Below are 55,581 nucleotides of genomic sequence, written 5' to 3'. Positions count from 1 at the left end.
AATGTCGAGGTTCTGCAGCGCCTTGTCAGCCTGTATCGCGTTCTGCAGATCCTGGATGGCCGGGTCGTCGGCCACGCGCCGGTAATAGTCCTCGATCATGCGGTCCGCGGCAGCCGTCACGTCCTCAAGCCCACTTATTTCGGCGATGATCTCGCCGAAGCGTGCGCGGCTTTCCTCCGAGAAGCGCTCATAGAGCATCGCCAGTATCGCCGATTTATTGGGAAAATAATGGTAGACGGTGGCGATCGGTCCTCCCGCCAGAGCGCCCACTTCCTTCATCGTCACTGCGTCGATGCCTTTTTCGCCGATCAGCCGCATGGTCGTCGAAAGGATCGCGTCGATGCGTTCGCGGCTCCGCTCCTGCTTGGGCCTGCGCCTCGGCGCCGTCGCCATCCGCCTTGCTTCCGCCATGCGCCCAATCTCTCGCGAGAGCTTCAAAATTCCCGGTTGACAAGAAACATGATCAAGTATCAGTTTCGTAATGCTGACAAGTTGTCAGCTTTTTTATCGCACTGCAAGGACGTTGGGAGGCGCCTCGTGACTGCGACGCAAGCCGTACAAGCGGAAAATGGCGATTGGCTGGTCGGCAACCCGACCGGCGTCGAGCTCGGCTCCGCATTATGGATCGGCTCGGTCGGGCTGCTGATCCTCGGGCTTCAGCCCGTGCTGCTTGGCGCGCTTTACACCGAGGGCCATGTCAGCGGCGATGAACTGGCGCTGGTCGCCACGGCGGAGATGATCGCGATCGCCATCGGTTCAGCCGTGGTGGCGATGCTGCTTTCCGCGCGCAACATGCGCTGGAAAAGCGCCGTCCTTTTGATCCTGCTGGCCCTGGCGAATGTGTGGACCGCCCATGCCGCAAGCGCCAATGCGCTGATCGCCGCCCGCGCCATCGCCGGGCTGGCTGAGGGCGGCCTGGTCGCGATCGCCACCGAACTGATCGCCCGTTCGCGCCGGGCGGAGCGCATCGGCGGCTATTTCGTGACGCTGCAGACCCTGGCGCAATGTGCGCTCGCTCTGCTTTTGGCACTCTATGTCATTCCCGAGGCGGGGTCGTCCGGCGGCTTCATCGTGCTTGCCGTCGTCTGCGTCGTCTCGCTGGCGGCCGCTTTCACCGTACCCGGTGACTACGCCGACCTGCCGAAAGAGGAGAACCTGGCCAATGTGCTGACGGTTCCGTCGATCACCGCGCTATTGTCGGTCTTCTGCTACTTCATGTTCTTCGGCGCGATCTGGGCCTTCCTGGAACCGCTCGGTGCGCAGTATGGGATTGATAGCTGGACCGTCGGCCTGATCGTCTCGGCCAGCCTGGCGACGCAGGTCCTGGGCGCGATGACGGCGACCGTGTTCGAGGCGCGCATCGATTACCGCATTGCCATTACGGCCATCGGTGCCGTCGCGCTGGTCTCCTCCCTTGTTCTTGCCAGCGCACCTGGCCTGACGACATTCTGGATCGCCGCCTTGATCATGGGCTTCATCCTGTTGTTCATCGTACCTTATCAGATCCGGCTGACGATCACGGCGGACGAGACGCGTACCGCCGTGCTGCTGGTGCCGGCTGCACAGCTCTTCGGTCTGGCGATCGGGCCGGTCGCGGCGTCGCTGCTCATCGACGGCAAGGATTTCCGGCCCGTGCCGGAATTCGCCGCGGCAAGCGCGTTTGCCAGCGTGGCCCTGCTTGGCCTGTTCGTGGCCACTATGCGCCGTCGGCGCGCCTGACGGGACGGCTGGATGTCGACGATCACCGCGCGGAACTGGAGCAACTGGTCGGGCTTCGTGCGCGCCGAGCCGAAGCTGGTCGCCACTCCAACCGACGCCGGCGAGCTTGCCGATCTGGTGCGCACGGCACCTGGGCCGCTGCGCGTGGCGGGTGCTGGCCACTCCTTCACGCCGCTGGTGGCATCGCAAGGCTCGATCGTTTCCCTGGAGAAGATCGAGGGGCTGGTCTCGCACGATGTACAAAGCCATCGCGCGCGGGTGCGGGCAGGGACGCGGCTCGGCCCGCTGATGCACATACTGCAAGGCCTGGGCCAGGGCCTGCCCAATATGGGCGACATCGACCGCCAGGCGATCGGCGGCGCGCTGGGCACCGCCACCCATGGTTCCGGGCCGGCGCTGGGTGCTTATCACACCCAGTTGGAGACGGTGCAGATCGTGGACGGACGGGGCGAGTTGCGCGAATTCGATCGGACCCGCGACCAGGACATGATCCAGGCGATGGGCGTTGCGCTCGGCTCCTTCGGCATCTTGACCGAAGTCACGCTGAACAACATCGCGACCTACCGGCTGCGCCGCCGCAAGTGGGTGCTGCCGATCGCCGACATGCTGCGCGATTTCGAGACGATGATGGCCGCGCACCGGTCGGCCGAATTCTACTACATCCCGTTTTCCGGCTACGCGCAGTTCATCGCCAGCGACCTCAGCGACGCGAACCCGACCACCAGGCCTACCGAGCACGACGAGGCCGGCCTGGCGACGCTACGCAAGCTGAGCAGGGCGCTGCGCCGGCTGCCATGGCTGCGCCGCTCCTTGATCCGCGGCGCCGTGAAGAAGGTGCCGGCCGAGGATTATGTGCAGGACTGGCTCAACGTCTATGCCAGCGACCGGCAGACCAAGTTCAACGAGATGGAGTATCATCTGCCCTTCGAGGAGGGGCCGAAGGTGATCACGCAGATCATCGAGCTGACCGAGAAGCACTTTCCGGAAGTTTATTTTCCGATGGAGGTGCGCTCGGTGGCACCCGACATGTTCTGGCTTTCGCCCTTCTACAAGCGTCTGACCTGCTCGATCGCCATTCACCACGATGCCGCCAACGACCCTGAGCCCTTCATGCGGGCGGCCGAGCCGATCTTCCGCAGGCATGGCGGCCGGCCGCATTGGGGCAAGATGCACAGCCTAAAGGCGGCGGATCTCAAAAAGCTCTATCCGCGCTGGGATGATGCCATGGCCGTTCGGGGAGACATCGATCCCGAGAACCGTTTCGTCTCGCCCTACATGGCCGGCCTGTTCGGCATCGGCCAATGAGCGGCTATTTCACCGCGCTGTCGGATGCGTTGAGGGCGGCCGGCGTCTTTCAGCCTTGTCTCGTGCTCGACCGCGACCGGCTGGACCGCAACATCGACCTGGTGAAGCAGAGACTGGCGCCCGGCCTTGCCGTGCGGCTGGTCGACAAGTCGCTTGCTTGCCTGCCGCTGCTTTCGCACATCGCCGGGGCGCTCGGCACCCATCGCTTCATGACGTTTCATCCGTCGATCACAAGGGCCGTGCTCGACGCTTTTCCCGATGCCGACATGCTCTACGGCAAGCCGATGCCGGTCGGCGCGGCAAAGCAGGCGATTTCAAGCAGTACCGCCGACTGGTCGCGTATCTGCTGGCTGATCGACAGCGAGGAGAGACTGGCGGAATACGGCGCTCTGGCCGCCGAACTGGACGTCGGGTTGCGCATCGCTTTCGAGATCGATGTCGGGCTGCATCGGGGCGGGTTCCCGGAACCGCGCGCGCTGTCGAAGGCATTGAACGCGCTGCCCGCCCGGCTGCGCTGCGAAGGCGTCATGGCCTACGAGGCGCACGCGCCGCACATTCCCGGTCTGTTCGGCGGTCCCAAAAAGGCGCTGGCAGAGGCGTCGCAGCGGGCCGCGGCGTTCATCGCGGCTCTCGGCGAGGACCAGCGCCGAATACTGAACATCGGCGGCTCGAAGACGGCACTGCTTCACCATGGCGGCATGGCCAACGAAGTGTCGATCGGGTCGGCCTTCGTGCTGCCCGGGGATTTCGACACGCCCGGCCTCGACGGCTTCCAGCCCGCGGCCTTCATCGCCACGCCGATCCTCAAGGTGGTCGAGCCGATGCTGCCAGGCCCGCCGGCGGTCACCCGCCTGCTGCAGACGGTCGGCCGGTTTCCGCGCAAGGGTTGCTATCTCTATGGCGGCAAATGGATGGCCGAACCGGTGTTTCCCGAAGGCATGAAGGCCAATGGCCTGCTTGGCCTTTCTTCGAACCAGCAATTCATGGGCCTGCCCGGCGATGCCACCACCAGGTCCGGCGACTACGTCTTCCTGCGTCCGACGCAAAGCGAGGCGGTGCTGCAGCAGTTCGGATCGATCGCGGTCTTTTCGGGCGACAGCCTCGTGGACCGCTGGCCCGCGCTGCCGATGGGGTAGGGCATGGTGCCTCGTTACGATGAGGCCAAACCAGACGCTTCGATGTAACAGACCGACCGACAACCCAAAGCCACGATGCGCTGGCGGCCAGCAGCCGCATGCTTGGAACAGTCAGCGAGCCTATCCGCCTCCAGACGGGGTCATCGTTGACCGGCCTTCTCGGCGAGATATCGAGTAGCCAACGCGATTGAATTGGGGATCGGTGTCGATCCTCTATAGTTGGCAATTTGGCGCCTGGAGATTTCCAACTGGAGCGCCATCCCCTCAAGCGAGAATTTCAGCAGATCGTCCATGATATGGCGGAATTCCCGGTTCTCCATACCAATTGAGGGCAGGGTATCGATCCATTCGGCTGACAACTCGATTCCCCCGTCCCACTCGATTGCATTGCCGTCTTCGTTAACCCGCATGGTTCCAAACAGCTCGTCATCGTCGCGAAGCGGAATGAAGTGTCGATGGCTATTCAACACTGGATTCAGGTCAACCGTATTGGAGCGGCCGTCTCGCCAGGTGATGCGCACGCGGCGGCCATCAATCATGGTGACCGAGGCGATCCTGGGGAGCGGATTGCCGACTGTTACGATATCGTCAACCATTGAGGCGGGTCCATTCATTGCGCAACTCCTCTTCATGCGAGTTAGCCCAAGCGATTACGGCATCGAGGTCTTTGCGACGCATTTGGCCACGCAACACGTTCCATGAGCCAATTCTGATCAGGACTTCATACTCACCCTTCAACGCGTGAAAGTGAGGCGGGTTATGGTCATCCGCAAAGACCTGAATCTTGATGCCGTCGAGAACCTTCAAAGTGGGCATGTGGCTGTTCCATCGCGCCAAATTTAATGCAGAGGGTGCACTAAATCAAGCGAAAGTGCACTGGGTGCACCAAAGCGTCGCATTTCATCAGTTTGATCGATATTGCGCGTGACGTAAATCGACGACCCCGGCCCTGCGTTCTCGTCCGCGCGGCCGCCGTTGTAGCTACCGGATTGAGCTCGGACGGTCGCGCCGAACGGCCGGCCTTGGGTAGCGTTTCAGCGGTAGCGCGCCTGGTTCCAGCGGTGGCCAAGCAGCGACAGGATGATGATCAGCCCGTTGAAGAACTGCACATAGAAGCCGCTGAGGCCGGCAGCGACGACGCCGGTCTGGATGAACGCCACCGTCAGCGCGCCGATAGCGCCGCCAAGCACGGTACCGATGCCGCCCCAGGTCGGCGTGCCGCCGACGAACACCGAAGCCAGCACCGGCAACAGATAGCCGTCGCCGGCGGTTGGCCACCAGGTGAAGTTGATCATCGTCGAGAAGGTGCCGCCGATCGCGGCCCCGATACCGACGAAGACGAACACCTTGACCTTCACCCGCTTGACGTCGATGCCCATCTGCTGGGCGCTGTCGGGATTGTCGCCGACCACCTTCACCTGCGCGCCGAAGCGGTGGCGGTTGTAGAGCAGCGCGGCGAACACGACGAAGGCGAGCGCCCACAGGATCTGTACCGGAATCCCGTAAACCTGGCTGGAGAAGATCGTATAGGTCCAGCTTTGCCCGAGCGTCGGCAGCGCGGTCGACTTGCCTTCGTTGATGATCTGGATCAGCCCGCGCAGCAGGAAGTTCATGCCGAGCGTGGCGATCAGCGACGACAGGCTGCCATAGACGACCAGCACGCCGACCAGGAAGCCGAGCAGCATGCCGGTGGCGAGTGCTGCGACGATGCCGAGGAAGGGATCGTAGCCGGCCTGAACGACCAGCGCGAAAACCCAGGAGGCAAAACCCATCGTCGCCGGAAACGACAGGTCGATCTCGCCGGCGGTGACGACAAAGACCAGCGGCACGACCACGAACAGCGCGACCGGCAGCGTGGTCAGCACGGAGCTGTAAAGAAACCAGGTGGTGAACACGGTCGGATTGGCGATGGTGAAGGCGACCATCATCACCGCGAACACGCCGAGCGTGCCCAGCGCCGCGCGATTGTCGAGAACGAAGCCGCGCAGCAAATGATCGGACGGATGCTTCCATGCCGCTTCGCCCATTTCGGCATGGGGCGAGGTGGCTTGGCGATTGGGTTCCGCGATGTTGCTCATGGCCTTGTGTCCTCCGCGCGCTGGGCTTCGCTCAAGCCGGGCAGTCCACCGGGATGCGCGAGGTCTTCCATGAAATTGACGAGCGTGTCGGCCGACTTGATGTCGCGTTTGTCGACCTGTAGCGCCACAGTGCCACGATCGAGCACGACGAAACGGTCGGCTATGTCGAAGACATGGTGGATGTTGTGGCCGATGAACAGGATCGAGCGCCCGCTCGCCCGCACCTGGCGCACGAAGTGGAAGACCTTGGCGGTTTCGGTCAGCGACAGAGCTGTCGTCGGCTCGTCGAGGATGATCAGGTCGGCCTGCTTGTAGATGGCGCGCGCGATCGCCACGCCCTGGCGTTCGCCGCCGGAAAGCTGGCCGACGACGGACTGCGGCGTGAACACTTTCGAAGTGAAGCCGATCTCGCGCATAAGCCGGCTCGCCTCCCTGATTTCGGTGCCGACCTTCAGCCAGCCGAGGAAACCGGTGAGTTCGCGTCCCATGAAGATATTGCGCACGATGGTCTGCTGCACGGCCAGCGCCCGGTCCTGGAACACGGTCTCGATGCCGGCGTCGCGCGAGCGCGCCGCGTTCCAGCCGGTGACCGGCTTGCCGCGAACGAGGATCTCGCCGTTGGTCGGCTTGACCGCGCCGGCGAGGATCTTGATCAGCGTCGACTTGCCGGCGCCATTGTCGCCGATCAGTCCGACCACCTCGCCGCGGTCGACGCTGAGATTGACCCCGCCAAGCGCGTAAACCTGGCCGTAGGATTTCGTGATGTCGCGCAGTTCGATGATGCGTTCGGCCATCGGGTCCTCGCTTGCTTGTCGCATGCCGGGCCTCGCCGGCGGTCCCGCCGGCCGGGCCTGAGCCCCCGGCCGGCGGCTTGGGAGGTCAGCGCAGTGCCTGCTTGGCCAGTTCGGCGACGATCTTGTAATTCTCAGGCGTGACGAAGCCGGCGCCGGTATCGACATTCATCGGTGCCAGCCCCAGCACCACTTGCTGGCAGAGGCTGAGGATCGGCAGATAGCCCTGCATGAACGGCTGCTGGTCGGCGGTCAGTTGCACCCAGCCGCCCTTGAAGGCTTCCACGATCTGCGGGCTGGTGTCGAAGCCGAAATTGAAGATGTCGCCCGGCTTCCGGCCCGCCGCCGTCATATAGGTCTGGACGTTGCCGAGCATCTGTCCGCCGGGGTAGCCGACGGCCTTCACGCCGGGGTTGTTGAGCAAGGCGGCGGTGATCACCGGGATCGCCAGATTCGGATCGGCTGCCCATTCGGTTGCGGAATTGATTTGAACGACATCGATGCCGGCCTCTTTCAAGGCGGAGACGGTTCCTCGCTCGCGGGCGCCGCGGCTCTCGTTCTCGAACGGGCCGATCATGATCGCCTTGTCACCGGCCTTGAGCTTGGCCAGCTTGAAGGCTTCCGCGCCGAGCGCGCGGCCCTGCTGTTCCTGCTGCGCGCCGACATAGCCGCCGCCGAAGGCCGTCACCACCGTCGGCACCGGCACGTTCTGGTACATCATCTTGATGCCGTCCTTATGCGCCTGTTCGGCCAGCGGCATGATGGCGGCGTCGCCGGGGTGGCCCATCATGGCAATACCGTTGGGCTTGACGGCGACCGCCTCGCGCAGCTGCTGGACCATTTTTTCGATGTCCCAGCCTGAGAAGATGTAATCCACTTTCGGTCCGAGATCGGCCGCAGCCTGCCTGGCGCCATTGTAGACAATGGTGCCGAAAGCGTCGCCCTCGGCGCCGCCGACGAAGAAACGGATGTGGACGTCCTTGCACCATTGCGCGTCGAGCGCCTGTGCCGGCAAGGTGGAGATGGCGGCGGCGAGCGCCGTGGCGGTCGCCACCACGGTCGTGCGCAGAAGTGTCGTTCTCTTGGCGATGCTCATGCACGTTCCTCCCTTTTGTCCTCGCGAGCGAGGGTTTCGACATCTGCTTCGGCAATCCCGTCCGGCTCCTCCCGCCGGCCAATCCTCACGTCGGGTTCGGCAGGTAGCTCAGGCCTCCCCTGCATTGCTGGAGGTATTCCAGCGCGCGGACCTGGCCTGTCATTTCAAGATCGTCGCGATAGACCGGGTCGTGCCAACCTTCGATGTCGATGGCGCCCTTGTATCCGGCCAGCCGCAATTCGCTGATCACCCGCGTCCAGTCGCTGTCGCCGAAGCCGGGCGTGCGCATCTGCACGAAGGGCAGGCGGCCGAAGACGCCGTGCTCGCGTATGACATCCCAGCGCACCGTCGCGTCCTTGCCGTGGACATGGAAGATGCGATGCGCCCATTTGCGGATCTGCGGGATCGGGTCGATCAGATAGACCAACTGATGGCAGGGCTCCCATTCCAGACCCAGATTCTCATCCGGCAATTCGTTGAACATCAGTTCCCAGGCGTCCGGATTATGGGCGATGTTCCAGTCGCCGGCGGCCCAGTTGCCATCCATGGCGCAATTCTCGAAGGCGATGCGCACGCCCTTGTCGGCCGCGCGTTTGGCCAATTCGCCCCAGACTTCGCGGTAGCGCGGCAGGCTGTCGGTCAGCGGCTTGCCGCGGATGCGGCCGGTAAAACCGCTGACCAGATTGGTGCCGAACAGATGCGCGCTGTCGATCGCCGTTTCCCAGGCCTTGAGCACGCCGCGGTCGGTGTCGCCGCTCTCGAGTGGATTGCCGAACACGCCGATCGAGCTGACGCTGACATCGGCATCGCCGATCGCGTCGCGGATCTCGCCGGCGAGCCGCCCCAGGTCCTTGCCGCCCAGCGTCTGCCAGAAGAAGGGCTGGACGCTCTCGAAACCGAGCGGCAGGATCTGCCTGACATAGGCGGCCGGGTCTTCGAGATTGGCCCGCACCATGGTGCCGATCCTGATGTCGAGAAGCGGGTCCGCCATGGTCATCCTTCCTGCCTGGGGATTTCGATCCGGCGCCCGGTCTCGGCGCTTTCGATCGCCGCGAAAACCATGGCCAGGCTCTTGATATTGTCGGCGCCGCGCGTCTCCGGCTCGGTGCCGGTTTCCACGGCGCGGACGAAATCTTCCATGACGCCGAGATGCCCGCCGATGCGGTCGGCAGGGTCGAGCGGCGGCACCGCTACCGACACGACCTTGTCGAGCAGGCCTTCGCGTTCCGGCAGCACGGCTTCGGCCTTCAACTCGTCATGACCATCCCAGGTCAGGCTGCCGCGTTCGCCGACGATGCGCCAACTGCCTTCCCAACTGGTGCGGAAACCGTCGGCGCACCAACTGCCGCGATAGGTGAACATCTTGCCCTGGCCGAGCTCGAAGGTGGCGCTTGCCGACGATCCCTGCCGGTACCAGGAATTGGCCGGCTCCCATTCCCGGCAATACACTTCGGTCGGCTCGCCATCGACCATGTAGCGGGCGGCGTCGAATGTATGGATCGCCATGTCGAGCAGCAGCACATGGCGCATGCCTTCGCGGAAACCGCCGAAATGCGGCGCAATGAAAAAATCGGCATGGATGCTGGTCGCAGCGCCGATGGCGCCGGAGCCGAGGAAGCGCCGGATGCGCCGGACGTTGGCGACGTAGCGGCGGTTCTGCACCACGGCATGGATGCGCCGGGCGCGCCGCGCATCGTCGATGATGGCGCGCGCATTGTCCGGGCTGTCGGCCAGCGGCTTTTCCGTCAACAGATGACAGCCATGGGCAAAGGCCGAATTCGCCACGGCGCGACGGGCGGCAGGCACGACCACGTCGAACACCGCATCGGGTCTGGTCTGGGAGAGAACGACGTCGAGATCGGTCCCGATCGCGACCCCGGCGAGGTCGTATTCGCGTGCCCGCTGGCGCGCCCTGTCGGCGTCGAGGTCGACGAGACCGACGATCTTGACGGCAGGGGATTGGCTGATGGCCTCGAGCCAGGTTTTGCTCATGGCTCCGCACCCGACCAGGACGACGTGCATCATCCAGCGCTCCTCCGGCCAACCCCTCCTGGCTGGCACCCACGGCAGTCCGTAAATGACTTCCGTAAACGTTTACGATGACACACCCGATGGCATATATTGTCAATCGGATTTGTACCGTCGGCTCTGAAACGCCTTGGCCGCACGACCGGCTGGTGCTAGCCAGAAGCAGGAGGGGGAGGTCTTGGCGTCCAGCATTCACGATCTTGCGCGGCACCTGAACATTTCGATCGGTACAGTCTCGCGCGCGCTTAACGGGCGCGCCGACGTGAACGCCGAGACACGCCAGCGCGTGCTCGAGGCGGCCCGGAAGCTCAATTATTCACCGAACCACTCGGGCAGGAACCTACGCCGCGGCACCACCCATGCCGTGGCTTTCATGCTGCAGCCGCATCCGGGCGACCAGCAGTATGGCGAGCCGTTCTTCATTCCGTTCCTCACCGGACTGCAAGCGACATTGGCCGAGTGCGGGCTGGACCTGATCATCGTCATGGGCGCGCCGGCGGATTATCAACAGGAGCGGCTGCGCCGCGTCGTCGAGACGCGTCGTGCCGATGCCGTCGTACTGGCCTGGACGCGGCGCGAGGACGATCGCATCGACTATCTGAGCAAGGCCGGCTTTCCCTTCGCGACGCTCGGCCGAAGCCGGTCCGGCGACGACAGCTATCCCTCTCTGGATCTGGATTTCGAGAAGGCGGGCGCCGATGCGGTCGACCGGCTGGTTGCGCGTGGCCACCGCCGCATCGCCGCCATCCGGCCGTCGCTTGACCTGAATTTCGGTTATCTGTTTCTGGAGGGTTATTGCAAGGCGCTGCGGCGGCACGGCATCGAAGTCGATCCCGGCCTGATTGTGGACGGTTTTATCAACGAAGCCGGTGGCTACGCGGTGACACCGCAAGTCATGCGGTCGAAGGATCCGCCGACCGCGATTATCTTCAACAACGACTCGATGGCGCTCGGCGGCTGCAAAGCGCTCGCCGAAATGGGGATCAAGCCCGGGCAGGATGTCGCGGTGATCGTCATCGTCGACACGCCGCTCTGCCGTTATTTCTCGCCGGCGCTGACCGGCTTTCGTCCGAGCCTTGACCCGATGGGGCGGCGGCTCGGCGAAATCCTGCTCGCCTCGCTCCCGGCTTTCGCCGGCGCGAAAGGGCCAGAGATCATTCGCGAGGTCTGGCCGCTGGAACTGGTGGCGCGCGATAGTGATTGACCACACGTTTGTATCGTTATAACAGAACATGCATCGACCTTGCCTCGACGCTGCCTGCATCCTAGGCTGCGACTCGTGATGGTCCCCGCGCCGCAAGGCGAGGGGTGAAAAGGGAACATGGTGAGGCCCGATTTTCGGGTCGAAGCCATGGCTGCCCCCGCAACTGTAAGCGGCGAGCAAAATCCGAGAAGCCACTGGCCGGCAAGGCTGGGAAGGCAGGATGGCGCAACGACCCGCGAGCCAGGAGACCTGCCATCTGCATGGGTTGACCGGACGGGGTGTGCCGGGAGGAGACGCGGGGTTCGGTCTTGTCGACCGGTTCAAGCCAGCTTCCTTCCGTCGCCATTTTTGAAAGTGACGGAAGTTGGACGGCTCCATCGATCGCATTCACTGCATTCCCATGCATCGCATCATCGTGTGCACGCTTTGCCGCGATATCGCCACCGAGGTGAATTCAGGCCAGCGTCCGGCAGGATTGGCAAGCAAGACGCTGGCCCGTATTCCGGCAGGCCCTGCAAGGAATTGCCCATGACCGCGCCGCTTCTCGAGGCCCGCGACCTGGCCGCGGCGGCGGATGGCCTGCATCTGGTGCATCCGGTCAGCCTTTCGGTGGCGGCGGGCGACCGTCTCGCCATCATCGGTCCCAACGGCGCCGGCAAGACGACATTGCTGCGCATGCTGTCGGGCATGCTGCGGCCGAGTTCGGGCGAAGTGAAGCTCACCGGGCGCCTGCTGGACAGGATTTCGACCGCCGAGCGGGCGCTGCACATCGCCGTCGTCGGCCAGACCGATCAACCGGATCCACGGCTGGCGGTGATCGATTATGTCGAGCTCGGCCGGGTTCCGCATACCGGCCGCAGGCACAGGAGCGAGGAACGCGACATTGTCGTCGAGGCGCTGCGCCGGACCGGGCTGTTGCCGCTGCTTGGCCGCACCATCGGCTCGCTGTCGGGCGGCGAGCGCCAGCGCGCCCAGCTTGCCCGCGCCATCGCACAGGAGCCGAAGATCCTGTTCCTCGACGAGCCGACCAACCATCTCGACCCGCGGGCGCGCAGCGAGTTGCTCGAACTGGTTGCAGGCCTCGGCATGACCGTGATCGCGGTGCTGCACGATCTGGCGCTGGTGACGCCTTTCGCCACCAGGGTCGCGGTGATGGGCCATGGCCGGTTGCATGTGCTGGCGCCGCCACGCGAAGCACTCACTCAGCAGCTGATCCGCGAGATCTTCGGTGTCGACGTCTTTAGGTTGCGCCACCCGACGGAGGACCGCGAGCTGACGGTGTTCGAGGTTCCGAACCGTGCCGCGCCATCTTCGTGAGCGCAGATCCAATTCCCGTGCAACGAAGGAGCAACATCCGTGAAACGCCTTGCCGTATCTCTTGCCTTCTCCCTGCTGGCCTCTACGGCCTTCGCCTTTCCGGTGACGGTCGACAGCTGCGGCAAGTCGCTGACCTTCGACGCGCCTCCAAAGCGCGCTGTCATTCACGATCTCAACATGGCCGAGATGGCCTTCGCCCTGAAGCTGCAGCCGTCGATCGTCGGCCTGACCGGCATCACCGGATGGTACAAGGTCGGCCCCGAATTCAAGGCCGAGCAAGGCTCGATCCCGGAACTGGCGCCCAAATATCCGACGCTGGAAAACCTGGTCGCTGTCGAGCCCGACTTCTTCTTCGCCGGCTGGTATTACGGCATGAAGCCGGGCGGCGAGGTGACGCCCGATACGCTGGCGCCACACGGCATCAAGACCCTGGTGCTGACGGAAAGCTGCGTCCATCTCGACAAGAACCGGCCTGCCGCTTCGATGGACCTGCTCTATGGCGATGTCGAGAAGCTGGGCAAGATCTTCGGCAAGGAGGCCGAAGCGGATAAGCTCGTCTCCGGCTGGAAGGCGCAGCTCGCCGAAATCGCCGCAAAGGTCGGCGACCGCAGGGGAACGCGCGTCTTCCTCTATGATTCCGGCGAGGACAAGCCGTTCACATCAGGCAAGTTCGCCATTCCCAACGCCATGATTTCCGCGGCCGGCGGCGACAACATCATGGCCGACATGGACACCAGCTGGGGCAACACGGATTGGGAGACGGTGGCCTCGCGCAATCCGCAATTCCTCATCCTGCTCGACTATCAGGATGGCGGCGGCTACCGGAAGCTGCTCGATTTCCTGAAAGCGCATCCGGCAATGAAGGAGATAGACGCGGTCAAGAACGAACGCTTCGTGGCGCTTCGCTATGCCGAACTGACACCCGGACCGGCCAACATCGAAGCGATCGGCAAGATCGCCAGGGCGATGCATCCGGAAGCATTTTAACCGGGAAGATGACTTTGCGGCACAAGGCATTCGTATTGGCCATGATGGCGGCCGCGTCGGCTATGGCCGCGCTCGCGCTGCTATCGATCGCCTATGGTTCGACGATGATCCCGCTGGGCGACGTCGTTGCAGCACTTGGCCATGCGATCGGATTGAAGGGGCATGACGTGTCCGGCCCGGTCGGCAGGATCGTCGTCGACCTCAGATTGCCGCGCACCATCCTGGCCATCTGTCTCGGCGGCGGCCTGGGCGTGGTCGGCGCGCTGTTGCAGACGGTGACGCGCAACGATCTTGCCGATCCGTTCCTGTTCGGTCTCTCGTCGGGAGCCGCCGCCGGCGCTGTCTCCGTCATCACCGTCTTCGGCGACAGTTTCGGGATCTGGACGCTACCGATCGCCGCGTTCACCGGCGGTATTCTGGCGGCTTGCGTTGTGCTTTTGCTGGTTGCGCGGGTGAGGGGACAAGGCCCCGAACGGCTGATCCTCGCCGGACTTGCGGTCTCCTTCATGTTCACCGCATTGACCAATTACCTGGTCTTTGCCGGTGACCAGCGCGCCGCCCATTCGGTGCTGTTCTGGACGATGGGCGGGCTCGGCCTGGCGCGGTGGGACAATATCTGGCTAGGTGCGCTTGGGGCCGGCACGATTGCGGCGTACGGGCTGTGGAATCATCGCCGGCTGGACGCTTTCCTGGCCGGCGAAAATGCCGCCGAAAGTCTTGGCGTGCCGGTGGCGCGAATGCGACGGACGACGTTTCTGGTCGCCGCGTTTTCGACCGCGATCCTGGTTTCGGTCGCCGGCGTCATCGGCTTCGTCGGCCTCATGATCCCGCATCTGTCGCGGCCGCTGGCTGGTCCGCTGCATCTGCGCCTGATCGTAAGTTGCGCGCTGTTCGGGGCGGTCCTGTTGCTGGCAAGCGACCTTCTGGCACGCACATTGCTGCCGCCGCAGGAACTGCCGATCGGCATCATCACCAGCTCGCTCGGCGCCTTCTTCGTTGTCACCATGCTGATCCGTAACCGCTTGTGATGGGTGTAGCGGCAGCCGAAAATCATCGGACGCAGCCATGATTGTGCTGCACGGCTGCCATGCACGTTTGCTGGCTTCTGGAACAATGCCGGACTTGAATGATAAGCACGCTTATTATATATGCCACTCATGGTTTCCGAAGGCGTAGACAGATTGGGATTTTTGATCCACGACGTGCAGCGGCTGATGCGAAAGCGCTTCGAAGCGCGCGCCAGCGGCCTTGGCCTGTCCTCGGCGCAATGGCGCCTGATGGTTCGCGTCGCCAAGGAAGCGGGCGTTTCGCAGGCGCGGCTTGCTGAACTGCTTGAAATCGAGCCGATCAGCGTCTCGCGGCTGGTTGACCGGATGGAGGAGGGCGGCTGGATCGAGCGCCGCTCCGACGCCGCCGACCGCCGCGTGCGCATGATCTTCCCAACTCCCAAGGCAAGTGCCGCGTATGCGGAGGTCAAGAGCCTCGCCGGCGAAGTCTATGAGGAGTCGCTGACCGGCGTTTCGCCGGACGATCGCCGCGTCCTGATCAGGGCATTGGATGCGATGGCACAGAATCTCGCGGATGGCGATTCACCGTCCTGCGACAAGGTCAAGAATACGGAAGGCGCAGCAGCATGAACGCGGTAGCCAAGGTCGACGAAAACGCCGCCAAAGTGGAAATGGAAGCGCCGCAGCAGCCGGCCGCGGCCCCTGTTACAATGACACCTCCGGCAGAGCCGGCGCCGGTGCCAAAGAAGAAGCGCCGTCTCGGCCGCTTCTTGTTGATGTTCGCACTGCCGGCGGCGTTGGTCATTGGTGGCGGCTATGTCTGGGTCACTGGAGGGCGCTACCAGGAGACGGAGAACGCCAACCTGCAGCAGGCCAAGGTATCGATCGCCTCGGACACGGCGGGCCGCATCGTTCAGGTTGCGATCTCGGACAATCAGAGGGTGAAGCAAGGCGATCTTCTCTTCGCCATTGACCCCGAGCCTTACCGAATCGCACTTGCGCAGGCCGACGCGGCGGTGGCCGCCGCGCGGCTCAACGTCGAACAGCTGCGCGCCGCCTACAGCCAGGCCATGGCGCAGGAGAAATCCGCCAGCAGCGAAGTTGCCTATGCCCAGTCGCAATACGACCGTGCCGCCGATCTCGCCCAGAAAGGCATCAACGCCAAGTCTTCGCTCGATGAGGCCAGGAACGATCTCGATAAGGCAAAGCAGCAGCTTGCCGTCGCCCAACAGGGCATCGTCAGCGCCAAGGCGGCGCTGGGCGGCAATCCCGATATCGAGACCGACAAACATCCGACCGTGATGTCGGCGCTCGCAGCGCGCGACAAGGCTGCCTACGACCTGGCGCAGACCACCGTGAAGGCGCCTGCCGATGGCGTCGTCTACCAGGCCGCGTCCTTCAAGGTCGGCCAGTATGTCGGCTCCGGCACGCCGCTGTTCTCGCTGGTCGAGACCGGCGATACCTGGATCGACGCCAATTTCAAGGAAACACAGCTGACCAATATGAAGCCGGGCCAGAAGGCAGAAATCGTGGTCGACACCTATCCGGGCAGGACCTTCGAAGCGACCGTCAAGGCTATCGGCGCCGGCACCGGAGCGGACTTCTCGCTTCTGCCCGCCCAGAACGCTACCGGCAACTGGGTCAAGGTCACCCAGCGCATTCCGGTCCGCCTGGAGCTGAGCGATCCCGACGCCAAGATGATGCTGCGCACAGGCATGAGCGCGGCCGTTACCGTCGACACGGGCGTGGCGCGCGGCCTGCCTGGCATTTTCGGCCACGCCACGGCTGGCGAGGTCGCGAAGTAAATCAGCGGAAGCCCGCGGGGATCATGCGGGTGGACGCACTGAGCAGGGGGATTGGTCTGATGGGAGGAGTTAAAGGGTCAGCCTTCGGGGCAAACCGCATCGCGGCTTGATCGAAAGCTGAAATCTTCGACACGGACCCGTCGGTCCTCATGTTTCCGGGCGGCAGGCATCCGCTCAATCGAGACTTTCGGTCGATGTAACCCCCACATCGATAATCGCGTCCCACCGCGATGAGGGTCTCTCAACGGAAGGCTTTGCCGCCCGGAAACCCTGTGTACACGTTTTTGTTACCGGCTGGAAGTTCCGCATCATGAGCACGCCAGAACCTTTCAAAGAAGTGCCGCATCGTGGCCTGATCACGGTTGCGCTCATGCTGGCGACGATCATGCAGGCGCTCGACACCACGATCGCCAACGTCGCGCTGCCGACCATGACCGGCGATCTCGGCGCCTCGCCCGACAACATCAACTGGGTGCTGACCTCCTACATCGTGGCGGCGGCGATCATGACGCCGGTCACCGGCTGGCTTGCGGACCGTTTCGGCCGCAAGGAACTGTTCCTGACGGCGGTGGTCGGCTTCACCATCTTCTCGATGCTGTGCGGCCTGGCCTGGAGCCTTGAAACCATTGTGTTGTTCCGGCTCATGCAAGGCGTGTTCGGCGCCGCGATCGTGCCCCTGTCGCAGACCTTCCTGCTCGACATCAACCCGAAGGAACGCCACGGCCAGGCAATGGCCATCTGGGGCGCCGGCATTATGCTGGGGCCGATTCTGGGTCCCACGCTTGGTGGCTGGCTGACCGAGAATTTCAGCTGGCGCTGGGTGTTCTTTATCAACCTGCCGGTCGGCATCGTCGCCTTCCTCGGCATGGCCGCTTATCTGCCGGCCATTGCGCGGCGGGTGCGAAGCTTCGATTTCTTCGGCTTCGCCATGATATCGCTCGGCGTCGGCGCTCTGCAGCTGCTGCTCGATCGTGGTGGCGAGGTCGACTGGTTCTCGTCGGTCGAGATCTGGATCGAGCTTGGCCTTTCGATAACCGGCTTCTGGGTGTTCATCATCCACACGATGACCGCGGAGCATCCCTTCATCGACCCCAAGATCTTCCTCGACCGCAATTTCGTGACCGGGCTGGCGTTCATCTTCGTCATGGGCGTGCTCATCCTGGCGAGCATGTCGCTGCTGCCGCCGATGCTGTCGACCATCTTCGGCTATCCGACCATCACCATCGGCATCGTGATCGGGCCGCGCGGCGTGGGGACGATGATCTCGATGCTCGTCGTCGGCCGGCTCATGAGCAAGGTCGACGCCAGAATCCTCGTCGTCATCGGCTTCCTCCTGACCGCGCAGTCGCTCTACACGATGGCCGGCTTCTCGCCCCAGATGGACAACTGGCTGATCATCACTTCCGGCATCATCCAGGGCCTGGGAATGGGAATGGTATTCGTGCCGCTGTCGACGGTGGCCTTCGCCACGCTTGACGTGCGCTTCCGCACCGATGCCACGGCTTTGTTCAGCCTTGTGCGCAACCTCGGCTCGTCCATCGGCGTATCGGTCGTGACGGTGCTCATGGTGCGCAACACACAGATAAATCACGCCGAGCTTTCCACCTTTATCAATCCGTTCAACCCCAATCTGTGGGCGGTTTCGCCGGCGGCGGCCGGCGGCGACCAGATGGCATTGTCCCAGGTCGACAGGATGGTGAACATCCAGGCGATGATGATCTCCTACGTCAACGACTTCAAAATCCTGATGATAATGACGCTGGCCGCCATTCCGTTCGTGATCCTGCTGCGCAAGCCGAAGACGGCGCCGGCTGGCGGCGCGCCGGCGGCACATATGGATTGATATTCGCCGACGGCTGTCCGCTGCCGGCGATGGCTTTGCTACCTTCCGAGCACCAGGGCCCAGTAGCGGAGGCCGGGGTCGCGGCCGTCGCGGACATAGGCAAGCCCGAAACGACTGAAGTCCGGGTCGAGTATGTTGCGCCGGTGGCCGGTCGAATGCATCCAGATATCGAACAGTTTCTGCTGGTCGAAGCGGCCTTCGGCGATGTTCTCGGCCGCAGCGCCGTGCACGCTATTGTCCTTCATGCGCGAGGCGAAATCCTTGCCCCAGCCGGTGGTGTGACTCATGCGCGTCCGCGACGCCATGTAGCCGGCCTGCTGCAACGCTGCCTGTTCGAGCTGGGTGTCCGCGGTCAGCGGAGTCCGCCCGGCCGCAGCGCGCAAGTTGGCCAGGGTGGCCGTGGCGGAGGAAGAGACACCTGCGCCCTCACCGGTGGGCACGGAAACGGTTGTGCAGGCGGCAAGCCCGGCAATGGCCGCAAGGCCGATCAGCAAGGAGCGCCTTGTCCGGCGCGGTTCTGGAGGGAGGTCGATGACAGTGTTCATTCCTGCCTGCATAGTCGCGATCATGGCTTTTGACGGGCAAGCCGAAAAAACTGTCGAGGAAATTGATGCCTTGGCCTTCGCTGATCGCACCGCGTAGTCTTCAAACGTTGCGTTTGGCCATCCAGCTTCGAATGGCCCATCATCCGAGAAATCCGATGCCCAAGATCGCCTGGCTTCTGCCGGGCAGCGATGACAATCCCGTGATGGCCTGTCCGGAACCATCGAATTGGCGACAGCCCCTGGCAAATCGGGTATGCTGTTACATCTACTAATGGCAGCTACGGGCGGCCATCACGGTGGTGACCGCCCCCGACAACGGGAGGAAGCTTATGGCCAGCTTTCATGTCATGGCGGACGCGCGTGGTATGCATGTGCAGCCCACGGTGCGCCACATCACCACATCGGACCTCTGGGATGCGCTGCGGCTCGGTGCCGAGGATTTCTGGGCAAAACCGTCTCACTACGTTTTCCTGTGCCTGATCTATCCCATCGTCGGCCTGATCCTGACGCAGTGGACGTCTGGCTCCAACGCCATTCAGCTCGTCTATCCCTTGATGTCGGGTTTCGCCCTTGTCGGCCCTTTCGCCGCGCTCGGCCTCTACGAGATCAGCCGCCGGCGCGAGCTCGGCATGAACACCAACTGGCGACATGCCCTCGATGTCCGCCACTCGCCCGCGGTGCCTTCGATCGCGGTCATCGGCATCATGCTGTTCGTGCTGTTCCTGTTGTGGCTGTTCACCGCGCAGTCGATCTACACCAGCCTGTTCGGCGACCAGCCGCCGGCTTCGATCGGCGCCTTTGTCGGCGACGTGCTGACGACCAGCAAGGGCTGGACGTTGATCCTTCTCGGCAACGCCGCCGGCTTCGTTTTCGCCGTGATCGTGTTGGCCACCACTGTCGTCGCCTTCCCGCTGCTGCTCGACCGTGACGTCGGCGCCGTTTCGGCCATAGAAACCTCGGCCCGGGCGGTGATGGCAAATCCGCTGCAGATGGCTCTTTGGGGCCTGACGGTCGCGGTGCTGCTGGTGATCGGTTCGATCCCGCTGTTTGCCGGGCTCGCGGTCGTTATGCCTATCCTTGGCCATGCCACCTGGCACCTCTACCGCAAGGTGGTGGAACCGGAGCGGACCCAGCAGACAAGGCGGCCGATGTAGACCAACGCCGGGACCGCCGCCCTCAGCGCTGTGCGTCGGTCGCCATCTTCAGCGCCAGCGCCGTCAGCACCCCTCCCATCATCCAGCGCTGGATGACCAGCCACAAAGGCCGCCCGGCGAGAAACGCGGCGATCGAGCCGGCCGTCACCGCGATGATGGCATTCACGGTCAGGCTGATCGAAATCTGCGTCGCGCCGAGCACAAGAAGCTGAGACAGGACATGGCCTTTGCCAATGCTGATGAATTGCGGCAGCAGCGACAAATAGAGCACCGCCACCTTCGGATTGAGCAGATTGGTCATCAGGCCCATGGCGAACAGCTTGCGCGGCCCGTCTTTCGGCAGGTCGCGCACCTGGAATGGCGAGCGTCCGCCCGGCTTCACGGCCTGCCAGGCCAGCCACAGGAGATAGAGCACGCCGGCAAAGCGCAGCGCGTCATAGGCGAAGGGCACGGCCAGCAGCAGCGCCGTGATTCCGAATGCCGCCGACAGCACATAGAAGAGAAAACCGACGGCGACCCCGCCAAGCGAGATCAACCCGGCCTTCGGCCCTTGCGACAGGGAGCGCGAGATCAGGTAGATCATGTTTGGACCCGGCGTCAGCACCATGCCCAGGCAGACCAGCGCGAAGGCGAGGTGGTTGGCGGTATCGGGCATTGTTCGTCCCCAGGCGTGCCGCGATGGATGCGATCCAGCGTGCGGCATTATGTGCCTGTTGCGGCAGGCGCCCACAAGGGCTTGGCGGCGTCAGGCGTTGCGCCAGAGTCCGGTTAACCGACCACGCGCAGGTTCGACAATTCGTTGCCGATTTCCTTGAAATCGTTGGACAGGCTGGCGCCCGTCGCATTCCAGAACAGCTTGGCGGGTTTGCTCGGATCCGCCGGGTCCTTGCGGAAGCGCGAGTCCGACGAGCATGATTTCAGCGCATCGATGGCGTTCTTGTCGGTGGTCTTGGTCGTGGACAGGTCGAGAGCCACCGTCATCACCATGATGTTGGCCGCCTTGGCGTTGTTGCAAAGCGTCGTCATCTGCTCGTTGAGCGCGCTGGTGTAATTGCCGTTCGAATAGTCGAACTGGCCGATGGCGCTGGATGTACCCATGAACAGGCGCCCGACCGAGGTGCCGGCATAGCCGGGCTTGAGATAGCCGTAGGACGCGTAGGTCGACTTCGAATCGGCGGGGTCGGAATAACTGAGCGAGGAAGGCGTGTAATAGGTGTTGGCGCCGTCGGTCAGCACGATCACCACCTTGTCGTTGCCTTTTTCTGTTTCCGGGCGCCCCTGCGTGAACGGCTCGCCGCTCGAGACCACCCGCCAGCCCCAGCCCATGCCCTCGGGAACATTGGTGCCGCCATCCGGCTGCATCAGGTCGATCGCGGCTTTGATCGTAGCGAGCCCATCGGCGACGCTGACGTCGGTCAGCGGCGTGATCGGGTTGGTAGTGCAACTGTAGTTCGGGCCGTTGCCTGCGGGCAATACCGGTGCATCGATCGGCCGCGGCTGGAAATACTTGGTCATGTTGCGCAGCCGGGCTTGGCCGCTGCTGCTCGAAGGATCGTCGTTCCACCAGCTGTTGATGGCGCCGTAGGTCTTTGGCGCGGCTTCGTTGGGATCCTGGGTGATCTTCCAGTGATTGCCGGGTTCATCCGGGGCGAACATCGGCACGAACATCGTCGCCGGATCGCCCACGCCTATTCCGGTGTTGGCCGAGCCGCCGGACGGCGGGGCGTCGTTGACATTGTAGGGGTAGGGCCGGGCTTCGACACAGCCTTGCCAACTGGCGAACGGACCGTAGGAATCGACATAGTCGTATGCGTCGTAACTGCGCTTGCAGGTATTGTTCCAGTTGTATTCAGCACAAACAACGTGCTTGCTGTTTTTAACACGCTCATGGCTGGTGACGACCTTCATGTCGCGGTAGAGCGAAAACCGGGTCAGCATCTGGCCTTCCTCGTCGCCCCAGCCGGTGCCGCGTTTGTACCAGATGCCGTTGGTCTGCTGGGCGTATTTGTTGGCGGCGTTCAGCGTCGACCAGTCGAAATTCTCGTTCGACACCGGTGACAGGCCCTCGGTGTCCATCCAGGACGCATTGCCATTGCCAGGACCGACATTGACCGAGGCGGCAAAGGGTACGAGGCCGAACTGCACCGGCTTGTCGACCTGCTTGATCATCGCGGCCTGTTGGGCAAGCGTGTCGACCAACTGCTTCGCCGCGGTCTTGAGGAGATCGATGCGCTTCTGCCCCGAGCCGGTTCCGGGCGTGACCATCGATCCGGAATTGTCGAGCACCAGCGCTACTTCGAGCGTGTTCTTCAGCCGCACCTCCGAGCACGCGGTGAAGCCGATATTGGTGGCGCCGGTGCCGCCGAGCAGTATCTTCGCCGTCGGCAGGAAGTAAGGATTATAGGTCAAGGTGCCGCAAAGCTTCATTGTTCCGCCGCCAGCGGCGTTGCTGGGCAAAGTGAGGTTGAGCGTCGTGTTGGCGGGATCGACATCGTTCAGATTGGCATTGAAGAAGTCGAGCGCATAGGCCCTCAGCTGGTCGTCGGTGGCGCCTTCCGTCACGCGGCGCGCCGTGGCGAAGTTGGCGGCGTCGAGCGCGTTCAACACCGTCTGCTTTTCGCGGTTCATTTCCGTGAAGTCGACCGCGAGCGCCAGCCCGCCCATCAGCGGGACCATCGCGAAGGCTGTCATGAGAGCATAGTTGCCGCGCCTGTCGCGGCGGAATTGACGCCAGATTTCACGCATGTCTTGCAGCGGCCCCCGCCGGCGGATTCTCGATCGACGCCAGCTTTCCACAAAACGCTGAAGGACGGGTTTGGGAAACCGCTCGATTGCTTGGTTCGCGCTTCACCAAGCACTAACCAATCTGGAGCGGCCCCCCGGTGCCTCCAAAAAACGACACCCCGCCGGATGCAGGGCGTCGACGTGGAATTCGTCGGATCAGCTGACGATGCGCAGGTTGGACAGCTCGTTGCCGATCGCCTTGAAATCGTCGGACAGCGTTGCGCCCGTCGAATTCCAGAACAGCTTCATCGGCTTGCTCGGATCGGTCTTGTCCTTGCTGAAGCGGGAATCCGAAGAACAGGCCTTCAGCGCATCCATCTGCGTTTTCTCCGCTGTCTTGGTAGCGTCCAGATCAAGCGCGATGGTCATGACCATGACCCCGGCGGCCTTGGCGTTGTTACACAGGGCGGTGAAATGCTCGTTCATCGCTTTGGTGTAGTTGGCGTTGGAATAATCGTCCTTCGCGACATTGGCGCTGGTCCCCAAGAACATGCGGCCATAGCTGTAGCCGTTGCTGTAGGGGACGACGTAACCGAGAGCCGAATAGATCGCCTTGCTGCCAGCCAGGTCGTTACCGCCAGAACTCCAATTGGTTCCAGAGTAGGTCTGCGCCGTCACCGAGGTCGGCGTATAGTAGGTGTTGGCGCCGTCGGTCAGCACGATCAGTACCTTGTCGTTGCCTCTTTCCGTTTCGGGCCGGCCCTCGGTGAAGGGTGCCGTGCTGGAAAGGGTCCGCCAGCCCCAGGCCATGCCTTCCGGCACGTTGGTGGCGCCGTCGTCGGCCATGGCATCGATGGCGTTTTTGATCAAAGTTGCGCCGGCTGTCGTGGAAACATCGGTTAGTGGCGTGATTGCCGTCGTGCTGCAGCTTGTATTCGGCCCGGCGTCCATGCCGTAGGCCGGCGTGACCTTGTTCACCCAGTCGAAATATTTTGGCATGTAGCGCTGGCGTGCGGCGTCGGACGCGCCTGAACTCACTGGGGCGTCGACATCCCAATTGTTATTGGCTGGCCTTGAAGAGCTATCGACGCGGTCGGTTTCGTCGGGCGCGAACATCGGCACGAAAAGCGTTGCAGGCAGTGTTGTCGATGCAGCTGTGTCCTGGATATTGTATGGATATGGACGCGACTCGACGCAGCCACCCCAACTCGCGACCGGCGCATAGGTGAAGGTCGCGTTCGATGCACAAGTACCGTCCCAATTCTTGAGACTGCACGCTGAAATGCGTTTCATCTGTTTGTAGATCGAGAACCGGGTCAGCGGCTGGTCTTTCTGGCTCGCGTCCCAGCCGGTGCCTTTCGCGTACCAGATGCCGGCAATCTTCTGCGCGTATTTGGTGGACGAAAAGGACGAACTCATGGTCGTCCAGTCGAAATTCTCATGATGGATAGGCGATATGCCGGTCGTGTCCATCCACGCCGCCGAAGCGTTGCCCGCACCGACATTCACCGAGGCGGCAAAGGGAACGAGGCTGAACTGGACCGGCTTGGTGACCTGTCTCATCTGCTGGGCCTGGCCGGCCAACTGGTCGACCAACTGCTTGGCGGCGCTCTTGAGAAGGTCGAACCGCACCTTGTTCGAGCCTTTGCCGAGCTCCTTCATCGAACCGGAATTATCAAGCACCAGCGACACTTCCAGCGTGTTCTTCAGGCGCACTTCGGAGCAGGTGCTGAAGCCGATATCGGTGCTGCCGGCGCTGCCGCCCAGCAGTAGTTTAGCCGTCGGCTCGAAATAGGGTTTGTAGACCAAGGTCGCGCAGAGCTTCAGCGTCCCGCCGCCTGTGTTGTTGTTGGGCAGCGTCACGGCCAGCGTGGTGTTGGCCGGATCGATATGCGCGAGATTGGCTTCGAAGAAATTCTTGGCATAGGCCACGGCGTCGGCGTCGCTGGCGCCGGCAACGATCTGCTGGGCCGTGGCGAAGCCGGCCGCGTCCAAGGCGTTCAAGGCGTTTTGCCTTTGGCCCACCATTTCCGTATAGTCGACGGCGATCGCCACGGCGCCCATCAGCGGCACCATGGCGAGCACGGTCATCAGCGCATAATTGCCACGCCGGTCGCGTCCGAATCTTCGGATCATTGTCACAGCTGCCCCGCCAAATCGATAGTCAGTGGGGACGGTGTCATAAATCGTTAAATTTCAGGTTTCTGGAATATATCCAAGGTCAGGCTGCATTTTCAAAGCTCGTTAACCAACCAGTGAACGGTGGCGGATGCCGGTACAGGCGGGCGAAAGCTGGTGACAGGCTGGGCCGGTTCGGATAATTCCAACCGGCTGCGGCGAACCGTCGGCTGCGGCACCGCAACGATCATGACTGAAGGATACGGCATGGCGGCCTCGCCTGACATCATCGGTTCGCTCGAAGACGTGTCGAAGAACTATTCGGCCATTCTCTGCGATGTCTGGGGCGTGGTGCACAATGGCGAAAGGCATTTTCCCGCGGCTGCGTCGGCGCTGACGGCAGCCCGTACGGCCGGCATTCCCGTCGTCCTGATCACCAATTCGCCGCGCCGCAGCGCCGACGTCGTGGCCCAGATGAACGTCATCGGCGTTCCCCCATCGGCCTACGACCGCGTGGTCACCTCGGGCGACGTGACCCGCGACCTGATCGTGGAAGGCCCGCGAAAGATCTTCCATGTCGGCGCCGAGCGAGACTTGACCCTCTATGACGGGCTCGACGTCGATCTCGTCGAGGAGTTCGAGGCATCCGGCGTCGTCTGCACCGGCCTGTTCGATGACGAAGTGGAGAAGCCCGAAGATTATGCGGAGCTGCTGCGGCGGTTGCGCGCCAGGAACCTGCCTTTCATCTGCGCCAACCCGGATATCATGGTCGAGCGCGGCGAACGCATCATCTGGTGCGCCGGCGCCCTGGCACGCGACTACGCGCAGCTCGGCGGTCGCACGCTGATAGCCGGAAAGCCTTATGCGCCCGTCTATGATGTGGCGATGAGGGAGGTGGCGGAGTTCCTTGGCCGGCCGGTCGAGCGCCGCCAGGTGCTGGCCATCGGCGACGGCATGCTGACCGATATCAAGGGCGCCGCCGACAACGGTTTCGACGTTCTCTATGTCTCAGGCGGCATTCATGCCCGCGACTATGGCGATGCATCGCAACCGGATCCCGCAAGGCTCGCCGCGTTTCTTGACAGGCACGCCTATCATCCAGTGGCCGTCATTCCCAGGCTGCGGTAGATGGCGATGGACGCTTTCCAGCACCTTTCGGCAACCGCTCCGCTGCCCGCCGATTTGCGCGGCGGCGTTGTCGCGATCGGCAATTTCGACGGTGTCCATCGCGGTCATCAGGCGGTGCTCGAACGGGCATTGGCGGAGGCGCGGCGGCGTGGCGTGCCGGCGCTGGTGCTGACTTTCGAACCGCACCCGCGAAAGATATTCAGGCCCGAGATACCGCTGTTCGTGCTGACGCCGCCGCCGATGAAGGCGCGGCTCCTGTCGCTGCTGGGCTTTGCCGCGCTCGTCGAACAGCCTTTCACGCGCGACTTCGCCTCGCTATCGGCGGAAGCCTTCGTGACCGACGTGCTTGAGAGAACGCTTGGCATCACCCATGCCGTGACCGGCTTCGATTTCCATTTCGGCAAGGACCGCCAGGGCGGGCCGGCCTATCTGATGGCGGCTGGCGAGCGCCATGGCTTCGGCGTCACGCTGGTCGATGCATTTCGGGACGAAAGCGCCGAGGTGGTTTCATCGAGCCGCATCCGCGCCTTGCTTTGCGAAGGCGCGGTGGCCGAGGCCGCCGGCCTGCTCGGCTATCGCTTCACGGTGGAGAGCGAAGTCGTGGGCGGCCAGAAACTGGGGCGAACGCTCGGCTTTCCGACCGCCAACATGAGGCTTCCCGCCGAGGCCACCCTCAGGGAAGGCATCTATGCCGTTCGCTTTCGCCGCGCCGACGGAAGGCTGCATGATGGCGTTGCCAGCTTTGGCCGCCGTCCGACCGTCGACGATGATGGCGCGCCGCTTCTGGAAACCTTCGTCTTCGATTTTTCCGGTGACCTCTATGGCGAGATCTGCCAGGTGTCGTTCTTCGGTTACCTGCGCAGCGAGGTGAAGTTCGACGGGCTTGATGCGCTGGTCGCGCAGATGAAGCGCGACGAGGCTGAGGCGAGAGCACTCCTGGCCGGCGTCAAGCCACTTTCGCAACTCGACGCGGCCATGGCTTTTTGAAGCATGGTCCGGTTTTCGGGTTAGATCATGCTCGAATCAGACGTTACTTTTTCAGCGCCAGACCGACGGCGATGAAGGTCCAGCCCTGGAAGATCAGGTCGATTGCCAGGAACAGGCCGAGCACCCATACGCTGTTGACCGGCCAGCCCATGGCTATGATCAATCCTGCGATCGCGCTGATGGCGCCGGCCGCGACGATCCAGCCCCAGCCGCGCTCAGGCCGGTGGCTGTAGCCGACCCAAGCGCGCAGCACGCCGGAAGCGACGAGCGCGACGGCCAGCAGGAAGGTCAGCACCGCCGAGGCCAGCAGCGGGTTGTCGAAGGCGAAAAAGCCCGCGACCGCGTAGAGCAATCCGCTGAGCAGCCAGTAGAAGAAGCGGCCCCACGTCTTGACCCCGAAGGCATGCATGATCTCGATGATGCCGGCCACCAGCATCAGCCACCCCACGACATAGACGGAAGCCACCGTGGCAATGAAGAGGTTGCCGAACGCAATGCCGCCGAGGATCAGCAGCAACACGCCCAGGCCAACAAACCACCCCCACTTTGCTCGCGTCTGTCCGATCGCGTTCTTCAGTGCATCGCCGTGCAAGGTCATGTCGCCACCTCCATCGAGGACCGCCAGCAGGGAATGAAGTTACCCTTGGTGCCGACCCGCGTCCAGCCGACGGCGGCCGGATGGTGAGCAATGCGAGCCGGACGTCTCGACCTTAAATCAAATTTTACCAAAGCCTCTTCAAAGCTGTGACCGAAAGACAGTCGTATCGTGTTAATGGGGTAGTCATGAGTCCGGTCGGGAAAATTTCTGCAGCCTTGGCTACCGTCATGCTGGCTACCTCGGGTGCGGCCGATGCCGGCGAGGGCGCCTTCGGCTGGCTGTCCGGCGATTGGTATCTGACGGTCGGCGCCACCGGCATGGTGGCGCCTAATTTCGAGGGCGGCAAGAAGTACCTGCTCAGCGCCTCGCCGATCATCTCCTTGGGCAAGGCTGGCCCGGCGGCCCGCTTCACCTCACGCAACGACAACATTTCGCTGGCGCTGGTCGATGACGGCGGCGTTCGCGCCGGCCTGACCGGCAAGTTCCTGTTCTCGCGCGACGATGGCGATGCCGACGAGTTGAAGGGCCTCGATCCGGTCCGCTGGGGCGGCGAGGTGGGCGGCTTCTTCGAATTCTATCCGACGGACTGGATACGTGCGCGTGCCGAGCTGCGGCACGGCATCCGCGCCCATAACGGCTTCGTCGCCGACATCGCCGCCGACGCCTTCTACGATGTGACGCCAACCGTCAGGATCTCTGGCGGGCCGCGCGTCTCGTTCGCCTCCGCCAAATATTTCGACGCCTATTACGGCGTCGACGCGCAGGAAGCCGTGGCCTCGGGGTTGAACCAGTATAATCCCGGCGGCGGCCTGAAATCGGTCGGCCTTGGCGGTGCGGTGACGTGGAAGGTGACCGACCCGATGACCGCCAGCCTGTTCGGGGAATATTCACGCCTCGAAGGCCCGGCCGCCGATTCCAGCCTGGTCAAGGAGCGCGGCGACCGCAACCAGTTCATGATCGGCGTATCGACGACCTATCGCTTCGATTTCAAGATGTAGCCGGTACCGGCCTTATTCCAGCAATCGCGTATCGATCTGATGACTTGTGGTGCCGACGATGGCGATGCCTTCGCGTTCCAGCAAGGCGGGATTGAGAATATAGTTTCTGGCGAAGGGAACGATCACGCAAGGAACTTCCATGACTGGATGGCTGGCGGCACTGACAAAATCGCTGCCAATCTCGCGTGTCTTGGCCGGATTGTCTTTCCAGCCCTCGGGCAAATCGGGGACGGCAATGGAGACGCCGTCAGGCACTTCGATTTCCAGGAGCTGGAACGTGGGCGGCAAATCTTCCACGTCGACATGAACGAGAATTTCAAGAAGCGCCGTTGCGGGATGATCCGCGCAGTACACAATGGCGGTGCCCTTGATGTTCCAACGGCCGGAGCTGAGCATGCCGCCCCGGCCGGACAGGTCGGCGAAGTTGGAGATACGCCATAGACGCATCGTCAGGCGAAAATGCCATAATCGATGCGATGCAGTTCCTCTTCCACCAGGGAAGCACCGGTTTCCGACTGCAGGAGCGTGATAGGCGCTTCGTTGAGCACCCGGCTGCGTTTGCGCAACCAACGTTGCGCTTTTTCGTGGTCTCCGAAAACACGATCCGCCATTGTGGAAATGCGCTCGATGCGCATGACGCGATCGGACTCGGCAATACTCAGTTTCTCATTGCGTTCTTTCCTGCGCGCCAAAGTGCGCCGCGATCCTACGATCTTGTAGATTTCGTCATTGCTGAACCCACGGTGGCGGAGTTCTTCCACCTTGGTGAAGCTGACCAGGAATTGCCCCGTTGCGGCATCCCGGACCAAGCCATCCTGCGCACGCTCGACCTTCTCCTTACGGGCGGCCCGTCTGGCAGCCGGCACGTGGACCTTGCGATGCGGATTGGACATGACGCGCCTCCGGTGCCATTTGCCCAAACATATATGCGCAATTGGCACAAGCGGCAAGGCGAGTGCCTTGGAGTTCGGGCTTTCCAAGCTGGCCCACCTCGTTTAAAAGCGCGGCCATGACAGTGGTCTCGCGTTCCGTCGCGATTACGATACGAATTACCAGCCCGGTGTTCCGGACGGCCTGAGAGCTGTCGGAGCCGCCGGGAATCTTGCGCGCGACCCCTCGCGCTTTTTCCAGATCATGATAGTTCAGGCCCGAGCTCCCTTGCCGCCGGGCAATCCACAATGGCAGACCAATGACCGATACAGCTGAAACGATCGACTATTCCAAGACGCTTTACCTGCCGCAGACGGATTTCCCGATGCGTGCCGGTTTGCCCGAGAAGGAGCCGGTGCTGGTCAAGCGCTGGCAGGAGATGGATCTCTACCGCAAGCTGCGCGAGGCCTCCGCCGGTCGCCCGAAATACGTGCTGCATGACGGCCCGCCTTATGCCAACGGCAACATCCATATCGGCCATGCGCTGAACAAGATCCTCAAGGACGTCATCAACCGCTCCTTCCAGATGCGCGGCCGCGACGCCAATTACGTGCCCGGCTGGGACTGCCACGGCCTGCCGATCGAATGGAAGATCGAGGAGCAGTACCGCGCCAAGGGCAAGAACAAGGATGAGGTGCCGGTCAACGAGTTCCGCAAGGAATGCCGGGATTTCGCCGCTCACTGGATCGGCGTTCAGGGGGCGGAATTCCAGCGCCTTGGCGTCATCGGCGACTTCAAGAACCCGTATACGACCATGGCCTTCCACGCCGAGGCGCGTATCGCCGGCGAACTGTTGAAATTCGCCATGTCGGGCCAGCTCTATCGCGGCTCCAAGCCGGTGATGTGGAGTGTCGTCGAGCGCACCGCGCTCGCCGAGGCCGAGATCGAATACCAGGACTACGAGTCGGATACGATCTGGGCGAAGTTCCCGGTCGCCAGTCTGGTGCGCCCCGTGGCTGACGGAGAGGCCGCACTGACCGAGGGCGCTCTCGATCTGCTGCAGGCCCATGTCATCATCTGGACGACGACGCCTTGGACGATCCCCGGCAACCGTGCCGTCAACTATTCGCCGCGCATCGACTACGGTCTCTACGAGGTTACGGCAGCCGAGAACGCCTTCGGCCCGCAGCCGGGCGAAAAGCTGATCTTTGCCGATACGCTGGCCGAAGAGGCTTCGGTCAAGGCCAAAGTCACCTTGAATCGTCTTCGCAGCGTGTCGGCGCAAGAGCTTGGAAGTCTTACGCTTTCGCATCCCTTCAAGGGTCTTGGCGGCGGTTACGAGTTTCCGGTGCCCATGCTTGCCGGCGACCATGTCACCGATGATGCGGGCACCGGGTTCGTTCACACGGCGCCGGGCCATGGTCGCGAGGATTTCGACGCCTGGATGGAGGCGGCCCCGGACCTGCGTGCGCGCGGCGTCGACACCGCGATCCCGTTCACCGTCGACGATGCCGGCTTTTTCACCAAGGACGCGCCGGGCTTCGGTCCGGATCGTGAGGGTGGCGCGGCGCGCGTCCTTGACGACAACGGCAAGAAGGGCAATGCCAACCAAGCGGTCATCGATGAGCTGATCAAGCGCAACGCGTTGTTCGCGCGCGGTCGGCTGAAACACTCCTATCCGCATTCCTGGCGGTCGAAGAAACCGGTCATCTTCCGCAACACGCCGCAATGGTTCGTTTACATGGACAAGGACCTCGGCGACGGCACGACGCTGCGCAGCCGTGCGCTGAAGGCGATCGACGACACCCGTTTCGTGCCGGGGGCGGGGCAGAACCGCATTCGCGCCATGATCGAGGAACGGCCCGACTGGGTGCTGTCGCGCCAGCGCGCCTGGGGCGTGCCGATCGCGGTCTTCGCCGACGCCGACGGCAATGTGCTCCAGGACGAGGCGGTCAACCAGCGCATCATGGACGCTTTCGAGAAAGAAGGCGCCGATGCCTGGTTCGCCGCCGGTGCCAAGGACCGTTTCCTCGGCAATCACGATGCCTCCAGATGGAAGCAGGTGACGGACATCCTCGACGTCTGGTTCGATTCAGGCTCGACCCACGTTTTCACGCTGGAGGATCGTCCCGATCTCAAATGGCCGGCCGACGTTTATCTCGAAGGCTCCGACCAGCATCGCGGCTGGTTCCACTCCTCGTTGCTCGAAAGCTGCGGCACCAGGGGCAGGGCGCCTTACGACACCGTCGTCACCCATGGTTTCACCATGGACGAGGACGGCCGCAAGATGTCGAAGTCACTCGGCAACACCGTCGTCCCGCAGGACGTGATCAAGCAGTCCGGCGCGGACATCCTGCGCCTGTGGGTGGTGACGACCGACTATTGGGAAGACCAGCGCCTCGGCAAGAACGTGCTGCAAACCAACATCGACGCCTACCGCAAGCTGCGCAACACCATCCGCTGGATGCTGGGCACGCTCGCCCACGACGATGGCGAGGAGGTGCCGCTGGAAGGGATGCCGGAGCTGGAACGGCTGATGCTGCATCGCCTCGCCGAACTCGATGAGGTGGTGCGCCAGGGCTACGATGCCTTCGAGTTCAAGCGCATCACCCGTGCGCTCCTCGATTTCATGGTGGTCGAGTTGTCGGCCTTCTATTTCGATATTCGCAAGGACGCGCTCTACTGCGATGCGCCGTCGAGCGCGAAGCGCAAGGCCTCGGTGCAGGTGGTGCGCCACCTTTTCGACTGCCTGGTAAGATGGCTGGCGCCGATGCTGCCCTTCACCATGGAAGAGGCCTGGCTCGACCGCCATCCCGATGCCGTCTCGGTGCATCTCGATCAGTTCCCGGCGATCCCGGAAAACTGGAAGAACGAGGCGCTGGCGGAGAAATGGCGTAAGGTGCGGCAGGTGCGCCGCGTCGTCACCGGTGCGCTGGAAATCGCGCGTGCCCAGAAGGTGATCGGCTCGTCGCTGGAAGCGGTTCCCGTCGTTACCATCGACGATGCGGCGCTCGAAGCCGCGATATCGGATGTCGACATGGCCGAAATGGCGATCACCAGCGATCTCGTCATCGCCCATGGCGAGGCGCAACAAGGCGCCTTCACGCTCGAAGACGTGAAGGGCATCGCCGTGGTGATCGAAAAAGCCGAGGACCGCGGCCTGGTCAAATGCGCGCGGTCGTGGCGTTACACCGCCGATGTCGGGCAGGATCCTGCCTTTCCCGATGTCTCGGCGCGCGACGCCGCCGTGCTGCATGAGCTTAGGGCGCTCGGCCGGCTTTGAAGGCCAGGCATATCGGTGCACAAATGCCACGCCGGTCGGTGCAAATCCGTCCGCGTTGCCCTTAACGAGTGGTTGAGGTAAACACGCGAAACTCCGGAAGACAAATTGTCGCCGGATTTTCGGCGCAAGTGCTTGGACGATGGGGACCGGACCTTGGGGCCGGCGGCGATCGAGAGGCTGTCTAGAGTGGGACTTTTTGGCATGACCGAGAGATTTAATGCGCGCCTCGCGCTGTTGGCGCCGCTTGTCGCATCGGGGCTCGCTCTGTCCGGATGTGTCGGTTCTCCGACCTACGGCACCGACAAGACCGCCGGCGAACAATTGGCCGGCGATCTCACGGGCGCTTTTTCGTTCGCGCCGAAGCGCAAGGAACACATCGATTACAAGCCGCGTCCGACCCTGGTGAAGCCGGCGCCTGGTCAGAAGGAAGCGCTGCCGGCGCCACAGGATAGCATCGAGACCGCAAGCGCCGAATGGCCAGAATCGCCCGAGCAGCGCCGTGCCCGCCTGCGCGCCGACGCCACCGCACACCAGGATGATCCGTCCTACCAGTCGCAGATCGTCGACGACGTGCAGACGGATCCCGCCTCGGTGAAGAAGGCGATGGAGGAATCCGGATCGAGTCACCCGCCGCGTTGGACGCCTGCCGATTCCGACAAGGGCCGCGCCGCCGATATCCAGCGCCGCCTTGCCGAAAGCAAGCAGGGCGATCCGAATACCCGCAAATATCTGAGCGAGCCGCCCCTTGCCTATCGCGTCGCATCCGGCACGGCGCCGCAAAACGAACTCGGCGAAGACGAGTACAAAAAGGAACGCCGCCTGAAGAGAGAGGCGGAAGGCAAGAAGGGCGGCTGGTTCGACTGGCTGCCGTCCCTGTAAAAAGCGGGGCGCATTTGCTTTGCTGACGGGTATCGCACCCCGTTCAGTCGCGGCGTTCCCGAAAGAAATCCTTCAGCAGCAGGGCCGATTCGGCCTCCGCGATGCCCGCATAGATGTCAGGCGTGTGATGGCAGGTCGGCGAAGCGAAGAAGCGCACGCCGTTGACCACCGCGCCGCCCTTTTCGTCCGCGGCGCCAAAGTAGAGCCGGCGCAACCTGGCGAAGGAGATGGCGCCGGCGCACATGGCGCAAGGCTCCAGCGTCACATAGAGATCGTGTCCGGAGAGCCGCTCGCTCGACAGCCTTCGGCAGGCTTCGCGGATGGCCAGCATCTCGGCATGGGCCGTCGGATCGGCAAGCTCCCGGGTGCGGTTGCCGGCACTGGCAATGACCGTGCCGGCGCTGGCGATGACGGCGCCGACCGGCACTTCGCCGCGCGAGGCTGCCGCTTGCGCCTCCTCCAGCGCCAGCGCCATGAAATCGGGCCGCTTCACGCGGGTTTCCATTCCGATTATCTCCTCGCCACTCGACGGTGATCCTGTTATTGAGCGCATAACCTCGAAAATCGGGTACGGTTTTCGGAAATGATCATGCGCCAAATCAAAAATGCTACAGCGTTCGTTGCGCGCCCGAAAGGATGCGCCACGCTGTAGCAGCGCAAACGGACAAAGGCCACATGGACGACAACGACAAGAAATCTCCGCGCCAGAAGGGTCCGGGCAAAAGCGGTCCGAAACCGGCGGGCGCGCGTGGGCGCGATGCCGGCAAAGGCGGCAAGCCGGCCTTCGGCGCCAAGAAACCGTTTGCCAAGCGTGGCGACGGCGGCAAGCCCTTCGAAAAACGCGAAGGGCCGCGCAAGCCCTACGCGCCGCGCGGCGAGCGGCCGATGGCCGCCGATGGCGAACGGCCCCAGAAGCGCGAGTACAAACCGCGCGAGGGCGGGCGCTCGGAGCGGCCGTTCAACAAGGGTCCGCGTCCGCAAGGCAAACCTTATGAGAAGCGCGAAGGGCCGCGCAAGCCCTACGCGCCGCGTGGCGACCGTCCAATGACCGCCGATGGCGAACGGCCCCAGAAGCGTGAGTATAAGCCGCGCGAAGGCGGCGAAGGCGGGCGCTCGGAGCGGCCCTTCAACAAGGGTCCGCGTCCGCAAGGCAAGCCTTATGAAAACCGCGAAGGCCCGCGCAAGCCGTATGCACCGCGCGGCGAGCGGCCAATGGCGGCTGAAGGTGCGACGGGTGAAAGACGCTTCGATCGTCCTAAGCGTGATTTTGCCGATCGGCCCAAGCCCGACTTCTCTGACCGTCCGAAGCGCGATTTCGCAGACCGTCCGAAGCGCGATTTCGCTGCCGACCGGCCGCAAGGCGGTTTCAAGTCCCGTCCGCGTCCTGCGGAGGCGCCCGAGGAAGCCGGCGAGCGGATCGCCAAGCGGCTGGCTCGCGCCGGGCTTGCCTCGCGCCGTGACGCCGAGGAGTTGATCGCGGCCGGCCGCGTCAAGGTCAACGGCCGGGTTCTGTCTTCGCCGGCTTTCAATGTGATGCCGGGCGACATCATCCATCTCGACGGCATGGAGATCCCGCCGATCGAGCGCACTCGGCTGTTCCTGTTCCACAAGCCTGCCGGTGTCGTGACCACCAACCGCGACCCAGAGGGCCGCAAGACCGTCTTCGACGTGCTGCCGGCTGAATTGCCCCGGCTGATGACCATCGGCCGGCTCGACATCAACACCGAAGGCCTGCTGTTGCTGACCAATGATGGCGGCCTGTCTCGCGTGCTCGAACTGCCGGCCACCGGCTGGCTGCGCCGTTACCGGGTGCGCGTCCATGGCAAGGTCGAGGAAAGTGCGCTTGCGGGTTTGCGCGAAGGCATTGCCGTGGACGGCGTTTTCTATGGCGCCATCGAGGCGAGCCTCGATCGCGAGCAAGGCTCGAACGCCTGGCTGACGATCGGCTTGCGCGAGGGCAAAAACCGCGAGGTCAAGAACATTCTCGGCGCGCTCGGCCTCGACGTGACGCGGCTGATCCGCATCTCCTACGGCCCGTTCCAGCTCGACGAGCTCCCCGAAGGCCATGTGCTGGAGATCAAGGGCAAGGTGTTGCGCGATCAGCTCGGCGAACGCCTGATAGAGGAATCCGGTGCCAATTTCGATGCCGAGATAACAAAACCGTTTTCCAACTCGCCGGTGCGGCGGGTCGAGCCGCGCCGCGAGGAGGCCGAGCGGCCGAGATTTTCGCGCGAGGGTGACCACCGGCCGATCGGCGAGGGTGGCCTGATCAAGAACCGTAAGCGCCGCGAAGGCAGCCGTGACGAGGCGCTGGGCAAACTGTCGACCAGCCCCGACAGAGGCGCGAGGCCGGAAAAAAGCTTTGGTGACCGCGGCCCGAGACCCGAACGCGGTAGCTTCGGCGACAAGCCGCGCGGTGGTTTTGGCGGCAAACCGGGCGGCAAGAAATCCGAGCGCGAGCAGCGGCCGATCGAGCCGCCCGGCCAGCGCAAGGCCAATGTCTGGATGGCGCCGGGCGCGCGCCCAATCGGCAAGGGCAGGGCGGAAGCGGACGCTGCCAAAGCCGCTGAGGCCAAGGCCCGCAAGGCGTCTTTCAAGCCGGCCTATGGCAAGCCCGGCGGCCCCAAGCCGTTCGGCAAGCCGCGTGGCGAACGTCCGGGTGGCGGCGGCGAGCGGCCGCGCGGCGGTTTCAAGGGTCCAAGGGCGAAATGAGGATCGTCGGCGGCGAGTTTCGCGGGCGCCCGCTGGCGACGCCCCGCGGCAGCGCCATCCGCCCCACCACTGACCGCACCCGCGAGGCTGTTTTCAATGTGCTGGCGCATCGCTTTGCCGATCGGTTGCAGCGCGCGCGCGTGCTCGACCTGTTCGCAGGCACAGGCGCGCTCGGGCTCGAGGCGCTATCGCGCGGCGCGTCCTATGGCGTCTTCATCGAGGAGTCGGCCGAAGGCCGCGGCCTGATCCGCGACAATGTCGAGGCCTTCGGCCTGACCGGCCGCACCAAGATATTCCGGCGCGACGCGACGGCTCTGGGCGAGGCCGGCACGCTGGCGCCGTTCGACCTCGTTTTCGCCGATCCACCTTACGGCAAGGGTCTTGGCGAACGCGCGCTGAGGTCGGCCAAGCAAGGCGGCTGGCTGCGTCCCGGCGCGCTGTGCGTGGTCGAGGAGGCAGCGGCGGCGCCTTTCGAGCCGGGACCGGGATTTTCAGTTGTCGACGAGCGCCACTATGGCGAGACGCTGATCCGGCTTGTCGAGGCCGCCTGAGTTAAGCTTCATTTGCGGGCGAAGATGGAATGCGAGCCCTCTTCCCAGGGGAGCAGGTCGTGCCATGCCAGTAATCAACAATTCACTTTCACAACATCGGCTCGCCGCCTATCGTCCGTCATGAGAAACCGGAGCCATTGATGACATTTCAGGCTGAATGGCTGCGCAAGACGCTCTTGGCCACATCGCTGGCTTTGGTCATTGCCGGACTGGCCCCGGCGACCTTCGCCGCCGACAAGCGGCCGGCCGAGTTCAAGGTAACGGATTTTCTGCTCGACAATGGCATGGAAGTGGTCGTCATTCCCGACCATCGCTCACCGATCGTCACCCATATGGTGTGGTATAAGGTGGGCAGCGCCGACGAGCCGCCAGGCAAATCCGGCATCGCCCATTTCTTCGAGCATCTGATGTTCAAGGCGACGGCCAATCACGCCGCCGGCGAGTTCGACCGCGCCGTCTCCGACATAGGCGGCTCCAACAATGCCTTCACCTCCTACGACTACACCGCCTTCCACGAGACGGTGGCGCCGTCGGCGCTCGAGCTGATGATGAGCTTCGAGGCCGACCGCATGCGCAAACTCATCCTCACCGACGATGTCATCAAGACCGAGCGCGACGTCATCCTGGAGGAGCGCCGTTCGCGCATCGACAACAGTCCCGAGGCGGTGCTCGAAGAGGAACTCGACGCCACGCTGTGGCAGAACCAGCCCTACCGAATTCCGGTCATTGGCTGGATGCAGGAGATGGAGCAGTTGAACCGCACCGACGCCATCGCCTTCTACAACAAATACTACCAGCCCAACAACGCGGTGCTGATCGTGGCCGGTGACGTCGAGCCCGACACGGTCAAGGCTCTGGCCGAGAAAACCTACGGCAAGATCGCGCGCGGGCCCGACCTGCCGCCGCGCGTCCGCCCGGTCGAGCCGGAGCAGAACACCAGGCGCACGGTGACGCTGTCCGACGCCCGCGTCAGCGTGCCGAATTTCTCCACCCAATGGGTGGTGCCGTCCTACCACACGGCCAAGCCCGGCGAAGCCGAGGCGCTCGACCTGCTGGCGGAAATACTGGGCGGCGGCAACCGCAGCCGGCTCTATCAGGCGCTGGTGGTCAGGCAAGGCATCGCTTCCAACGCCGGGGCCTATTTCCAGGGCACCATGCTGGACGACACCAACTTCACCGTCTATGGCACGCCGCGCGGCGACGCCAGGCTCGTCGATGTCGAGGCGGCCGTCGACGCGGAGGTCGTGCGCATCGCCAGGGAAGGCGTCACCGTCAAGGAGCTGGACAAGGCCAAGGACCGCTATGTCCGCTCGATGGTTTTCGCCCGCGACAAACAGGATTCGATGGCCAATATCTATGGCGCCGAGCTTGCCACCGGCGGCAATGTGCAGGACATCGAGCAATGGCCGGAGCGCATCCGCAACATCACTCCCGGCGAGATCAAGGCCGTCGCCGCGCGCTATCTGGTGCTGGCCCGGTCGACGACCGGCTATCTCTTGCCGCAGCAACAGGCGGGGAATTGATGATGAAGAGCGAGCAACACGGCTCTTTCCCGTCTCCCAAACGGGGAGAAGGGAGGGCACGCGCAGCGCTTGTCACTTTGCTCCTTTCCATCTTCTTCCTGGTCCTGCCGGCGCTTGCCGCCCGCGCCATGGACATCCAGCAGGTCACCTCGCCCAAGGGCGTCACCGCCTGGCTGGTCGAAGACTATTCGGTGCCGATGGTGGCCATCCGTTTCGTCTTTGGGGGCGGCTCGACGCAGGATCCGCCGGGCAAGGAAGGGCTGGCCAATCTGATGACCGGTCTGTTCGACGAAGGCGCAGGCCCTCTGGACAGCGACGCCTTCCAGGTGAAGCTCGACGACGCCGGCGCCGAGATGAGCTTCGAGGAGACCCGCGACGGCATCTACGGTTCCATGCGCATGTTGGCCGAGCAGCGCGACGAGGCGTTCGACCTGCTGCGGCTGGCGGTCAACGAGCCGCGTTTCGACCAGGCGCCGATCGATCGCATCGGCGCTCAGATCCTGTCCGGCATCATCGCCGGAGAGAACGACCCCGACACGATCGCGCAGGACAGATGGGCGCGCGCGCTCTATGGCGATCATCCTTATTCGCGCTCCGATCAGGGCACCAGGCAGAGCATCGCCGCCATCACGCGGGACGATCTGAAGGCGCTGCACAAGGCCGTCTTCGCGCGGAGCGGGCTGCATGTCGCGGTGGTCGGCGCCATCGACCCGGAAACGCTGAAGAAGAAACTGGACATGATGTTCGGCGGGCTGCCGCAGAACCAGGCGCTCGCGCCGGTTGCCGACGTCGAGCCGAATCTGGCGCGGCATATCGAGGTCGACTACGACCTACCGCAGACCTCGCTTCAGCTTGCCTGGCCTGGCGTGAAGCGCAAGGCGGCGGATTTCTTCCCTGCGGTTCTGATGAACGAGATTCTCGGCGGCGGCACCTTCACCTCGCGCCTGTTCCAAGAGGTGCGCGAGAAGCGCGGGCTGGCCTACAGCGTCAATTCCTCGCTCATCAACCAGGACCATGCCGACGCTCTGATCGTCACCACCGGCACACGATCGGACCGGGCCGCCGAAACCCTTGGCATCGTGCGGGACGTGGTCAAGCGGCTTGCCGAGGACGGCCCGACCGACGCGGAACTGGCGGCGACCAAGAAATACATGATCGGCGCCTACGCCATCAACAACCTGGACTCCTCCAGCGCCATCGCCGCGACCCTGGTCGAGCTGCAGCTCGACGACCTCGGCGTCGATTACATTCAGCGCCGCACCGGCCTCATCAACGCAGTGACACTCGACCAGGTCAAGGCCGCGGCGAAGAAGCTTTTGTCGGCCGAGCCGACCATCATGGTCGTCGGACCGCCCTTGGCCGGAGCCAACAAGGGATGAGCCTCACCTTCGGCATCGCCTTTGGCGGCGGCGGCGCGCGCGGTCTGGCGCACATCCATGTCATCGAGGCGCTGGACGAACTGGGCATCAGGCCGGTCGCAATCGCCGGCTCGTCGATCGGCGCCATCATGGGCGCCGGCATGGCCTCCGGCATGACCGGCAAGGACATCCATGATTATGCCCGCTCGATCCTCGGCCGTCGCGCCGAGGTGGCGAGCCGCATGTGGCGGGCGCGGCCCGGCACGATCGCCGAGGCCATGCAGGCCGGCATCCGCGTCAGCCAGTTCAATGTCGAACGCATCCTCAAGGCATTCCTGCCCGAAGCCATTCCCGAAACCTTCGCCGAGCTGAAAATCCCGCTGAAGGTGACGGCGACGGACTATTTCGGCCACAAGCTGGCCGTGTTCGCCGAAGGCGACCTGCATTCGGCGCTAGCGGCTTCAGCGGCCATTCCTGCCGTGTTCCGCCCGGTGATGCGCGACGGCCGGCTGCTGATCGATGGCGGCATCTACAACCCCGTGCCCTTCGACCTGATCGAGGATGATGCCGACATCATCATCGGCGTCGACGTGGTCGGCGCGCCGGAAGAGGCCGACCACAGGCGGCCGACCTCCGTCGACCTGATGTTCGGCGCCACGCAATTGATGATGCAGTCGATCATCGCCAACAAGCTGAAGCAGTGCCAGCCCGACATCCTGATCCGCCCGGCGGTGTCCAAATACCGCGTGCTCGACTTCCTCAAGATCGAGGTCCTGATGACCGAGACGGCGGATATCAAGGACCAGCTGAAGCGCGAGGTGGAGAGGGTGGTGGAGGCTAGGGAAAGTGCTGCCGTCGAGCAAAGACGGGGAAAGCAGACCGGGTGACGCGAGGTCCACACGTTGCCTCACGTCACCGCTATAGCTTTGATCCCGAAAACCAGGCGCCCTCCAGTCCTCTCTGGAAGAAGGGCACTCTAACCGACTACGATTTCGCCAGCACCGGCGCATACTCCAGCGCCACCACGCCGTTGCTGAATGGCTTGGCGGAAATCAACTCAAGCGACACCGGATCGTCGGCCGGAAACAGCTTTTTGCCTTGGCCGACGGTGCCGGGGTAGCTCAGCAGCCTGACGCGGTCGACCAGACCATGGCGCAACAGTTCCTGCGCGACGCTGAGGCTGCCATGCACATAGATGTTGCCGCCGCTACCTAGCTTCAGTGTCCTGACCGCCTCCGGCAGCGGCCCCCTGAGCAGCTCGGCCGGTTTCCAGTCGAGCGCCTTCAAACTGCTGGAGGCGACATATTTCGGCAGCGCGTTGAACCGGTCGGCGAAGTCTCCGGTTTCGCTCGGCCACGAGCCGGCGAAAATCTCGTAGGTTGTGCGTCCCAAAAGCATGGCGCCGCTGTCAGCCAGCTCGTCCTCCTTGAACCTGTTCATCTCGTCGTTCCAGGTCACGCCAGGCAGTTTCTCGACTTCGGCGATGCCATCGACGCTGATGAATTCGGTGACGATAAGCTTTCTCATTGGCGTTCTCCTTTCCACAAGGACGAACGATGATGGCTTTGTGCGACACGCTTCTGGAAATAACGCTGCGCTTGTTGTTTGCCCGGGCAGCGCCGGCCTCGGCAGGCGCCAATTGGCGATGCCGCCGATCATCGTCAGCGGCTAAAAATAGGGTCCGGCTGAGAAGCTGGCGACGCCTGGCGCCGTGCTCTCAGTCCTTCGCGCGCTCCACATAGGACCCATCGGCCGTCATCACCACCACGCGGGTGCCTGGCGCGATATGCGGCGGCACGGCGGTGCGCACGCCGTTGGAGAGTAGGGCGGGCTTGTAGGAAGAGGACGCCGTCTGGCCCTTGGTCGTCGGCTCGGTCTCGACCACTTCGAAGGTGGCCCGCTGCGGCAGCACCAGGGAGATAGCGATGCCGTTGAACTGCGAGACCTGAACCGGCATGCCTTCCTGCAAATAGGGGGCGGCATCGCCGACGACGGCTTCCGACACCGCCACCTGGTCGTAGGTCTCGGGGTTCATGAAGTGATAGCCTTCGCCGTCGGCGTAGAGGAAGGTGTGCTCGCGCTCCTCGACATAGGCGCGCTCCACCTGTTCGGTGGTGCGGTAGCGTTCCGAAACCTTCACCCCGTCGCCGATGCGGCGCATGTCGAGCTGCGTCACCGGCGTACCCTTGCCTGGGTGGATGTTTTCGGCAAAGAGGATCACATAAAGCTTGCCGTCCTTGTCGACGACATTGCCTTTGCGGAGCGAACTGGCGATGACTTTCACCACGGTTTTTTATCCTGCGAGAGTTGACGGGCGTTTGCCGGCTTGCGCGGCGCTGGATGGGGGCCTAGCGCATCTCGGCGCGAACCGCCAGCCCCCAACGCGAACCAGCGCGCCTTCAAACCGCCCATGACCGCCGCTTCGCCCTGGTGGACGCCGCATGTGCATGCCGATCGCCGTTCGCGCCTGATGCTGCGCAACGGCCTTGCCGCCGCCTTGCGCGACTGGTTCGCCCGTCGCGATTTCATCGAGGTGCAGGCATCGGCCCTGCAGATATCGCCCGGCAACGAGGCGCATCTGGCGGCCTTCGCAACCGAGGCGGTCGCGCCGGACGGGCAGCGCAAGCCGCTCTATCTGCACACGTCGCCGGAATTCGCCTGCAAGAAGCTGCTCGCTGCCGGCGAGACCAGGATCTTCAGCTTCGGCCCGGTCTATCGCAACCGCGAGCGTGGCCCTTTGCACCATCCCGAATTCACCATGCTCGAATGGTACAGGGTCGGCGAAACCTATGAGAGCCTGATGCGGGATTGCGCGGGTCTGCTGGCGCTGGCCGCGACAAGGGCAGGGGCCACGCGTTTCAGCTTTCGCGGCCGCGACTGTGATCCTTTCGCGGAGCCGGAGCGGCTGACGGTGGCGGACGCGTTCGCGCGCCATGCCGGGATCGATCTGCTTGCGACGGTCAGCGCCGACGGCATCACCGACCGCGATTCGCTCCATCAGGCCCTGACCGGTGCCGGCCTGCGTACCGCGCCCGACGACGGCTGGGCCGACCTGTTCAGCCGGGTGATGGTGGAGAAGATCGAGCCCAATCTCGGTATCGGCCGCGCGACCATCCTTTGCGAGTACCCGGTCGCCGAGGCGGCTCTGGCGCGACCGAGCCCACGCGACCCCCGCGTCGCCGAGCGCTTCGAGCTCTATTGCTGCGGCGTCGAACTTGCCAACGGCTTCGGCGAGTTGACGGACGCCGAGGAGCAGCGCCGGCGCTTCATCATGGAAATGGACGAGAAAGAGCGCGTCTATGGCGAGCGCTATCCGCTGGACGAGGATTTTCTCGCGGCACTCGCGGTCATGCCACAGGCCAGCGGCATCGCGCTCGGCTTCGACAGGCTGGCGATGCTGGCCACGGGCGCGCAAAAAATCGAGGATGTGATCTGGACGCCTGTTGCCGGGTCCTGAGTCCGCGCGCCACGGCTTGCACCATGTCAATGCGCGAAAATCTGCTCCAGCGAACGAAAGCCCTTGAATTCCAGCGCGTTGCCCGAGGGATCGCGGATGAACAGCGTCGCCTGTTCGCCGGGCTCTCCCTTGAAGCGGATCATCGGCCGCTCCAGCCAGTCTATGTCGGCGCGTGCTTCCAGCCGCGCGGCAAGCCGCTGCCAGTCATCCATCAAAAGCACGGCGCCGAAATGCGGGATCGGCACCGCCATGCCGTCGACCTTGCCGTCGCTGGCAGCCGGCGCGGCCGGTGGCCGCAGATGCGCCGACATCTGGTGGCCGAACAGGTCGAAATCGACCCAGGTCTCCGAAGAGCGGCCGATGGCGCAACCCAGCACCTCGCCATAGAAAGCGCGTGTTTCATCGAGATCACGGACCGGGAAGGCAAGATGGAAAGGCGTCATTGGAAATGCTCCGTGCTGGCGATGCGGTGCCGCGCTTCGCGATGGGCGGCTGAACCGATGCATTTTGATTGAAGCTTGTGCCATTGCACAAGCCGGACCGGAACAATAGATGGGGGACGGCGGCTCTCGGGCCAGCCGCAACAGCAGGATCACGCGCATGAGCGATATATCGGACGCATCAAGATTGACCGACCGCGTCGCGGCCCTGGTCGAGGCTGCCAAAAAAGCTGGCGCCGATGCCGCGGATGCCGTCGCGGTGCGTGGCCGCTCGACCGGTGTGTCGGTGCGGCTGGGCAAGGTCGAAAACACCGAGGCCTCGGAAGGCGACGACGTTTCGCTGCGTGTCTTTGTCGGCCAGCGGGTGGCAAGTGTTTCCGCGACTGCCGCGTCCGATCCGAAGGCGCTTGCCGAACGTGCCGTCGCCATGGCCAGGGTCTCTCCCGAAGATCCCAACCAGGGCCTCGCGGATCCGGCGCTGCTGGCCAGGCAGACGCGCGATCTCGACCTGTTCGATGCAACAGAAGTATCGGCCGACCAGTTGAAGGAAGCGGCACTGGCCGCGGAAGCGGCGGCTCTGGCCGTCAAAGGCGTGACCAATTCGGCGGGCAGCAATGCCAGCGCCGGGCTCGGAGGGCTGGTATTGGCCACCTCGCACGGCTTCCTCGGCCATTATGTCGCCTCGCGCTTCTCGCGCTCCACGAGCGTCATCGCCGGCGAGGGTACCGGCATGGAGCGCGATTATGAATTCTCCTCGCGCCAGCATTTTGCCGACCTGGATGCGCCGGAAGACATAGGCCGCAAGGCCGGGGAACGCGCCGTGCGCCGGCTCGGCGCGCGCAAGGCCGCGACCGGACCGGTCGACGTGGTGTTCGATCCGCGCGTGGCGCGCGGCATTGCCGGCCATCTCGCGGGCGCCATCAACGGCGCTGCCGTCGCGCGCAAGACGTCGTTCCTGCGCGACATGATGGGCAAAAAGGTGGCTGCATCGGCCATTACCGTCACCGACGAGCCGCTGAGGCGGCGCGGCCAGGCCTCGCGTCCGTTCGACGGCGAAGGCGTCGAAGGCGACAAGCTTCTGATGATCGAGAACGGTGTGCTCAACCACTGGTTCCTGTCGACCTCGGCGGCGCGGGAACTGGGTCTCGTCACCAATGGACGCGGTTCGCGCAGCGGCTCGTCCGTCTCGCCGTCTTCGACCAATCTTGCCATCGAGCCGGGCGAGCGCTCGCCAGAAGAACTGATCGCCTCGCTCAAGACGGGCTTCTACGTCACCGAGGTGTTCGGGCAAGGTGTCGACATGGTGACCGGCGAATACAGCCGCGGCGCTTCCGGGTTCTGGATCGACAACGGCCAGCTTGCCTACCCCGTCGCCGAAGTCACGATCGCCTCCAACCTGAAGACGATGTTCCTCAACATGGTGCCGGCAAGCGATCTCGATCGCAATTTCGGCACCGCCGCCCCCACGTTGCTGATCGAAGGCATGACCCTTGCCGGAGCATGATCTGACCACGACTGGCGCCACGGAGGATCTGCCGCTGCTGCGCGACGCTGCCCGCGAGGCCGGCGTCATCGCCATGCGTTACTTCGGGAACAGCCCGCAGGTCTGGATGAAGGGCGGGACCTCGCCGGTCAGCGAGGCCGATCACGCCGCCGATGCGTATTTGCGCCAGACCCTGCTTGCGGCGCGGCCGGATTATGGTTGGCTGTCCGAGGAGACGGTCGACGATCCAGTGCGGCTTTCGGCGCGCCGAACCTTTGTCGTCGATCCGATCGACGGCACCCGCGGCTTCCTGGAAGGCCAGCGCACCTGGTGCGTCAGCGTCGCCGTCGTCGAGCATGGCCGCTCGCTTGCCGGCGTGCTCGAGTGTCCGGCGCTTAACGAGACTTACTGGGCGCTGCCTGGCCAGGGCGCCTTCCGCAACGGTAGCCGCATCGCGGTGCGCCAGCCCGGCGACAAGGCCGAAATTTCCGGATTGAAGCAGTTGCTCGACAGGATACCGGCCGGCTGGCAGGAACGGCTGAAGCGGGCGCCCTACAGCCCTTCGCTTGCCTATCGCGTGGCAATGATCGCCAACGGCACGCTCGATGCCACTTTCGTAAAGCCGAACGCGCACGACTGGGATATCGCCGCCGCCGACCTTATCCTGCGCGAGGCGGGCGGCCAGTTGCTCGACCCGCATGGCCGCGCGCCGCTCTATGCCGGCGAGGTGACCCGCCACGGCGCGCTCGCCGCCGGCAGCGGTGAACTGCTGGCGGTGCTCGTGGGCGTCATTGCCGGACTGGATGATTGAAAGCATTATCGAAGGTTCCAAAGTCGGCGGCTTTGGTCTAGACCTGTCACAAACTCACAATATGTGAAGGACCGAAATGGCCGCGGAAGACGGAAAGAAACAGCTTTTGCACCTGGTGTTCGGCGGCGAACTGAAGAAGCTTGGCGGCACCGAATTCCGCGATCTTGACGCGCTCGACATCGTCGGCATCTATCCCGACTATCAATCCGCCCATACGGCATGGAAAGCCAAGGCGCAGGCCAGCGTGGACAATGCCCATATGCGTTATTTCGTCGTGCACCTGCATCGGCTCCTGGACCCCGACCACAAGGCCGTCGGTTGACTTCGATGGACAATGATCTGGCGAAAGCGCCGCCCGGCCAGGCAACGCCAACGGGCAGGGGCCGCAGCCGCGCCACCAAGGCCTTCTGGCGCAGGATCCGCAAGCCGCTGGCGCAGTCGCGATTCGTCAAGAACATCATTGTCAGCCTGCTGGCGCAGTTCGTCCGGCTTGTGCGCCTGACCAACCGCATCGTCGACGGCTCGGCGAAGTTGACCGGCGGTGCCTATGCCCAGTTCGAGCCCGGCATCATTGCGCTCTGGCACGGCCAGCATCTGTTGACACCGGCCTACTACCCCAAGGGCAGGCCGTTGGTCGCCATGGTGTCGCGCAGTGCGGATGCCGAACTCAACGCCCTGATGATCGAGAAATTCGGCATTGAGGCCGTGCGCGGCTCCGGCGGGCGCGATAATGCCAAACATCTCGACAAGGGCGGCGCCAAGGCGCTGATCGCCCTGAAAAAGTCGCTCGTCGCCGGCAAGAACGTCGCCATGATCGCTGACATCCCCCATGGCACGCCGCGCGATGCGGGGCTTGGCATCGTTCTCCTGGCGCGGCTCTCCGGCCGGCCGATCCTGCCGGCGGCCATAGCCACCAGCCGCCGCAAGGTGCTGGAGAAGAGCTGGGACAAGACGACCATCAACCTGCCGTTCGGCCGCTCGTCCATCATCATCGGCACACCGGTTTTCGTGCCGGCCAATGCCGATGACGCCGAGATGGAGCGCAAGCGCCTCGAAGTGACGGCCTCGCTCAATGCCGCGACCGCCGAGGCCTACCGTCTCGTGGATGCTCCGCGATGAGCGGTCGCTGGGCGCGTACCATGCTGACGGCATATCGTTTGGCGGGCGCTGTCGCCTATCCGCTGGTCGGACCCTATGTTGCCTGGCGCACCTCGCGCGGCAAGGAAGACCGCAACCGCCGCCGCGAACGCTACGGCGTCGCCGGCCGGCCTCGCCCCGATGGGCCTGTTATCTGGATCCACGCCGCGAGCGTCGGCGAAACCATAGCTGTCGTTCCCCTGGTCGAGAGCATACTCGACTACGGCGTCAATATCGTGCTGACGACCGGCACCGTAACGTCGGCCAAGGTCGCCGACGAGAGATTGGGCGACCGCATCATCCACCAGTATGTGCCGCTCGACCTCAAGCCGGCGGTCAGCCGTTTCCTCGACCACTGGAAGCCGGATCTGGCGATCATCGCCGAGTCGGAGATCTGGCCGATGACGATTCTCGAGCTTGGCGCCCGCCACGTGCCGCAGGTTCTGGTCAATGGCAGGCTGTCCGACCGCTCCTTCACGTCTTGGAAGAAGCGCCCCAACATTGCCGAGGCGCTGTTCGAGAACCTTGCCCATGTCGTTGCCCAGTCCGATGTCGACGGCGAGCGTTTCCGCGCGCTCGGCGCCCGGCCGGTAACCGTCTCCGGCAATCTTAAGGTCGACACCAACCCGCCGCCGGTCGACGAACGGGCGCTGGCCACCTTGCAGCGGCAGATTGGCGGCCGTCCGACCTGGGCGGCGATCTCGACCCATGACGGCGAGGAAGTTGTTGCCGCCGAGGTTCATGCGATGCTGCACAAGCGTCACCACGGCCTGCTGACGATCGTCGTCCCGCGCCATCCCGACCGCGCCGGGGCCCTGGCCGAGCAGATTTCCGGCATGGGCCTCAAGGTCGCGCGGCGCAGCAAGGCCGACAGGATCGGGCCCGACGTCGACATCCTGCTCGGCGATACGATCGGCGAGATGGGGCTCTATCTCAGGATGACCGAGATCGCCTTTGTCGGCCGTTCGCTCACCTCCGAAGGCGGCCAGAACCCGCTCGAGCCAGCCATGCTCGAGACGGCGGTCCTTGCCGGACGCAACGTGCAGAATTTCCGCGAGGCCTACCAGCGCCTGCTCGACAGCGGCGGCGCCAAGCTGGTGCGCGACCGCGACATGCTGGCCGGTGCGGTCAACTTCCTGCTCACCAACGAAGTCGCGCGCCATGAGATGATGGCGGCCGGCGCCGCGACCGTCGATGAGATGCGCGGCGCGCTGGCGCGCACGCTGAAGTCGCTTGAGCCCTATATCCAGCCGCTGGTCGTCAAGGCGCGCCTGAAGGGCGCGAACGGGCGCTAAAATGGCCTCCGAAGCACCGCCGTTCTGGTGGGAGGAGCCGGACTGGCGCGTTTTCGCGCTGTCGCCGCTGTCGGCCGCCTATGCATTCGTCGCCGGCCGTGGCATGCGGCGGGCCAGACGCGAGAAGATCGAAGCGCCGGTTCTGTGCATCGGCAATTTCACCGTCGGCGGGACGGGCAAGACCCCGGTGGCGATCGCCATGGCCGAACACGCCAGGCGCATGCGGCTCAAACCCGGTTTCCTCTCGCGCGGCCATGGCGGCTCCTTCGCCGAGCCGCATGTCGTCGACATCAAACACGACAGCGCCAGGCATGTCGGTGACGAGCCGCTGCTGCTGGCCGAACACGCGCCCGTGGCAGTGACGCCGCACCGCGCTGCCGGAGCACGGCTGCTCATGGAAAACCATGGCTGCGATTTCCTGATCATGGATGACGGTTTCCAGAGCGCGCGCATCCATATCGACTATGCGCTGGTCGTCGTCGATGCGCGGTACGGCATCGGCAACGGCCGTGTCATCCCGGGCGGGCCGCTCAGGGCCAGGGTCGTCGATCAGCTGGTCTTCACCAGCGGGTTGCTGAAGATGGGTGACGGCACCGCCGCCGACGCGGTGGTGCGCCAGGCGGCGCGCGCCGGCCGGCCGATCTTCGAGGCTCACACCGAGCCGAGCGGCAAGGAACGCCTCGCCGGCAAACGCTATCTTGCCTTCGCCGGCATCGGCCACCCCGAGAAATTCTTCGACACGGTAGAGGAGGCCGGCGGCGAGGTGGCTTTGAAGCGGCCGTTTCCGGATCATCATTTCTACGCCGAGGATGAGCTTGCCGAACTGGCGGCCACCGCGCGCGCCGAAGGGCTCGGCCTCATCACCACCGCCAAGGATGCCGCCCGGCTGCGCCACGGCGCCTCGAAGGACTTTCTCGATCGTCTCGACGTGCTGGAAATCGACGCGGTCTTCGAGCTCGACCACGTTCCCGAACGTATCATCGGGGAGACGCTCGATGCCTGGCGCCAGCGTAAGCTTAAGCTTAAGGGCTAAGGCGTTCAGCCTTCGATGGAATCGCCGACCCGCTCTGCCTCTTGGTTTTTACGCAACGGCGGACAGAAACGGCTGCGCATTCCGGGATTTGCTCAGCTTCGCTTGCGCAATTCCGGATGCGCCTCGATCTCGCGGCGCAATGAGGCCGCGGCGTTGATGTAGGGCTCCTGCCTCTCGACGCTCCAGTACTTCAGCTCGTCGAGCGGAATGCTTTCGCCGGTCACGGCGCAGCGCACGAACGCGCCGGGGCTCGTCACCTGGAAGTCGCCGTCGAGATAGCGGATACGGGCTTCCTTGCCGCCGGGGCCTTCGAAACGGTTCATCATGCTTTGGTGCCGAGCTTCATGCCGAGTTCATCGCCACAAATTGCCGGCAAGGTCAAGCATGGGACAAGCTCGAGGCAATGCTGATATCCTATTTGATGAGCCGAAGGGTACCATTGGTGGGGACATGATGGACATTTCTTCCGATCGGCTGGCTTCCCTGCTCAAGGAGGCGATGACGCCGCAGGCGGTGCCGTCGGCGAAACCCGATGTGCTCAAGGCAGCGCTGGTCAAGGTGGCCTTGCGACCGCCGCTGCCGGTCTTGCGCCCGCAACCGGCCTTGGAAGCGTTGGCGGCCCTGCCGCCCGCGTCGGCCGAGACGTCGCAGCAATTGGCCGCACCGCAGATCGTGCGGGCCTATCAGGCGGCGATGGAGCCGGACATGGACACCGCCGGAAAGACCGTTTCCGAGATTGCGGCGCGCAAGCAGACGTCGCCAGGCGACGAGGCTCAGCGCGACGTGCCAGTGGCGGTCACAAGAGCCGAAGACGGTGGGGCTGCACGGCCCGCGCCGCTCTCGTGGCCGGCGTTCGTCTCGCCCCGGGTATCCGTCGTGCAAAAGGCGTCAGCCGACAATGTGGTGCCGGGGTGCATGAGCGGCCAACCAAAGGGAGCCGCACCGGGGAATCGCGAACAAGGCGCGGTCGGCATCGGCCCCATCGCAACGGGCCTGCTGGTTGCCGCGCTCATTGCATTTGTCTGGTTGGCCATTCGCTAAAGCAAGTGTGTACGGTTTTCCCGGGAAAAGCGCGTAGCGCTTTCCCTATGGAATTGCGCAAAACAAAGACATAGAGCGGTTCGCCGTTTCCGTGAAACGGTGAACTGCTCTGAAACCTACGTGTCGGCTTCGATGAAGTGTTCGATCTTTTCCGCCGACACACCGGCCTGCGCCGCGATGCGGCGCGACAGGTCGGCGGCAGCGGCGCGGGGCCTTCCGGCGGGACGATCGAGCCAGTAGGAAACGGGATTGAGCACAACGCGATCGTCGACGGCCACGACGCGCCCCGACCGTATCTGGTGTTCGGTGAGCGGCGGACGCGCCAGGGCGATGCCCAGGCCGTGTGCGGCGGCATCGAGCACCAGATTGTAGTCTTCGAAGCGTCGGTCCTGCGGGCGCGGCCGGTAATCCATGTCCTGCGCGGCGAACCATGCGCGCCAGCCGGATGCGTCGGAATCGTTGATCAGCGGGAATTTGAGCAGCCGGGCCGGGTCGCCGCAGCCGATCTCCGGCGCGAGGCTCGGCGAGGCGATCGGAAACAGATACTCCTCGAACAACTGCATCGAAACGCGGCCCGGGATGCGGCCGCGTCCGCAGCGCACCGACAGATCGATGCCTTCGTCGGCGAGATCGGCCTGGCGGTTGTCGACATCCAGCACGATGCGCAGGCGGGTGGGATCATTCTCAAGCGCCGCCATGCGTGGCATCAGCCACAAGCCGCTCACCGAAGGGATCGAAGCCAGCCGCACCACTGCGGTGCCGCGCGGTTCAACCCAACGGTCCGAATTGACCGAGATCAACGCGAAGGCTTCTGTGGTCCTGAGATGCAGGCGATTGCCTTCGTTCGTCAGCGTCACGCCGCGCGCCCCGCGTTCGAAAACCTTCAGGCCAAGCCAGTCCTCCAGCTTGGCGATCTGCCGGCTGACAGCGCCATGGGTAAGGTGGAGCCTCTGCGCGGCTGCCGAAAAACTCCCCGTGCGTGCCGCTGCATCGAAGGCGCGCAGTGTCTCGAGCGGCAAGATGCCGTCTAAGCTGTGATCCATAGTCACAGCTGACCCTCGATTTGGTCGTTTGTCAATTGGTCCGAAAAAGCGTTTTCTCCCCATCGAGAGGCGAAAGAACGGGAGGACGATGAGATGAGGGCGATGACGAGCACGTTGAATCCAGCACAGCGGATGGACACCACCGCGGCCGTAGCGGTGGCGCTGACGGTGATTGGCTGGGCCTCGGCCTTTCCGGCGATCCGGGCTGGCCTCGCCGCGTTCGGGCCGCTCGAACTCGGCGCCCTGCGCTTTGCCATCGCCGCGGTACCTGCGGCGATCTTCCTTGCTGTCAGGCGGCCGACGCTGCCGCACATAGGCGAGTTGTGGCGCCTTGCCTTTGGCGGCGCCGTTTTCGTCGCGCTCTACACCGCCATGCTCAATTTCGGGGAACTGACGGTTTCGGCCGGCGCTGCCGGCTTCATCATCAATGTCAGCCCGATCTTCACCGCCATCATGGCGATGGCGCTGCTCGGCGAACGATTCTCGACGATGGCCTGGGTCGGCACCGCCATTTCCTTCAGCGGCATCGGCATTATCGCCATGGCCGACGGACAGGGCCTGCATTTCGACACGGGTGCGCTTCTGGTGCTGGGATCGGCGCTCTGTTCGGCCGTCAACACCATCGTGCAGAAGCCGCTGTTCGCCCGTCACCATCCACTGACCATCGCGGCCTCGAACATGGTGCTCGGCGCGCTCTGCCTGGCGCCCTTCCTGCCGGCAGCTTTCTCGCAGGCGGCGGTCGCCGATATGGCGGGGCTGGGCGCTGTCATCTATCTCGGCGTCGTGCCGAGCCTGATCGCCTATGCCGCCTGGGCGACGGCGCTTTCGCGCTTGCCTGCGGCGCGTGCCTCGAACTTCCTTTATCTGGTCTCTCCCATGTCCGCCCTGATCGGCTTCTTCTGGCTGGGCGAAGTCCCGACGCTGCTCGGCCTGCTTGGCGGCGCGCTGGCGCTAGGGGGCGTCATCGTAGTGAATTTGAAGCGATAAATCAGAGAGTTGCGGCTGTTTCCCGACTCAAATCCACAAGTCGCGCTGCTTCAACCGACAGCCCCTGTGATACGGGCATAAGACGCGCTATCCTGATTTGCGCTGATGGAGGGGCTCGGGATGGGAAGAGCGTTCGTGGCCGCGTTTTTCTGCTTGCTGCTGCTGAGCGAAGAAGCTGTCGCCGGCTGGTATCACGTGGAGAACTACGAAGGGTCGATAGGGCCCGATCCCGTTCATTTATCGCTTCAGACATATGACAGCTTCGGCAGCGGCATAACGGTCGAGGGAAGCTACTTCTACGACGCCGGGCAGAGTCCGATCGCGCTCTATGGCACGGTCAGCGGCACCAAGCTCTCGCTGTGCGCGATTTCGGACGACCAAGAATTTGAACGCATCATGGTGATGGGATCGAAGACACCAGTCGATACCACGAATTGCCCGCTTTCCCTCGACATCGGCGAAAGCGGTGCGAGAGGGACCTGGCGCAAAGGCGCGGACAAATTTCCGGTCACGCTGAAGAAGGTTGCAAGCCTGGACGACACGGGCGAGGCGAAACTCGACGGAACTGTCGAAATTCCCTTTTGGGCTGAGACCGCTGCCGACCGGTTTGCCGGACTTTACACAAACACCGGTTCAGGGATTTGCATGACGAAAATGCAGGTCATCAAGAAGACCAGCGGCAAGGTCGTCCAGCAAATCCCTTTCGATGACGATGGTTGCGATGCGGGCATGTTGATGACGCCTATCTACATGAACGTCCAGAAATGGGTGGAGCGTCGCAAGGACATCATCTCCGTGAACTTTCGTGGCGGCGGCAACGGACACACGATGGATTACATTTTCAATCGTTCCGCCAGGAACTACCAGCAAAAGAAGTGACCGATGGCGCCCGGCCTTGCCGACATAGGGCCAAACTTCACCGCCGCCCGAACAGCCTTTCGATGTCCGCCAGCTTGAGTTCGATATAGGTCGGGCGGCCGTGGTTGCAGGTGCCTGAGCCGGGCGTGGCCTCCATCTGGCGCAGCAGCGCGTTCATCTCCTCGGCCTTGAGCAGGCGGCCGGAACGCACTGAACCATGGCAGGCCATGGTCGCCGCGATTTTGTCCAGCCTTTCCTTCAGCGTGTCGACGGTGTCGTTGTCGGCGATCTCGTCGGCGAGGTCGCGCACCAATTGCTGGACGTTGGTCTCGCCCAGCATCGACGGTGTCTCGCGCACGGCCACGGCGCCCGGCCCGAAACGCTCGATGCCGAGCCCGAAGCGGGCGAGCGTTTCGGAATGCGTGGCGAGCCGTTCGGCATCCTCTTCAGGCAGGTCGACGATCTCCGGCAGAAGCAGCATCTGCGACGGCACGGCGCGCGCGTGCAGCGCGTTCTTCAACGCCTCGTAGACCAGCCGCTCATGCGCGGCATGCTGGTCGACGATGACAAGTGAGTCCCTGGTCTGGGCGACGATGTAGTTCTCATGCACCTGCGCCCGTGCCGCACCGAGCACCGTGCCAAGCAGCGTCTCCGCCGCTTCGCCCTGTCCCGCCCGGGCGTCGGCGCTGGCGATCGGGCCGGCATCGAACGCCGCCTGCTCGTTTTCGCCGAACCCGCCGTTTCGTTCGAATCCTGAACCCTGGAACTCCATGTCGAGTGGCCGTTGCGGCGAGCGTGCGCGGTCGAAACCGGCAGAGCCCGAGGCGCGGTAGGCCGCTTCGTAGCTGCGGTGACCATTGGCCGGGCCGCCATGGGCGTATGACGTCGCTCCCGGCCGGAACGCCGCCATCATGCCGGCGGCACCGGAAGTGGCGGCGCGGATGCCGGCTTCGGCAAGCGCCTGACGGATGGCGCCGACGATCAGCCCGCGCACCAGGCCGGGGTCGCGGAAGCGGACATCCGCCTTGGCTGGGTGGACATTGACGTCGACGATCGCCGGGTCGAGTGTCAGGAAAAGCACCGTGACCGCATGGCGGTCGCGTGGCAGGACGTCGGCGAAGGCGCCTCTGATAGCGCCGGCGATCAGCTTGTCGCGCACCGGCCGGCCATTGACATAGGCATATTGCTGCAGCGCGTTGGCGCGGGTGAAGGACGGGATCGATACATGGCCGGTCAGATGCACGCCTTCGCGCATCGCATCGATGGCAATGGAATTGTCGGGAAACTCGGCCCCCATCACCTGGGCGATGCGGCGCAGGCGTCCGTCCGCGCTGTCATCGGTCGCCGGCAATTCAAGCGTCGAGCGGTCGGAACCGCTGAGCGTGAAGCGAACGGTCGGAAAGGCGATCGCGATGCGCTTGACCACGTCGCTGGTCGCCGAGCTTTCGGCGCGCTCGCCTTTCATGAATTTCAGCCTTGCCGGGGTGGCGAAGAAAAGGTCGCGCACCTCCACGGTGGTGCCGCGATTGGCCGCCGCCGGCCTGACGGGCGAGATCCTGCCGCCCTCGATGCCGATCTCGGCGGCGCTGTCGCTTGCCGCCGTGCGCGAGCGGATCGACAAGCGCGATACCGAGCCGATCGATGGCAGCGCCTCGCCGCGAAAGCCGAGTGAGCGGATGTCGTGGATGTCTTCGGCAAGCTTGGAGGTGCAATGGCGTGCGATCGCCAGCGAAAGCTCCTGTTCGGGGATGCCGAAGCCGTCGTCGGTGACACGGATCAGGTTCAACCCGCCGCCTGATGTGACGACCTCGACCTTTCCCGCACCGGCATCAAGCGCGTTCTCGACCAGTTCCTTCACCACGCTTGCCGGACGCTCGATGACTTCGCCGGCGGCGATCTGGTTGATCATCGTTTCGGAAAGCTGGCGTATGGGCATGGTGACAGTATAGGCGGATTCGTGCCGAGCGGGCGAGGGTGAAGTACGGTGAAAACAGTGAACGACCTCACGCTTGCGCTGCCAGCCAATCCCGTACCTTGCGGGCATTCTCGCTAAGCTCCCGGTTCCTCGGCCAGATCACATAGAACGCCTTGCCGGTCTTGAGCACATGGTCCGTCACCGGCACCAGCAGTCCCGTCGAGAGCATCCGCTCGGCAAGGTGGCGCCAGCCGAGCGCGATGCCTTGCCCTTCCATGACGCCCTGGATTACCAGCCCGTAGTCGTTGATGCGCAGGCCGCGTGCGGTATCGCCGAG

General features: G+C 63.9%; 54 protein-coding genes and 1 riboswitch (2 of these 55 only partly in view). Of the genes, 31 read left to right on the top strand and 23 right to left on the bottom strand.

All coding sequences use genetic code 11. From position 1 onward, the window contains the following. Positions 1-411, bottom strand: partial view of a TetR/AcrR family transcriptional regulator gene (locus tag FJ949_RS06495; protein ID WP_181165128.1) — the 5' portion only. It extends 216 nt beyond the left edge of the window; only the first 411 of its 627 coding nucleotides appear in the window; its start codon is at positions 409-411; its stop codon lies off the left edge, out of view. A gap of 126 nt (positions 412-537) precedes the next feature. On the opposite strand from FJ949_RS06495, the gene FJ949_RS06490 reads away from it, so the two are divergent. Genes FJ949_RS06490 through FJ949_RS06480 form a run of 3 tightly spaced genes read left to right on the top strand, consistent with a single transcriptional unit; the run spans position 538 to position 4,160 of the window. Beyond that, complete coding sequence (locus tag FJ949_RS06490) at positions 538-1,719, top strand: MFS transporter (RefSeq protein ID WP_140494272.1); 1,182 nt, start codon at positions 538-540, stop codon at positions 1,717-1,719. A gap of 12 nt (positions 1,720-1,731) precedes the next feature. Continuing rightward, a complete protein-coding gene (locus FJ949_RS06485; protein WP_140494270.1) occupies positions 1,732-3,024 on the top strand; it encodes a D-arabinono-1,4-lactone oxidase in 1,293 nt (430 codons plus the stop codon). Continuing rightward, on the top strand, positions 3,021-4,160 hold the full coding sequence (locus tag FJ949_RS06480) for an alanine racemase (RefSeq protein WP_140494268.1): 1,140 nt from the start codon (positions 3,021-3,023) through the stop codon (positions 4,158-4,160). The genes FJ949_RS06485 and FJ949_RS06480 overlap by 4 nt, the downstream gene beginning before the upstream one ends. Before the next feature lie 140 nt (positions 4,161-4,300). On the opposite strand, the gene FJ949_RS06475 is transcribed toward FJ949_RS06480, so the two are convergent. The 7 genes from FJ949_RS06475 to FJ949_RS06445 all read right to left on the bottom strand — a co-directional run bounded on the left by FJ949_RS06475 (position 4,301) and on the right by FJ949_RS06445 (position 10,150). Next, the gene (locus tag FJ949_RS06475) at positions 4,301-4,756 is read right to left on the bottom strand and encodes a DUF2442 domain-containing protein (RefSeq protein WP_181165127.1); all 456 of its coding nucleotides are present in this window, start codon (positions 4,754-4,756) and stop codon (positions 4,301-4,303) included. Then, the gene (locus FJ949_RS06470; protein WP_140494264.1) at positions 4,749-4,976 is read right to left on the bottom strand and encodes a DUF4160 domain-containing protein; all 228 of its coding nucleotides are present in this window, start codon (positions 4,974-4,976) and stop codon (positions 4,749-4,751) included. The genes FJ949_RS06475 and FJ949_RS06470 overlap by 8 nt, the downstream gene beginning before the upstream one ends. Positions 4,977-5,194: 218 nt before the next feature. After that, the gene (locus tag FJ949_RS06465) at positions 5,195-6,238 is read right to left on the bottom strand and encodes an ABC transporter permease (RefSeq protein WP_140494262.1); all 1,044 of its coding nucleotides are present in this window, start codon (positions 6,236-6,238) and stop codon (positions 5,195-5,197) included. Further along, positions 6,235-7,032, bottom strand: coding sequence for an ATP-binding cassette domain-containing protein (locus FJ949_RS06460; RefSeq protein WP_140495029.1), 798 nt, complete (start codon positions 7,030-7,032; stop codon positions 6,235-6,237). Before FJ949_RS06460 ends, FJ949_RS06465 begins: the two co-directional genes overlap by 4 nt. Before the next feature lie 85 nt (positions 7,033-7,117). Next, entirely contained in the window at positions 7,118-8,125 is a 1,008-nt protein-coding gene (locus FJ949_RS06455) for a substrate-binding domain-containing protein (RefSeq protein WP_140494260.1), read from the bottom strand. Between the two features lie 85 nt (positions 8,126-8,210). Further along, positions 8,211-9,116 (bottom strand): sugar phosphate isomerase/epimerase, encoded by a 906-nt coding sequence (locus FJ949_RS06450; RefSeq protein ID WP_181169909.1) that lies wholly within the window; start codon positions 9,114-9,116, stop codon positions 8,211-8,213. Between the two features lie 2 nt (positions 9,117-9,118). After that, positions 9,119-10,150 (bottom strand): Gfo/Idh/MocA family oxidoreductase, encoded by a 1,032-nt coding sequence (locus tag FJ949_RS06445; protein WP_140494256.1) that lies wholly within the window; start codon positions 10,148-10,150, stop codon positions 9,119-9,121. A gap of 181 nt (positions 10,151-10,331) precedes the next feature. Here FJ949_RS06445 and FJ949_RS06440 point away from each other — a divergent pair, with 181 nt between their 5' ends. The 7 genes from FJ949_RS06440 (at position 10,332) to FJ949_RS06410 (ending at position 18,316) form a co-directional block, all read left to right on the top strand. Then, positions 10,332-11,357 carry a LacI family DNA-binding transcriptional regulator gene (locus FJ949_RS06440; protein WP_140494255.1) on the top strand — a complete coding sequence of 342 codons (1,026 nt, stop codon included), beginning with the start codon at positions 10,332-10,334 and terminating at the stop codon, positions 11,355-11,357. A 62-nt stretch (positions 11,358-11,419) separates the two neighbouring features. Further along, a riboswitch (cobalamin riboswitch) is annotated at positions 11,420-11,629 on the top strand. A 256-nt stretch (positions 11,630-11,885) separates the two neighbouring features. Next, positions 11,886-12,674: an ABC transporter ATP-binding protein gene (locus FJ949_RS06435; RefSeq protein ID WP_140494253.1), complete on the top strand. Its 789-nt coding sequence runs from the start codon at positions 11,886-11,888 to the stop codon at positions 12,672-12,674. A gap of 39 nt (positions 12,675-12,713) precedes the next feature. Beyond that, positions 12,714-13,661, top strand: a complete 948-nt coding sequence (locus FJ949_RS06430; RefSeq protein ID WP_140494251.1) for an ABC transporter substrate-binding protein — start codon at positions 12,714-12,716, stop codon at positions 13,659-13,661. 8 nt (positions 13,662-13,669) lie between these two features. Continuing rightward, on the top strand, positions 13,670-14,689 hold the full coding sequence (locus tag FJ949_RS06425; protein ID WP_181171752.1) for an iron ABC transporter permease: 1,020 nt from the start codon (positions 13,670-13,672) through the stop codon (positions 14,687-14,689). Positions 14,690-14,818: 129 nt separating this feature from the next. Continuing rightward, positions 14,819-15,298, top strand: a complete 480-nt coding sequence (locus FJ949_RS06420) for a MarR family winged helix-turn-helix transcriptional regulator (protein WP_140495025.1) — start codon at positions 14,819-14,821, stop codon at positions 15,296-15,298. After that, positions 15,295-16,473 carry an HlyD family secretion protein gene (locus FJ949_RS06415; protein WP_140494249.1) on the top strand — a complete coding sequence of 393 codons (1,179 nt, stop codon included), beginning with the start codon at positions 15,295-15,297 and terminating at the stop codon, positions 16,471-16,473. The genes FJ949_RS06420 and FJ949_RS06415 overlap by 4 nt, the downstream gene beginning before the upstream one ends. Positions 16,474-16,783: 310 nt before the next feature. After that, positions 16,784-18,316 carry a DHA2 family efflux MFS transporter permease subunit gene (locus FJ949_RS06410; protein WP_140494247.1) on the top strand — a complete coding sequence of 511 codons (1,533 nt, stop codon included), beginning with the start codon at positions 16,784-16,786 and terminating at the stop codon, positions 18,314-18,316. 38 nt (positions 18,317-18,354) lie between these two features. Here FJ949_RS06410 and FJ949_RS06405 read toward each other — a convergent pair whose 3' ends face one another. Then, positions 18,355-18,861, bottom strand: coding sequence for a CAP domain-containing protein (locus tag FJ949_RS06405; protein ID WP_140494245.1), 507 nt, complete (start codon positions 18,859-18,861; stop codon positions 18,355-18,357). Positions 18,862-19,190: 329 nt separating this feature from the next. On the opposite strand from FJ949_RS06405, the gene FJ949_RS06400 reads away from it, so the two are divergent. Beyond that, a complete protein-coding gene (locus tag FJ949_RS06400) occupies positions 19,191-20,015 on the top strand; it encodes a DUF2189 domain-containing protein (RefSeq protein WP_140494243.1) in 825 nt (274 codons plus the stop codon). A gap of 22 nt (positions 20,016-20,037) precedes the next feature. Here the strand turns inward: FJ949_RS06400 and FJ949_RS06395 are convergent, their stop codons facing one another. The 3 genes from FJ949_RS06395 to FJ949_RS06385 all read right to left on the bottom strand — a co-directional run bounded on the left by FJ949_RS06395 (position 20,038) and on the right by FJ949_RS06385 (position 24,875). Further along, a complete protein-coding gene (locus FJ949_RS06395; protein ID WP_140494241.1) occupies positions 20,038-20,670 on the bottom strand; it encodes a LysE family translocator in 633 nt (210 codons plus the stop codon). Positions 20,671-20,783: 113 nt separating this feature from the next. Next, positions 20,784-22,760: a TadE/TadG family type IV pilus assembly protein gene (locus FJ949_RS06390; protein ID WP_181172053.1), complete on the bottom strand. Its 1,977-nt coding sequence runs from the start codon at positions 22,758-22,760 to the stop codon at positions 20,784-20,786. 195 nt (positions 22,761-22,955) lie between these two features. Next, complete coding sequence (locus tag FJ949_RS06385) at positions 22,956-24,875, bottom strand: pilus assembly protein (protein ID WP_140494239.1); 1,920 nt, start codon at positions 24,873-24,875, stop codon at positions 22,956-22,958. 249 nt (positions 24,876-25,124) lie between these two features. On the opposite strand from FJ949_RS06385, the gene FJ949_RS06380 reads away from it, so the two are divergent. Together FJ949_RS06380 and FJ949_RS06375 are read left to right on the top strand one after the other, a co-directional pair. Further along, positions 25,125-25,985, top strand: coding sequence for a TIGR01459 family HAD-type hydrolase (locus FJ949_RS06380; RefSeq protein WP_140495021.1), 861 nt, complete (start codon positions 25,125-25,127; stop codon positions 25,983-25,985). Between the two features lie 6 nt (positions 25,986-25,991). Next, positions 25,992-26,972: a bifunctional riboflavin kinase/FAD synthetase gene (locus FJ949_RS06375; protein WP_140495019.1), complete on the top strand. Its 981-nt coding sequence runs from the start codon at positions 25,992-25,994 to the stop codon at positions 26,970-26,972. Positions 26,973-27,015: 43 nt separating this feature from the next. Here FJ949_RS06375 and FJ949_RS06370 read toward each other — a convergent pair whose 3' ends face one another. After that, on the bottom strand, positions 27,016-27,570 hold the full coding sequence (locus FJ949_RS06370; protein ID WP_140494237.1) for an HdeD family acid-resistance protein: 555 nt from the start codon (positions 27,568-27,570) through the stop codon (positions 27,016-27,018). Positions 27,571-27,797: 227 nt separating this feature from the next. On the opposite strand from FJ949_RS06370, the gene FJ949_RS06365 reads away from it, so the two are divergent. After that, positions 27,798-28,568, top strand: coding sequence for a MipA/OmpV family protein (locus tag FJ949_RS06365; protein ID WP_224519163.1), 771 nt, complete (start codon positions 27,798-27,800; stop codon positions 28,566-28,568). Between the two features lie 12 nt (positions 28,569-28,580). On the opposite strand, the gene FJ949_RS06360 is transcribed toward FJ949_RS06365, so the two are convergent. Further along, the gene (locus FJ949_RS06360; RefSeq protein WP_140494233.1) at positions 28,581-29,015 is read right to left on the bottom strand and encodes an RES family NAD+ phosphorylase; all 435 of its coding nucleotides are present in this window, start codon (positions 29,013-29,015) and stop codon (positions 28,581-28,583) included. Positions 29,016-29,017: 2 nt separating this feature from the next. Beyond that, complete coding sequence (locus FJ949_RS06355; protein ID WP_140494231.1) at positions 29,018-29,461, bottom strand: antitoxin Xre/MbcA/ParS toxin-binding domain-containing protein; 444 nt, start codon at positions 29,459-29,461, stop codon at positions 29,018-29,020. 296 nt (positions 29,462-29,757) lie between these two features. On the opposite strand from FJ949_RS06355, the gene ileS reads away from it, so the two are divergent. Together ileS and FJ949_RS06345 are read left to right on the top strand one after the other, a co-directional pair. Continuing rightward, on the top strand, positions 29,758-32,721 hold the full coding sequence (gene ileS, locus FJ949_RS06350) for an isoleucine--tRNA ligase (protein ID WP_140494229.1): 2,964 nt from the start codon (positions 29,758-29,760) through the stop codon (positions 32,719-32,721). 201 nt (positions 32,722-32,922) lie between these two features. Continuing rightward, positions 32,923-33,600, top strand: a complete 678-nt coding sequence (locus tag FJ949_RS06345) for a hypothetical protein (protein WP_140494227.1) — start codon at positions 32,923-32,925, stop codon at positions 33,598-33,600. A 43-nt stretch (positions 33,601-33,643) separates the two neighbouring features. Here the strand turns inward: FJ949_RS06345 and FJ949_RS06340 are convergent, their stop codons facing one another. Continuing rightward, positions 33,644-34,093 (bottom strand): nucleoside deaminase, encoded by a 450-nt coding sequence (locus FJ949_RS06340; protein ID WP_140495017.1) that lies wholly within the window; start codon positions 34,091-34,093, stop codon positions 33,644-33,646. A 182-nt stretch (positions 34,094-34,275) separates the two neighbouring features. Between FJ949_RS06340 and FJ949_RS06335 the strand changes: the two genes are divergently transcribed. The 5 genes from FJ949_RS06335 (at position 34,276) to FJ949_RS06315 (ending at position 40,631) form a co-directional block, all read left to right on the top strand. Continuing rightward, positions 34,276-36,312, top strand: a complete 2,037-nt coding sequence (locus FJ949_RS06335; protein ID WP_140494225.1) for a pseudouridine synthase — start codon at positions 34,276-34,278, stop codon at positions 36,310-36,312. After that, a complete protein-coding gene (gene rsmD, locus FJ949_RS06330) occupies positions 36,309-36,863 on the top strand; it encodes a 16S rRNA (guanine(966)-N(2))-methyltransferase RsmD (protein ID WP_140494223.1) in 555 nt (184 codons plus the stop codon). Before FJ949_RS06335 ends, rsmD begins: the two co-directional genes overlap by 4 nt. A gap of 140 nt (positions 36,864-37,003) precedes the next feature. Next, positions 37,004-38,386: a pitrilysin family protein gene (locus FJ949_RS06325; protein WP_140494221.1), complete on the top strand. Its 1,383-nt coding sequence runs from the start codon at positions 37,004-37,006 to the stop codon at positions 38,384-38,386. 2 nt (positions 38,387-38,388) lie between these two features. Further along, positions 38,389-39,765 carry a pitrilysin family protein gene (locus tag FJ949_RS06320; RefSeq protein ID WP_181172052.1) on the top strand — a complete coding sequence of 459 codons (1,377 nt, stop codon included), beginning with the start codon at positions 38,389-38,391 and terminating at the stop codon, positions 39,763-39,765. Further along, positions 39,762-40,631 carry a patatin-like phospholipase family protein gene (locus FJ949_RS06315; RefSeq protein WP_140494217.1) on the top strand — a complete coding sequence of 290 codons (870 nt, stop codon included), beginning with the start codon at positions 39,762-39,764 and terminating at the stop codon, positions 40,629-40,631. Before FJ949_RS06320 ends, FJ949_RS06315 begins: the two co-directional genes overlap by 4 nt. Positions 40,632-40,728: 97 nt before the next feature. On the opposite strand, the gene FJ949_RS06310 is transcribed toward FJ949_RS06315, so the two are convergent. Together FJ949_RS06310 and efp are read right to left on the bottom strand one after the other, a co-directional pair. Continuing rightward, positions 40,729-41,271: a dihydrofolate reductase family protein gene (locus tag FJ949_RS06310; protein WP_140494215.1), complete on the bottom strand. Its 543-nt coding sequence runs from the start codon at positions 41,269-41,271 to the stop codon at positions 40,729-40,731. 190 nt (positions 41,272-41,461) lie between these two features. Next, positions 41,462-42,031: an elongation factor P gene (gene efp, locus FJ949_RS06305; RefSeq protein WP_140494213.1), complete on the bottom strand. Its 570-nt coding sequence runs from the start codon at positions 42,029-42,031 to the stop codon at positions 41,462-41,464. Between the two features lie 123 nt (positions 42,032-42,154). Here efp and epmA point away from each other — a divergent pair, with 123 nt between their 5' ends. After that, on the top strand, positions 42,155-43,201 hold the full coding sequence (gene epmA / locus FJ949_RS06300) for an EF-P lysine aminoacylase EpmA (protein WP_140494211.1): 1,047 nt from the start codon (positions 42,155-42,157) through the stop codon (positions 43,199-43,201). A 26-nt stretch (positions 43,202-43,227) separates the two neighbouring features. Here the strand turns inward: epmA and FJ949_RS06295 are convergent, their stop codons facing one another. After that, positions 43,228-43,644, bottom strand: coding sequence for a VOC family protein (locus FJ949_RS06295; protein ID WP_140494209.1), 417 nt, complete (start codon positions 43,642-43,644; stop codon positions 43,228-43,230). A gap of 157 nt (positions 43,645-43,801) precedes the next feature. Here FJ949_RS06295 and FJ949_RS06290 point away from each other — a divergent pair, with 157 nt between their 5' ends. The 6 genes from FJ949_RS06290 (at position 43,802) to lpxK (ending at position 49,400) form a co-directional block, all read left to right on the top strand. Beyond that, positions 43,802-45,145 (top strand): TldD/PmbA family protein, encoded by a 1,344-nt coding sequence (locus tag FJ949_RS06290; protein ID WP_140494207.1) that lies wholly within the window; start codon positions 43,802-43,804, stop codon positions 45,143-45,145. Beyond that, the gene (locus tag FJ949_RS06285; protein WP_140494205.1) at positions 45,132-45,935 is read left to right on the top strand and encodes a 3'(2'),5'-bisphosphate nucleotidase CysQ; all 804 of its coding nucleotides are present in this window, start codon (positions 45,132-45,134) and stop codon (positions 45,933-45,935) included. Before FJ949_RS06290 ends, FJ949_RS06285 begins: the two co-directional genes overlap by 14 nt. A gap of 76 nt (positions 45,936-46,011) precedes the next feature. Further along, positions 46,012-46,257, top strand: a complete 246-nt coding sequence (locus tag FJ949_RS06280) for a DUF4170 domain-containing protein (protein ID WP_140494203.1) — start codon at positions 46,012-46,014, stop codon at positions 46,255-46,257. Between the two features lie 5 nt (positions 46,258-46,262). Next, entirely contained in the window at positions 46,263-47,054 is a 792-nt protein-coding gene (locus FJ949_RS06275; protein WP_140494201.1) for a lysophospholipid acyltransferase family protein, read from the top strand. Beyond that, positions 47,051-48,367 (top strand): lipid IV(A) 3-deoxy-D-manno-octulosonic acid transferase, encoded by a 1,317-nt coding sequence (gene waaA, locus FJ949_RS06270; RefSeq protein ID WP_140494199.1) that lies wholly within the window; start codon positions 47,051-47,053, stop codon positions 48,365-48,367. The genes FJ949_RS06275 and waaA overlap by 4 nt, the downstream gene beginning before the upstream one ends. Position 48,368: 1 nt before the next feature. Next, a complete protein-coding gene (gene lpxK, locus FJ949_RS06265) occupies positions 48,369-49,400 on the top strand; it encodes a tetraacyldisaccharide 4'-kinase (protein ID WP_140494197.1) in 1,032 nt (343 codons plus the stop codon). A 92-nt stretch (positions 49,401-49,492) separates the two neighbouring features. Here the strand turns inward: lpxK and FJ949_RS06260 are convergent, their stop codons facing one another. After that, the gene (locus FJ949_RS06260; RefSeq protein WP_140494196.1) at positions 49,493-49,726 is read right to left on the bottom strand and encodes a DUF2093 domain-containing protein; all 234 of its coding nucleotides are present in this window, start codon (positions 49,724-49,726) and stop codon (positions 49,493-49,495) included. Between the two features lie 172 nt (positions 49,727-49,898). On the opposite strand from FJ949_RS06260, the gene FJ949_RS06255 reads away from it, so the two are divergent. Beyond that, positions 49,899-50,441: a hypothetical protein gene (locus tag FJ949_RS06255; RefSeq protein ID WP_224646374.1), complete on the top strand. Its 543-nt coding sequence runs from the start codon at positions 49,899-49,901 to the stop codon at positions 50,439-50,441. Positions 50,442-50,557: 116 nt separating this feature from the next. Here the strand turns inward: FJ949_RS06255 and FJ949_RS06250 are convergent, their stop codons facing one another. Then, entirely contained in the window at positions 50,558-51,484 is a 927-nt protein-coding gene (locus FJ949_RS06250; RefSeq protein ID WP_140494194.1) for a LysR substrate-binding domain-containing protein, read from the bottom strand. Positions 51,485-51,577: 93 nt separating this feature from the next. On the opposite strand from FJ949_RS06250, the gene FJ949_RS06245 reads away from it, so the two are divergent. Next, positions 51,578-52,471 carry an EamA family transporter gene (locus FJ949_RS06245; RefSeq protein ID WP_140494193.1) on the top strand — a complete coding sequence of 298 codons (894 nt, stop codon included), beginning with the start codon at positions 51,578-51,580 and terminating at the stop codon, positions 52,469-52,471. A 135-nt stretch (positions 52,472-52,606) separates the two neighbouring features. Then, positions 52,607-53,350, top strand: coding sequence for a hypothetical protein (locus FJ949_RS06240; RefSeq protein WP_140494191.1), 744 nt, complete (start codon positions 52,607-52,609; stop codon positions 53,348-53,350). Positions 53,351-53,387: 37 nt separating this feature from the next. Here the strand turns inward: FJ949_RS06240 and mutL are convergent, their stop codons facing one another. Both mutL and FJ949_RS06230 read right to left on the bottom strand, forming a co-directional pair. Next, positions 53,388-55,265, bottom strand: coding sequence for a DNA mismatch repair endonuclease MutL (mutL, locus tag FJ949_RS06235; protein WP_140494189.1), 1,878 nt, complete (start codon positions 55,263-55,265; stop codon positions 53,388-53,390). Positions 55,266-55,332: 67 nt separating this feature from the next. Next, on the bottom strand, positions 55,333-55,581 hold the 3' portion of the coding sequence (locus FJ949_RS06230; protein ID WP_140494187.1) for a LysR substrate-binding domain-containing protein. The gene runs 654 nt beyond the window's last position; 249 of the gene's 903 nt are visible here — the last part of the coding sequence; its start codon lies off the right edge, out of view; its stop codon occupies positions 55,333-55,335.

The sequence above is a fragment of the Mesorhizobium sp. B2-4-1 genome, assembly GCF_006442185.1.
In the GTDB taxonomy this organism is placed as follows: Bacteria; Pseudomonadota; Alphaproteobacteria; order Rhizobiales; family Rhizobiaceae; genus Mesorhizobium.
The sequence above is the reverse complement of the archived record's forward strand: the minus strand, read 5'-3'. Positions and strand labels throughout refer to the sequence as shown.

Excerpts from the sequence above, each read along its gene's own strand:
- FJ949_RS06485 (WP_140494270.1), top strand. The coding sequence starts at position 1,732 with ATGTCGACGATCACCGCGCGGAACTGGAGCAACTGGTCGGGCTTCGTG.
- FJ949_RS06480 (WP_140494268.1), top strand. The coding sequence starts at position 3,021 with ATGAGCGGCTATTTCACCGCGCTGTCGGATGCGTTGAGGGCGGCCGGC.
- FJ949_RS06475 (WP_181165127.1), bottom strand. The coding sequence starts at position 4,756 with ATGGTTGACGATATCGTAACAGTCGGCAATCCGCTCCCCAGGATCGCC.
- FJ949_RS06470 (WP_140494264.1), bottom strand. The coding sequence starts at position 4,976 with ATGCCCACTTTGAAGGTTCTCGACGGCATCAAGATTCAGGTCTTTGCG.
- FJ949_RS06465 (WP_140494262.1), bottom strand. The coding sequence starts at position 6,238 with ATGAGCAACATCGCGGAACCCAATCGCCAAGCCACCTCGCCCCATGCC.
- FJ949_RS06460 (WP_140495029.1), bottom strand. The coding sequence starts at position 7,032 with ATGGCCGAACGCATCATCGAACTGCGCGACATCACGAAATCCTACGGC.
- FJ949_RS06455 (WP_140494260.1), bottom strand. The coding sequence starts at position 8,125 with ATGAGCATCGCCAAGAGAACGACACTTCTGCGCACGACCGTGGTGGCG.
- FJ949_RS06450 (WP_181169909.1), bottom strand. The coding sequence starts at position 9,116 with ATGGCGGACCCGCTTCTCGACATCAGGATCGGCACCATGGTGCGGGCC.
- FJ949_RS06445 (WP_140494256.1), bottom strand. The coding sequence starts at position 10,150 with ATGATGCACGTCGTCCTGGTCGGGTGCGGAGCCATGAGCAAAACCTGG.
- FJ949_RS06435 (WP_140494253.1), top strand. The coding sequence starts at position 11,886 with ATGACCGCGCCGCTTCTCGAGGCCCGCGACCTGGCCGCGGCGGCGGAT.
- FJ949_RS06425 (WP_181171752.1), top strand. The coding sequence starts at position 13,670 with ATGACTTTGCGGCACAAGGCATTCGTATTGGCCATGATGGCGGCCGCG.
- FJ949_RS06420 (WP_140495025.1), top strand. The coding sequence starts at position 14,819 with ATGGTTTCCGAAGGCGTAGACAGATTGGGATTTTTGATCCACGACGTG.
- FJ949_RS06415 (WP_140494249.1), top strand. The coding sequence starts at position 15,295 with ATGAACGCGGTAGCCAAGGTCGACGAAAACGCCGCCAAAGTGGAAATG.
- FJ949_RS06410 (WP_140494247.1), top strand. The coding sequence starts at position 16,784 with ATGAGCACGCCAGAACCTTTCAAAGAAGTGCCGCATCGTGGCCTGATC.
- FJ949_RS06405 (WP_140494245.1), bottom strand. The coding sequence starts at position 18,861 with ATGAACACTGTCATCGACCTCCCTCCAGAACCGCGCCGGACAAGGCGC.
- FJ949_RS06400 (WP_140494243.1), top strand. The coding sequence starts at position 19,191 with ATGGCCAGCTTTCATGTCATGGCGGACGCGCGTGGTATGCATGTGCAG.
- FJ949_RS06395 (WP_140494241.1), bottom strand. The coding sequence starts at position 20,670 with ATGCCCGATACCGCCAACCACCTCGCCTTCGCGCTGGTCTGCCTGGGC.
- FJ949_RS06390 (WP_181172053.1), bottom strand. The coding sequence starts at position 22,760 with ATGCGTGAAATCTGGCGTCAATTCCGCCGCGACAGGCGCGGCAACTAT.
- FJ949_RS06385 (WP_140494239.1), bottom strand. The coding sequence starts at position 24,875 with ATGATCCGAAGATTCGGACGCGACCGGCGTGGCAATTATGCGCTGATG.
- FJ949_RS06380 (WP_140495021.1), top strand. The coding sequence starts at position 25,125 with ATGGCGGCCTCGCCTGACATCATCGGTTCGCTCGAAGACGTGTCGAAG.
- FJ949_RS06375 (WP_140495019.1), top strand. The coding sequence starts at position 25,992 with ATGGACGCTTTCCAGCACCTTTCGGCAACCGCTCCGCTGCCCGCCGAT.
- FJ949_RS06370 (WP_140494237.1), bottom strand. The coding sequence starts at position 27,570 with ATGACCTTGCACGGCGATGCACTGAAGAACGCGATCGGACAGACGCGA.
- FJ949_RS06365 (WP_224519163.1), top strand. The coding sequence starts at position 27,798 with ATGCTGGCTACCTCGGGTGCGGCCGATGCCGGCGAGGGCGCCTTCGGC.
- FJ949_RS06360 (WP_140494233.1), bottom strand. The coding sequence starts at position 29,015 with ATGCGTCTATGGCGTATCTCCAACTTCGCCGACCTGTCCGGCCGGGGC.
- FJ949_RS06355 (WP_140494231.1), bottom strand. The coding sequence starts at position 29,461 with ATGTCCAATCCGCATCGCAAGGTCCACGTGCCGGCTGCCAGACGGGCC.
- ileS (WP_140494229.1), top strand. The coding sequence starts at position 29,758 with ATGACCGATACAGCTGAAACGATCGACTATTCCAAGACGCTTTACCTG.
- FJ949_RS06345 (WP_140494227.1), top strand. The coding sequence starts at position 32,923 with ATGACCGAGAGATTTAATGCGCGCCTCGCGCTGTTGGCGCCGCTTGTC.
- FJ949_RS06335 (WP_140494225.1), top strand. The coding sequence starts at position 34,276 with ATGGACGACAACGACAAGAAATCTCCGCGCCAGAAGGGTCCGGGCAAA.
- rsmD (WP_140494223.1), top strand. The coding sequence starts at position 36,309 with ATGAGGATCGTCGGCGGCGAGTTTCGCGGGCGCCCGCTGGCGACGCCC.
- FJ949_RS06325 (WP_140494221.1), top strand. The coding sequence starts at position 37,004 with ATGACATTTCAGGCTGAATGGCTGCGCAAGACGCTCTTGGCCACATCG.
- FJ949_RS06320 (WP_181172052.1), top strand. The coding sequence starts at position 38,389 with ATGAAGAGCGAGCAACACGGCTCTTTCCCGTCTCCCAAACGGGGAGAA.
- FJ949_RS06315 (WP_140494217.1), top strand. The coding sequence starts at position 39,762 with ATGAGCCTCACCTTCGGCATCGCCTTTGGCGGCGGCGGCGCGCGCGGT.
- FJ949_RS06310 (WP_140494215.1), bottom strand. The coding sequence starts at position 41,271 with ATGAGAAAGCTTATCGTCACCGAATTCATCAGCGTCGATGGCATCGCC.
- epmA (WP_140494211.1), top strand. The coding sequence starts at position 42,155 with ATGACCGCCGCTTCGCCCTGGTGGACGCCGCATGTGCATGCCGATCGC.
- FJ949_RS06295 (WP_140494209.1), bottom strand. The coding sequence starts at position 43,644 with ATGACGCCTTTCCATCTTGCCTTCCCGGTCCGTGATCTCGATGAAACA.
- FJ949_RS06290 (WP_140494207.1), top strand. The coding sequence starts at position 43,802 with ATGAGCGATATATCGGACGCATCAAGATTGACCGACCGCGTCGCGGCC.
- FJ949_RS06280 (WP_140494203.1), top strand. The coding sequence starts at position 46,012 with ATGGCCGCGGAAGACGGAAAGAAACAGCTTTTGCACCTGGTGTTCGGC.
- FJ949_RS06275 (WP_140494201.1), top strand. The coding sequence starts at position 46,263 with ATGGACAATGATCTGGCGAAAGCGCCGCCCGGCCAGGCAACGCCAACG.
- waaA (WP_140494199.1), top strand. The coding sequence starts at position 47,051 with ATGAGCGGTCGCTGGGCGCGTACCATGCTGACGGCATATCGTTTGGCG.
- lpxK (WP_140494197.1), top strand. The coding sequence starts at position 48,369 with ATGGCCTCCGAAGCACCGCCGTTCTGGTGGGAGGAGCCGGACTGGCGC.
- FJ949_RS06260 (WP_140494196.1), bottom strand. The coding sequence starts at position 49,726 with ATGATGAACCGTTTCGAAGGCCCCGGCGGCAAGGAAGCCCGTATCCGC.
- FJ949_RS06255 (WP_224646374.1), top strand. The coding sequence starts at position 49,899 with ATGACGCCGCAGGCGGTGCCGTCGGCGAAACCCGATGTGCTCAAGGCA.
- FJ949_RS06250 (WP_140494194.1), bottom strand. The coding sequence starts at position 51,484 with ATGGATCACAGCTTAGACGGCATCTTGCCGCTCGAGACACTGCGCGCC.
- FJ949_RS06245 (WP_140494193.1), top strand. The coding sequence starts at position 51,578 with ATGAGGGCGATGACGAGCACGTTGAATCCAGCACAGCGGATGGACACC.
- mutL (WP_140494189.1), bottom strand. The coding sequence starts at position 55,265 with ATGCCCATACGCCAGCTTTCCGAAACGATGATCAACCAGATCGCCGCC.